General features: G+C 60.1%; 52 protein-coding genes, 1 tRNA gene and 1 riboswitch (1 of these 54 running past the window's edge). Of the genes, 24 read left to right on the top strand and 29 right to left on the bottom strand.

Features of this window, described 5'->3' with window-relative positions; translation table 11 throughout:
* Positions 1-57 precede the first annotated feature (57 nt).
* Positions 58-1623 carry a LysM peptidoglycan-binding domain-containing M23 family metallopeptidase gene (locus tag BLU28_RS08120; protein ID WP_168247054.1) on the top strand — a complete coding sequence of 522 codons (1566 nt, stop codon included), beginning with the start codon at positions 58-60 and terminating at the stop codon, positions 1621-1623.
* 290 nt (positions 1624-1913) lie between these two features.
* On the opposite strand, the gene mobB is transcribed toward BLU28_RS08120, so the two are convergent.
* The 5 genes from mobB to moaA form a co-directional block, all read right to left on the bottom strand.
* The gene (gene mobB, locus BLU28_RS08125; RefSeq protein WP_004442130.1) at positions 1914-2429 is read right to left on the bottom strand and encodes a molybdopterin-guanine dinucleotide biosynthesis protein B; all 516 of its coding nucleotides are present in this window, start codon (positions 2427-2429) and stop codon (positions 1914-1916) included.
* The gene (gene mobA, locus BLU28_RS08130; protein WP_004442128.1) at positions 2426-3052 is read right to left on the bottom strand and encodes a molybdenum cofactor guanylyltransferase MobA; all 627 of its coding nucleotides are present in this window, start codon (positions 3050-3052) and stop codon (positions 2426-2428) included. Before mobA ends, mobB begins: the two co-directional genes overlap by 4 nt.
* A complete protein-coding gene (locus tag BLU28_RS08135) occupies positions 3049-4248 on the bottom strand; it encodes a multidrug effflux MFS transporter (RefSeq protein WP_004442126.1) in 1200 nt (399 codons plus the stop codon). Before BLU28_RS08135 ends, mobA begins: the two co-directional genes overlap by 4 nt.
* Position 4249: 1 nt before the next feature.
* The gene (locus BLU28_RS08140) at positions 4250-5218 is read right to left on the bottom strand and encodes a DMT family transporter (protein WP_077986299.1); all 969 of its coding nucleotides are present in this window, start codon (positions 5216-5218) and stop codon (positions 4250-4252) included.
* A 170-nt stretch (positions 5219-5388) separates the two neighbouring features.
* The gene (gene moaA / locus BLU28_RS08145) at positions 5389-6438 is read right to left on the bottom strand and encodes a GTP 3',8-cyclase MoaA (RefSeq protein ID WP_044460021.1); all 1050 of its coding nucleotides are present in this window, start codon (positions 6436-6438) and stop codon (positions 5389-5391) included.
* A gap of 107 nt (positions 6439-6545) precedes the next feature.
* On the opposite strand from moaA, the gene BLU28_RS08150 reads away from it, so the two are divergent.
* The 3 genes from BLU28_RS08150 (at position 6546) to BLU28_RS08160 (ending at position 9664) form a co-directional block, all read left to right on the top strand.
* Positions 6546-6914: a gamma-butyrobetaine hydroxylase family protein gene (locus BLU28_RS08150; RefSeq protein ID WP_004442123.1), complete on the top strand. Its 369-nt coding sequence runs from the start codon at positions 6546-6548 to the stop codon at positions 6912-6914.
* A 278-nt stretch (positions 6915-7192) separates the two neighbouring features.
* Entirely contained in the window at positions 7193-9004 is a 1812-nt protein-coding gene (locus BLU28_RS08155) for a monovalent cation:proton antiporter-2 (CPA2) family protein (RefSeq protein WP_022556261.1), read from the top strand.
* A gap of 51 nt (positions 9005-9055) precedes the next feature.
* Positions 9056-9664, top strand: a complete 609-nt coding sequence (locus BLU28_RS08160; RefSeq protein ID WP_004442121.1) for a pyridoxamine 5'-phosphate oxidase family protein — start codon at positions 9056-9058, stop codon at positions 9662-9664.
* Between the two features lie 93 nt (positions 9665-9757).
* Here the strand turns inward: BLU28_RS08160 and BLU28_RS08165 are convergent, their stop codons facing one another.
* The 8 genes from BLU28_RS08165 to BLU28_RS08200 form a co-directional block, all read right to left on the bottom strand.
* The gene (locus tag BLU28_RS08165; protein ID WP_004442120.1) at positions 9758-10828 is read right to left on the bottom strand and encodes a GGDEF domain-containing protein; all 1071 of its coding nucleotides are present in this window, start codon (positions 10826-10828) and stop codon (positions 9758-9760) included.
* Positions 10829-11326: 498 nt separating this feature from the next.
* Positions 11327-12544 (bottom strand): molybdopterin molybdotransferase MoeA, encoded by a 1218-nt coding sequence (locus tag BLU28_RS08170; RefSeq protein ID WP_077986298.1) that lies wholly within the window; start codon positions 12542-12544, stop codon positions 11327-11329.
* Positions 12545-13051, bottom strand: coding sequence for a cyclic pyranopterin monophosphate synthase MoaC (moaC, locus tag BLU28_RS08175; protein WP_077986297.1), 507 nt, complete (start codon positions 13049-13051; stop codon positions 12545-12547). It abuts the gene before it with no gap.
* 6 nt (positions 13052-13057) lie between these two features.
* Positions 13058-13873, bottom strand: a complete 816-nt coding sequence (trpC, locus tag BLU28_RS08180) for an indole-3-glycerol phosphate synthase TrpC (protein WP_004442113.1) — start codon at positions 13871-13873, stop codon at positions 13058-13060.
* Positions 13874-13883: 10 nt separating this feature from the next.
* Positions 13884-14897 (bottom strand): anthranilate phosphoribosyltransferase, encoded by a 1014-nt coding sequence (trpD, locus tag BLU28_RS08185; RefSeq protein WP_006698866.1) that lies wholly within the window; start codon positions 14895-14897, stop codon positions 13884-13886.
* A 16-nt stretch (positions 14898-14913) separates the two neighbouring features.
* The gene (locus tag BLU28_RS08190) at positions 14914-16806 is read right to left on the bottom strand and encodes a peptidyl-prolyl cis-trans isomerase (RefSeq protein WP_077986296.1); all 1893 of its coding nucleotides are present in this window, start codon (positions 16804-16806) and stop codon (positions 14914-14916) included.
* A gap of 404 nt (positions 16807-17210) precedes the next feature.
* Positions 17211-17345, bottom strand: a complete 135-nt coding sequence (locus BLU28_RS26775) for a hypothetical protein (protein ID WP_004442104.1) — start codon at positions 17343-17345, stop codon at positions 17211-17213.
* A 38-nt stretch (positions 17346-17383) separates the two neighbouring features.
* Positions 17384-17563 carry a hypothetical protein gene (locus BLU28_RS08200; RefSeq protein WP_004442101.1) on the bottom strand — a complete coding sequence of 60 codons (180 nt, stop codon included), beginning with the start codon at positions 17561-17563 and terminating at the stop codon, positions 17384-17386.
* Between the two features lie 436 nt (positions 17564-17999).
* On the opposite strand from BLU28_RS08200, the gene coaD reads away from it, so the two are divergent.
* The 6 genes from coaD (at position 18000) to BLU28_RS08235 (ending at position 23463) form a co-directional block, all read left to right on the top strand.
* On the top strand, positions 18000-18494 hold the full coding sequence (coaD, locus tag BLU28_RS08210; RefSeq protein WP_006698870.1) for a pantetheine-phosphate adenylyltransferase: 495 nt from the start codon (positions 18000-18002) through the stop codon (positions 18492-18494).
* A gap of 28 nt (positions 18495-18522) precedes the next feature.
* Complete coding sequence (locus BLU28_RS08215) at positions 18523-19092, top strand: peptidylprolyl isomerase (RefSeq protein WP_004442095.1); 570 nt, start codon at positions 18523-18525, stop codon at positions 19090-19092.
* A 36-nt stretch (positions 19093-19128) separates the two neighbouring features.
* Entirely contained in the window at positions 19129-19638 is a 510-nt protein-coding gene (locus tag BLU28_RS08220) for a peptidylprolyl isomerase (RefSeq protein ID WP_004442093.1), read from the top strand.
* Positions 19639-19901: 263 nt separating this feature from the next.
* Positions 19902-20984: a tRNA preQ1(34) S-adenosylmethionine ribosyltransferase-isomerase QueA gene (gene queA / locus BLU28_RS08225; protein ID WP_077986294.1), complete on the top strand. Its 1083-nt coding sequence runs from the start codon at positions 19902-19904 to the stop codon at positions 20982-20984.
* Positions 20984-22114 carry a tRNA guanosine(34) transglycosylase Tgt gene (tgt, locus tag BLU28_RS08230; RefSeq protein ID WP_077986293.1) on the top strand — a complete coding sequence of 377 codons (1131 nt, stop codon included), beginning with the start codon at positions 20984-20986 and terminating at the stop codon, positions 22112-22114. Before queA ends, tgt begins: the two co-directional genes overlap by 1 nt.
* Positions 22115-22305: 191 nt before the next feature.
* Positions 22306-23463 (top strand): aminodeoxychorismate synthase component I, encoded by a 1158-nt coding sequence (locus tag BLU28_RS08235; RefSeq protein ID WP_077986344.1) that lies wholly within the window; start codon positions 22306-22308, stop codon positions 23461-23463.
* Here BLU28_RS08235 and BLU28_RS08240 read toward each other — a convergent pair whose 3' ends face one another.
* From BLU28_RS08240 to BLU28_RS08260, 5 genes are all read right to left on the bottom strand, one after another.
* Entirely contained in the window at positions 23464-24741 is a 1278-nt protein-coding gene (locus tag BLU28_RS08240; RefSeq protein ID WP_168247055.1) for a type III PLP-dependent enzyme, read from the bottom strand.
* A complete protein-coding gene (locus BLU28_RS08245) occupies positions 24725-26257 on the bottom strand; it encodes an AMP-binding protein (protein WP_077986292.1) in 1533 nt (510 codons plus the stop codon). The genes BLU28_RS08240 and BLU28_RS08245 overlap by 17 nt, the downstream gene beginning before the upstream one ends.
* Positions 26254-26517: an acyl carrier protein gene (locus tag BLU28_RS08250; protein WP_034499138.1), complete on the bottom strand. Its 264-nt coding sequence runs from the start codon at positions 26515-26517 to the stop codon at positions 26254-26256. Before BLU28_RS08250 ends, BLU28_RS08245 begins: the two co-directional genes overlap by 4 nt.
* A gap of 108 nt (positions 26518-26625) precedes the next feature.
* Positions 26626-27516: a hypothetical protein gene (locus tag BLU28_RS08255; RefSeq protein ID WP_077986291.1), complete on the bottom strand. Its 891-nt coding sequence runs from the start codon at positions 27514-27516 to the stop codon at positions 26626-26628.
* A gap of 134 nt (positions 27517-27650) precedes the next feature.
* Positions 27651-28778, bottom strand: coding sequence for an S-(hydroxymethyl)glutathione dehydrogenase/class III alcohol dehydrogenase (locus tag BLU28_RS08260; RefSeq protein ID WP_004442072.1), 1128 nt, complete (start codon positions 28776-28778; stop codon positions 27651-27653).
* Between the two features lie 428 nt (positions 28779-29206).
* On the opposite strand from BLU28_RS08260, the gene BLU28_RS08265 reads away from it, so the two are divergent.
* The 3 genes from BLU28_RS08265 to BLU28_RS08275 are packed head-to-tail and all read left to right on the top strand — an operon-like array spanning position 29207 to position 31603.
* A complete protein-coding gene (locus BLU28_RS08265; RefSeq protein WP_035211528.1) occupies positions 29207-30421 on the top strand; it encodes a TadE/TadG family type IV pilus assembly protein in 1215 nt (404 codons plus the stop codon).
* Between the two features lies 1 nt (position 30422).
* Complete coding sequence (locus BLU28_RS08270) at positions 30423-30989, top strand: TadE/TadG family type IV pilus assembly protein (RefSeq protein WP_035211529.1); 567 nt, start codon at positions 30423-30425, stop codon at positions 30987-30989.
* A complete protein-coding gene (locus BLU28_RS08275) occupies positions 30986-31603 on the top strand; it encodes a TadE/TadG family type IV pilus assembly protein (protein WP_035211530.1) in 618 nt (205 codons plus the stop codon). The genes BLU28_RS08270 and BLU28_RS08275 overlap by 4 nt, the downstream gene beginning before the upstream one ends.
* A gap of 6 nt (positions 31604-31609) precedes the next feature.
* Here BLU28_RS08275 and trmFO read toward each other — a convergent pair whose 3' ends face one another.
* The 3 genes from trmFO to BLU28_RS08290 all read right to left on the bottom strand — a co-directional run bounded on the left by trmFO (position 31610) and on the right by BLU28_RS08290 (position 34333).
* Entirely contained in the window at positions 31610-33052 is a 1443-nt protein-coding gene (trmFO, locus tag BLU28_RS08280) for a methylenetetrahydrofolate--tRNA-(uracil(54)-C(5))-methyltransferase (FADH(2)-oxidizing) TrmFO (RefSeq protein WP_035211531.1), read from the bottom strand.
* Between the two features lie 518 nt (positions 33053-33570).
* Positions 33571-33714, bottom strand: coding sequence for a DUF1127 domain-containing protein (locus tag BLU28_RS26860; RefSeq protein ID WP_003495735.1), 144 nt, complete (start codon positions 33712-33714; stop codon positions 33571-33573).
* Between the two features lie 472 nt (positions 33715-34186).
* Positions 34187-34333, bottom strand: coding sequence for a DUF1127 domain-containing protein (locus tag BLU28_RS08290; RefSeq protein WP_004442060.1), 147 nt, complete (start codon positions 34331-34333; stop codon positions 34187-34189).
* A gap of 591 nt (positions 34334-34924) precedes the next feature.
* On the opposite strand from BLU28_RS08290, the gene BLU28_RS08300 reads away from it, so the two are divergent.
* The 4 genes from BLU28_RS08300 (at position 34925) to BLU28_RS08315 (ending at position 38364) form a co-directional block, all read left to right on the top strand.
* Positions 34925-35007 (top strand) — tRNA-Leu (locus BLU28_RS08300).
* Between the two features lie 240 nt (positions 35008-35247).
* Positions 35248-36726 carry a trigger factor gene (gene tig, locus BLU28_RS08305; RefSeq protein ID WP_004442056.1) on the top strand — a complete coding sequence of 493 codons (1479 nt, stop codon included), beginning with the start codon at positions 35248-35250 and terminating at the stop codon, positions 36724-36726.
* A gap of 206 nt (positions 36727-36932) precedes the next feature.
* The gene (locus BLU28_RS08310) at positions 36933-37469 is read left to right on the top strand and encodes an AAA family ATPase (RefSeq protein ID WP_077986290.1); all 537 of its coding nucleotides are present in this window, start codon (positions 36933-36935) and stop codon (positions 37467-37469) included.
* 247 nt (positions 37470-37716) lie between these two features.
* Entirely contained in the window at positions 37717-38364 is a 648-nt protein-coding gene (locus BLU28_RS08315; RefSeq protein ID WP_077986289.1) for a hypothetical protein, read from the top strand.
* 257 nt (positions 38365-38621) lie between these two features.
* Here the strand turns inward: BLU28_RS08315 and sthA are convergent, their stop codons facing one another.
* The 3 genes from sthA to BLU28_RS08330 form a co-directional block, all read right to left on the bottom strand.
* On the bottom strand, positions 38622-40025 hold the full coding sequence (gene sthA, locus BLU28_RS08320) for a Si-specific NAD(P)(+) transhydrogenase (protein WP_004442050.1): 1404 nt from the start codon (positions 40023-40025) through the stop codon (positions 38622-38624).
* A gap of 757 nt (positions 40026-40782) precedes the next feature.
* Positions 40783-41316, bottom strand: a complete 534-nt coding sequence (locus tag BLU28_RS08325; RefSeq protein WP_035210951.1) for a DUF1003 domain-containing protein — start codon at positions 41314-41316, stop codon at positions 40783-40785.
* 116 nt (positions 41317-41432) lie between these two features.
* Positions 41433-43373: an LTA synthase family protein gene (locus BLU28_RS08330; RefSeq protein WP_168247056.1), complete on the bottom strand. Its 1941-nt coding sequence runs from the start codon at positions 43371-43373 to the stop codon at positions 41433-41435.
* A gap of 227 nt (positions 43374-43600) precedes the next feature.
* Here BLU28_RS08330 and BLU28_RS08335 point away from each other — a divergent pair, with 227 nt between their 5' ends.
* Positions 43601-45280 carry an NAD+ synthase gene (locus BLU28_RS08335; protein WP_004442045.1) on the top strand — a complete coding sequence of 560 codons (1680 nt, stop codon included), beginning with the start codon at positions 43601-43603 and terminating at the stop codon, positions 45278-45280.
* 272 nt (positions 45281-45552) lie between these two features.
* Here BLU28_RS08335 and BLU28_RS08340 read toward each other — a convergent pair whose 3' ends face one another.
* Positions 45553-45930, bottom strand: coding sequence for a bleomycin resistance protein (locus tag BLU28_RS08340; protein WP_077986288.1), 378 nt, complete (start codon positions 45928-45930; stop codon positions 45553-45555).
* A 190-nt stretch (positions 45931-46120) separates the two neighbouring features.
* Here BLU28_RS08340 and BLU28_RS08345 point away from each other — a divergent pair, with 190 nt between their 5' ends.
* The gene (locus BLU28_RS08345; protein ID WP_077986287.1) at positions 46121-46951 is read left to right on the top strand and encodes a TolB family protein; all 831 of its coding nucleotides are present in this window, start codon (positions 46121-46123) and stop codon (positions 46949-46951) included.
* A gap of 70 nt (positions 46952-47021) precedes the next feature.
* Positions 47022-47204: riboswitch (cobalamin riboswitch) on the top strand.
* A 120-nt stretch (positions 47205-47324) separates the two neighbouring features.
* A complete protein-coding gene (gene bluB / locus BLU28_RS08350) occupies positions 47325-48017 on the top strand; it encodes a 5,6-dimethylbenzimidazole synthase (RefSeq protein WP_092651278.1) in 693 nt (230 codons plus the stop codon).
* Between the two features lie 205 nt (positions 48018-48222).
* Here the strand turns inward: bluB and BLU28_RS08355 are convergent, their stop codons facing one another.
* The 3 genes from BLU28_RS08355 to BLU28_RS08365 all read right to left on the bottom strand — a co-directional run bounded on the left by BLU28_RS08355 (position 48223) and on the right by BLU28_RS08365 (position 52301).
* Positions 48223-49320 carry a DUF2865 domain-containing protein gene (locus BLU28_RS08355; RefSeq protein ID WP_168247057.1) on the bottom strand — a complete coding sequence of 366 codons (1098 nt, stop codon included), beginning with the start codon at positions 49318-49320 and terminating at the stop codon, positions 48223-48225.
* A 150-nt stretch (positions 49321-49470) separates the two neighbouring features.
* Positions 49471-49863 (bottom strand): VOC family protein, encoded by a 393-nt coding sequence (locus BLU28_RS08360; protein ID WP_004442037.1) that lies wholly within the window; start codon positions 49861-49863, stop codon positions 49471-49473.
* Between the two features lie 122 nt (positions 49864-49985).
* A complete protein-coding gene (locus BLU28_RS08365) occupies positions 49986-52301 on the bottom strand; it encodes an NADP-dependent malic enzyme (RefSeq protein WP_004442036.1) in 2316 nt (771 codons plus the stop codon).
* 229 nt (positions 52302-52530) lie between these two features.
* On the opposite strand from BLU28_RS08365, the gene BLU28_RS08370 reads away from it, so the two are divergent.
* Positions 52531-53370 carry a UDP-2,3-diacylglucosamine diphosphatase gene (locus BLU28_RS08370; RefSeq protein WP_006697377.1) on the top strand — a complete coding sequence of 280 codons (840 nt, stop codon included), beginning with the start codon at positions 52531-52533 and terminating at the stop codon, positions 53368-53370.
* Positions 53371-53667: 297 nt separating this feature from the next.
* On the opposite strand, the gene dgcA is transcribed toward BLU28_RS08370, so the two are convergent.
* Complete coding sequence (gene dgcA, locus BLU28_RS08375; RefSeq protein WP_077986285.1) at positions 53668-54651, bottom strand: N-acetyl-D-Glu racemase DgcA; 984 nt, start codon at positions 54649-54651, stop codon at positions 53668-53670.
* Between the two features lie 143 nt (positions 54652-54794).
* On the opposite strand from dgcA, the gene BLU28_RS08380 reads away from it, so the two are divergent.
* The 3 genes in view from BLU28_RS08380 to BLU28_RS08390 are tightly spaced (at most 10 nt apart) and all read left to right on the top strand, a layout consistent with a single transcriptional unit that may run on beyond the window.
* Complete coding sequence (locus tag BLU28_RS08380; protein ID WP_004442030.1) at positions 54795-55955, top strand: ABC transporter permease; 1161 nt, start codon at positions 54795-54797, stop codon at positions 55953-55955.
* A 10-nt stretch (positions 55956-55965) separates the two neighbouring features.
* Positions 55966-56805 (top strand): ABC transporter ATP-binding protein, encoded by an 840-nt coding sequence (locus BLU28_RS08385; RefSeq protein WP_006697380.1) that lies wholly within the window; start codon positions 55966-55968, stop codon positions 56803-56805.
* Between the two features lie 8 nt (positions 56806-56813).
* On the top strand, positions 56814-57016 hold the beginning of the coding sequence (locus tag BLU28_RS08390) for an MlaD family protein (protein ID WP_004442026.1). The gene runs 1168 nt beyond the window's last position; the window shows 203 of its 1371 coding nt (coding positions 1-203); it begins with the start codon at positions 56814-56816; the stop codon falls past the right edge of the window.

The following is a 57016-nucleotide window of genomic DNA, read 5'->3' on the forward strand; positions in this document are numbered from 1 at the left end:
GTAGATCGAGTCATGCGTATGAGACATTCGTCTAAAATCGGAAAATCAGTCGCAAAAATGTTCGCAGCGGCATTGCTGGCAAGCGTCGCAACGGGCTGTAGCTCGGATGCAACGCGGTTCAGCGGCCTCTTTTCCAGTGGACCGGATCAGATGACCACGGCGTCAATTCCTGCCCGTCAGGGCGGCGGTGCTTACGGGCAGGCCCCGGTTCCGCAGGGCGACATGAATGGCGGTTACGCCTCTGCCGCGCCACAGGGAGGTTATGCCAACCAGAACATGGCCGGCAATTCCTATCCGCAGCAATCGGGTGGTTACGGTGGCGTTCAGCCGTCCACGGCCCGTGCCTCGGCCTCGCCGGTGCAGCGTTCCGAGCTGTCTGCGCCGACAGCCGTGGCGAGCCGCGATCCGTCGACCCGCAACGAAGCCATGGCCCAGCCTTTCCCGTCCGCCCAGCCCAAGGCCACGCCGTCTCTGGCAGCGCCCGCACGGCAGGCTGCCGCACCCGCCGCTGACAACCTGACCACCGCGACCGTTCGTTCCGACAAAAACGGCTGGCACACCGATGGCGCCGCCTCCGTGACCCTGCGTCCCGGCGAAAGCATCGCGACCCTCTCCAACCGCTACGGCGTTCCGGAAAAGGAACTGCTGCGGGTCAATGGCCTGAAGACCGCTTCCGCCGCGCAGGCCGGCCAGTCGATCCTCATTCCGAAGTTCGGCCAGGTCCGCAACGCCGCCAAGGATGCCGCCGGCGATATTGCGCTCAACCGCAATGGCGACCAGCCGACACCGCTGCGTGCGCCGGATGGAAACGTGGCCGTGCTGCCGTCCCAGGCCGCCGCCCGTGACAAGGTTTCTGCTGAAGCTGGCAAACTGACGCCTCCGGGCGGCAAGCCGCTGCCGCCCTCCGGTGGCTACAAGGTTCAGCCGGGCGACAGCCTCGCCAAGATCGCCCGTGCAAACGGCGTGTCGGTGGCTGCTCTCAAGGCGGCAAACGGTCTCGGCAACGAAAGCATCCGCGTCGGCCAGACGCTCAACATGCCGGGTGCTTCGACGGATGCCATCAAGACCGCTTCCGTTCCCGCCAAGGAAGCCGCAAAGCCCGTCGAAACCGCATCCGTCAAGCCAGAGCCCTATAAGGCGCCGGCCGGCGCCGCCGCTCCGGCTGCGCCCGCAACTCCGGCCACCGCCAGTGTCAGCGATATCGAGAAAAAGGCCGACATGGCGTCCGTCGCACCGGAATCCACCGGCATCGGCAAATATCGCTGGCCAGTGCGCGGCGCGGTCATCAATAATTTCGGTGACAATGTCGAAGGCAGCCGCAACGACGGCATCAACATTTCGGTTCCCGAGGGCACGCCGATCAAGGCCGCTGAAAACGGTGTCGTCATCTATGCCGGCAATGGCCTGAAGCAGCTCGGCAACACGGTTCTTGTCCGCCATGACGACGGCAAGGTCACGGTATACGGCAACGCTGCCAATCTCGACGTGCAGCGTGGCCAGAAGGTTCAGCGCGGCCAGACCATCGCCACCTCGGGCATGACCGGCAGCGCCAAACGTCCGCAGGTTCACTTCGAAGTTCGCAAGGATGCGACGCCGGTGAACCCATCCACTTTCCTTGAATAGGTATTGCGTCTCAAGGAATGATGAAGCCGGGTGATGAGCCCGGCTTTTTCATTTTATGGGGTGATGCGTGCGGAAAAAGTTCTGGAATGGGTGCCTCGGGCTTAGTGGGCATTGGTTTCTCGCGGTTTTCTCCTCCGTCATGCCGGACCCGATCCGGCATCCAGTCGACGCGCGTCTGCGCGGCGGAATGAGTCTCCTCAGCCCAAGGACTTGGGCTGGCTGGATACCGGCTCAAGGCCGGTACGACGGATGTGGGGATGCAGCCCAAGTCACGTCGAGCAGCTACGTGTCTAACCCCTGACCAGACCCACCGTTTTCTCGATGAAGTCGGCAATCGCGCCGGTATCGTCGAGATCAAAAACCGGAAGCGCCGTGTCCGTCACCGCGTGATCGGCGGCAATGGCGACGATATGCGGATCGAGCGGCGCCAGCGGTTCCGTTTTCGCCGCCTCAACCCGGCGCGCTTCGATTTTCGGGACCGGCTCGTATTTATAACCTTCGATCAGCACCAGGTCGCACGGCGCGAGGCGGGAGAGGATGTCTTCGAAGGAGGGCTCCGGTTCGCCGCGCAATTCATGCATGATGGCGAAGCGGGTGCCGGAAACGATGGTGACCTCGTGCGCGCCGGCCTGCCGGTGACGCCAGCTATCGGCGCCGACCTTGTCAATATCGAAATCGTGATGGGCGTGCTTGATGGTGGAGACACGGTAGCCGCGCGCCGTCAGTTCGGTCACGATGCGCACGGCAAGACCAGTTTTGCCTGAGTTCTTCCAGCCGGCGATGCCGAAGACCTTTTGTGCCGTCATGCTTCCATGCTCTCCAGATAGCTGCGCGCCAGTGCAAGCTCATCCGGCGTGTTGATGTTGAAGAACGGATCGAGGCTGCCCTTTGCCGTTTCCAGCGGCGCAAATGCAACCCCAATGGTGACATGCCGGGCAAGATAAGCGCGGATGCGCCGGTTGGCATCGTTCTTCAGCCATGCCTCGAGATCATCGGCGAGAGCGACCGGCCACAACGCAAAGACCGGATGAAGCTGGCCGCTGGAGGCGGCAATGACGATTGCATTGTCCGACAGGTGTTCGCAAAGCCGCACCACAAGATCGTCAGGGAAAAACGGGCTGTCGGCGGGCGCAGTCAGAAAGTGGCTGACCGCGTCGCCGCGGTGCTGGAAATGGCGCATGCCGGCCAGAACGCCCGCGAGCGGACCGGCATGGCCGTTCAGCGTATCGGGCAGCAGCGGCAGGCCGAAACTTTCCGCCCAGCCATTGGCCGCATTGATGGTGACGTCGCAGACCTGCGGCGTGATGCGGCTGATGACACGGGACATGAGAGGCGCATCGCCCAATTGCACCATCGCCTTGTTGCTGCCCATACGCCGCGAAAGCCCGCCGGCGAGTACCAGGCCGGGTATTTCAAAAGGGGCCGTCATTCCCGCTTTTCCTGCAGCCTTACGATATAGGTGGTGAGGAGGGCGACAAGGCCGGTCGCCAGCATCACCAGAAGAAGCGGCCAGGTTCCATCCTCTTTTGAAAGAACCGAGGAGGCGAGAACCGAGAGTGCCGCGCCGCCGCCAATGGTCATGGCGCCGCCGAGACCGGATGCTGAGCCAGCCAGATGCGGCTGGACGCTGACCATGCCGGCATTGGCGCTGGGCAGCGTCACGCCGTTGCCGACGCCGATCAGGGCGAGCGGCACAAAAAACGCATAGGCGCTTTCCGCCCCGACCGAGATCAGCGCGATGGCGGTGATGATGCCGGCAATGCCGATGACATTGCCCGACAGCATCATGCGGGTGATGCCGATTTCGCTGGCATAACGACCGGAGATGAAGTTGCCGAGCATGTATCCGCTGGCCATGAAGAAGAATTGCAGGCCGAGCATGGCCGGCGAAAGCCCATAAAGCACGCTGCCGACAAAAGGCGCGCCGCCGAGAAAGGAGAAGAACATGCCCGATGAGAAGGTCGAGGTCAGGGCGTAACCCCAGAACAGCGGCGAGCGCAGAAGTTCCGGCCAGGCATGGAACTGCTGCGAGAAGCTTGCCGATCTGTTGTGGTTGGTTTCGCCGAGATCGAGCCAGGCGAGCGCCAGGATGCCGAGGCCAAGCAGGCAGAGGAGGGCGAAGCTTGATTGCCAGCCCGAGATGTCATTGAGCAGGCCGCCAACCGTTGGTCCCACCATCGGCACCACGGACATGCCCATCGTCACATAGCCGATCATCGAGGCCGCCTGTTCCATGGGCACCATGTCGCGCACGATCGCGCGGGCCAGCACGAAGCCGGAAACGACGGCCGCCTGCGCCACGCGTCCGATCATGAAGACTGTGATATTGGGCGCCAGCATGCACACAAGCGTCGCGACGATCATGACGGCGATGCTGGCGAGCATGACGGGGCGGCGCCCGAAGAGGTCGGAGAGCGGGCCGATGACGAGCTGCAGGCAGGCGGTGGCGGCGAGATAACCCGAGACGGCGAATTGCATCACCGCGTAATCGGTCTCGAAATACACTGCCATCGTCGCAAGCGAGGGCAGGAACACATTCATGCACAGCGCCGCGACACCGGCGATGACGACCAGCGTGATGATGTGGGGTGGGGTGGTTCTGTCCAGAAAACGGCCGCCGTTCATGTCATTCTCCCGCCTCTTCCGTTACGGCAGCTTTCGTTACGGAAGCCGGCCGTACGGTGGTCACGGCAGTGGGGGTGGCGGCCGCGCGCTTGGCCATCTGCGAGCGCTTGCGCAGGCTTTCCCGGTAGAAGGTATAAAGGCCCGAACCGATGATGATCGTGGCACCGATGATGGTGTAATTGTCGATCTTCTCGTTGAAGAAGAATATACCGATCATGAAACCCCAGAGCAGGCCGGTATAACGAAACGGCGCGACGAAGGAAATTTCGCCCGATCTCATCGACAATATGATCGCCTGGTAGCCGACCAGCACCAGAATGGCCGAGGCGGCCAGATGCGAGACGATCGTGACGTTCATAGGCTGCCAGCCGCCGAAGGGCAGGATCAAGAGGCCGCCCACTGCCATGTTTACGAAGGCGGTGATGACGGTGATCGCAAGCGAAGGCACATCGGCGTACATTTTCCGCGTCAGCAGATCACGCGCGGCGGTGACGGCCAGCGATGCGACAACCAGCAGCGCGCCCGGCGTAAAGCCTTCCGGGCCGGGCCGGATGATGACGAGCACGCCGATGAAACCGACGATGATCGCCACCCAGCGCCGCCAGCCCACAGGTTCGCGCAGGAACAACGCCGCACCCAGCGTCACCACCAGCGGCAGGGACTGCAATATGGCCGAAGCATTGGAAAATTCGATGAGGCCGAGCGCCGTCAGATAAAGAACGGCGGCGGTCACCTCGCAGAGACAGCGCAGGATGATGATGGGGCGCAAAAGGGTTTTCAGGGGCCGGAGCGCGCCGAAATGCCGGGCCGCGATATAGATCAGCACCACGGTCATGATGCCGCGGACGAACATGATCTGACCGGTGTTGATGTAGGGGGTGACGGACTTCGTCAGCGCGTCGTTGGCCGTGAAGCTTGCCATTGCGAGCGCCATGAAAAGCGCGCCGCGCGTATTGTCCGTCAATGCCATTCCCAAATATCCCAGACCATGCGCAGTTTACTCCGCCCGCCCTCCGGGCGATCTGGAGCCGCCGTTACGGCGCAACCACGCATTCCTCCATATAAAGAGACGTGGCACGGCAGAGCTGGCAATTCAACCGTTTATATGGGTGGGTGGATGAGAAAGACGTTCAGCCAGCCTCAGCCGCCTGTCACGCTCATATGGCGGGAGACTGCGGGTCGGTTGTGGGTGCGGTCGATGATGAAATCGTGTCCTTTCGGCTTGCGCAGAAGGGCTTCATCGATGGCGCTGGAAAGATAGGCGTCGCTGTCGGACGCGCGCAGCGCCGTGCGCAGATCGGCAGCGTCGTCCTGGCCGAGACACATATAGAGCGTGCCGGTACAGGTGAGACGGACACGATTGCAGCTTTCGCAGAAATTATGGGTCATGGGCGTGATGAAGCCCAGCCGGCCGCCGGTTTCCTTCACCGTCACGTAACGGGCCGGGCCGCCGGTCTGGTAATCGCTGTCGATGAGCGTGAAGCTCTGCTCGAGATCGCTGCGCAATTTTGAAAGCGGCAGATAACGGTCGGTGCGGTCTTCCTCGATCTCGCCCATCGGCATGGTCTCGATGACCGTCAGGTCCATGCCGCGGCCGTGGGCGAAGCGCATCAGCTCCGGCATTTCGGCATCGTTGAAGTCCTTCAGCGCAACGGCGTTGAGTTTCACCTTGATGCCTGCCGCCTGTGCGGCATCGAGCCCCTCCATCACCCGGTCGATATCCCCCCAGCGGGTGATATGGCGGAATTTATCGCTGTCGAGCGTATCGAGGGAGACATTGATGCGGCGCACGCCGCAATCGGCGAGTTCGGCTGCGAATTTCGCCAGCTGTGAGCCGTTGGTGGTCAGCGTCAATTCCTCGAGCGCACCGCTCTCGACATGCCGCCCGAGGTTCCTCACCAGGGACATGATGTTCTTGCGCACCAGCGGCTCACCGCCGGTCAGCCTCAGCTTGCGGACGCCGCGCGTTATGAAGACGGAACAGAGCCGGTCGAGTTCTTCGAGCGTCAGAAGGTCCTTCTTCGGCAGGAAGGTCATGTGTTCGGACATGCAATAGGTACAGCGAAAATCGCAGCGGTCGGTCACGGAAACGCGCAAATAGGTGATGGCGCGGCCGAAAGGGTCCACCATCGGTGCGTTGTTTTCCGTCAGGAACTGCGCTTTTCCAAGCGATCCGGGGAAACTGTTCACGTCTCCATCCTCATTGCGCGATGCGCCCCTCAAATGATGTAGTGGCTTGCCTATCCTGAGGCAAGTCCGTAATTCTGACGCATGTGATGAGCTTGCGGAAGTGAAAAATGAGTGATGCCTGGCCGACAGAGCTGCTTGTGTCGAAAGACCGGCGCGAATTGACCGTTTCCTTCGACGATGGAAGCGTTTACCGGCTGAAGGCCGAGATGCTGCGCGTGCTTTCGCCCTCGGCCGAAGTGCAGGGCCACGGGCCGGGACAAAAGGTCACGGTGCCGGGCAAACGCGATGTCGCCATCCGCTCCATGGTCGCGACAGGCAACTATGCGGTGCGCATCGTTTTTGACGATGGCCATGACAGTGGCATTTACACCTGGAAATACCTGAAGGAACTGGGTGAGACCGGGGACAGGCTGTTTGCGGATTATGAACGGGAGCTCGCCGAAAAAGGCTTGAGCAGGGAGCCGCGGTACCGGTAGAGAAAACAGCGAGGGAGACGCCCTCGTGAGAATGATGGCAAAGGGGTCGAAGAACTGCTGCGTTTGGCAACGTTGTTGCATTCGCTCTTCGTCACCCCGGACTTGATCCGGGGTCCAGCGCGATCAAGTCCTTGATCGCGGGAGAGTCCTTTCACGGCGCAGACGCGCCGTGGCTGGATGCCGGATCTAGTCCGGCATGACGGAGGAAATGTTCTCGCGCGTTGCCGATAATCGGACGAGGGCAAAGCTCTTGTCTCACTATTTAAACGGGGTGGCGTGTGGCCGTAGAAGCAAACGGAAATGATCTGGCCCAGGTGGTCGTATTGCTGGCGGCAGGCGTTGTCGCCGCGCCGATCTTCAAGCGCATCGGCCTCGGCTCTGTGCTGGGTTATCTCGCAGCCGGCCTGGTGATCGGGCCTTACGGTCTTGGTTTCTTTTCCGATTCGCAGGCCATTTTGCACATAGCGGAACTCGGCGTGGTGATGTTCCTGTTCATTATCGGCCTTGAAATGCAGCCGTCGCGGCTGTGGTCCATGCGGCAGGATATTTTCGGGCTCGGCGCATTGCAGGTGCTGGTTTGCATGGGCGGCCTGACGTTGATCGGGGTCGGCCTCGGCTTCCCTGTCATCATGTCCTTCGTCGCTGGCACGGGCTTCGTGCTGACGTCGACGGCGATCGTCATGCAGATGCTGCAGGAGCGCAACAGCATGTCCAGCCTGAAAGGGCAGCGCATCATCGCCATCCTGCTGTTCGAGGATCTGGCCATCGTTCCGCTGCTGGCGCTCGTCGCCTTCCTCGGTTCGGGCGGGGAAGATGTCACGGCGTCGGAGCGCTGGGTTTCCGTCGGCATTGCGCTTGCCGCCGTCGGTGCGCTCATCCTTGCCGGACGTTATCTGCTCAACCCGTTCTTCCGCCTGCTGGCGGCCTCCGGTGCGCGCGAGGTGATGACGGCTGCTGCGCTGCTGGTGGTGCTGGGTTCGGCGCTTCTGATGCAGGTCAGCGGCCTTTCCATGGCGATGGGCGCTTTCCTGGCCGGCGTGCTGCTGTCGGAATCCTCCTTCCGCCATCAGCTGGAGGCGGATATCGAGCCGTTTCGCGGCATTCTGCTCGGCCTGTTCTTCCTCGGCGTCGGCATGGCGATCGATCTTGCCGTCATTGCCTCCAACTGGCAATTGGTGTTGGTCAGTGTCGCCGGATACATGCTGCTCAAGGCCTTCCTCATCTATGGCGTGGCGCGGGCGCTCGGCACCACCAGGCGTGAAAGCCTGGAACGGGCGGTGCTGATGGCGCAGGGCGGCGAATTCGCCTTCGTGCTCTATTCGGCGGCTGTCAGCGCCGGCATTCTCGACCGGGAGGCCAATGCCATCCTGACGGCGACGATCATCATCTCCATGGTCCTGACGCCGCTGATGGTCATCCTGCATGACCGGCTGGTGCCGGCGGCGGTGCCCAATACTGACGATCTCGACGTGCCTGAAAATGTCGAGGGCAGCATTCTCCTGATCGGTTTCGGACGTTTCGGCCAGATCGTCAGCCAGCCGCTTCTGGCGCGCGGTTACACGCTGTCTTTGATCGACAAGGATGCCGACTTCGTGCGCGATGCGGCGGAATTCGGTTTCAAGGTCTATTATGGCGATGGCTCGCGGGCGGAAATCCTCCATGCCGCCGGCGCCAGCACGGCGCGTGCTGTTCTCATCTGCGTCGACGACAAGGAAGCAGCCGTCCGGATCGCGGAGATCGTCAAGCATGAATTCCCGCTGGTTCCGGTTCTCGCCCGCGCCTATGACCGTGGCCATGCCATCGATCTGCTGAAGGCCGGCGTGGATTACCAGATTCGCGAGACGCTGGAATCGGCGCTGAATTTCAGCGAGGAGGTTCTGGGCGCCATGGGCGAGGAGCGGGAAGACGCCGCCCGTCTGGTGGAGGAATTCCGCGACCGCGACGAGGAGCGTTTCGCCATGGAGGTCGTCGGCGGCATTTATGCCGGCCGTTCGCTGATCCGTGGCAACGCCCAGCCAGCCGATCTCGTCGCCGCGCGCACGGCGCGTGAGCGGGCGGAGCGGGAAAAGGCGGAAGCGGCGGAAGAGTAAGGGATTGCGCCCGGTGGTGTCGCAGGGTGATTTCGAGGGATAGGAACTGACATGACGATCATTCGCACGGTCGAGGAATTGAAGGCCATCTATGACGGCACGAGCGAGGCATCCATCGCCAAGGTGACAGCCGCGCTGACGGCCGAATACAGGCTGATGATCGAAACGTCACCGTTTCTCGCTCTGGCGACGGTAGGGCCGGAGGGCATGGACTGTTCACCGCGCGGCGACAAGGGCGGTGTGGTGCGCGTGGACGATGACAAGACCGTGCTGCTACCGGACTGGCGCGGCAATAACCGCGTGGATTCGCTTCTCAACATCGTGCGGGATCCGCGCGTGGCGCTGATGTTCCTGATCCCCGGCTCGAATACGACCATGCGCATCAATGGCCGCGCCTTGGTTTCCGTTGACCCCACGTTGTTGCAGAGCTTCGAGATGGATGGCAAACATCCGCGCACCGTCATCGTGGTCACGATCGACGAAGTCTATTTCCAGTGTGCACGGGCGCTGATGCGGTCTGAATTGTGGAATCCCGACAATTTTGTCGACCCGTCGTCGCTTCCGACGCCGGGTCTGCTGCTCAAGGCGGCCAAGGCGGAATTCGATCAGGAGACCTATGATCGCGAATGGGCGGCGCGCGCGGCGAAGACGATGTGGTGAGGCTTCCCCTCTCGCCCTCATTCCTATGCTTGTCAGGAATGAGGGCGGGGACAGCGCTGTGTTTTTAATGCGCCCAAATCGGCGCAATTTGCCTCAAGTCCGATAAATCAGCCAGTTTTTGCCGGTATAGTTCTTCTGCATACCGTCCTCGTAGAAGACCGAGCGGTTCCGGCCGGTTTCCTTGGCGTGGTAGAGCGCCGTATCCGCATGGGCGTAAAGTTCGGTCGGATTGGTGGCCTGCGCGGCAGCGGCAAAACCGATCGAGATCGTTACCGTGCCGTAATCCGCGCCTGATCTCGAATTGCGGAAGGGTGTGCTCTCCAGCGACAGGCGGATGCGCTCGCACATCACCATGACTTCCTCCGGCGTATTGCCGTCGAGAATGATGGCGAATTCCTCGCCGCCGCTTCTGGCGACGAAGCCGTCCTTGCGGACATTCGCCCGAATGACCGAAGCGACGGTAGCCAGAATCTTGTCGCCTACCGGATGGCCGAACGTGTCGTTGATCCGCTTGAAGTGATCGATATCGAGCAGGACGAGCGACGTATATTGCAGGCCGATGGAGGTATCATAAACGGTTGCCAGCCGGTCGTCGAAAGCCCGCCGGTTGGAAAGGCGGGTCAGCGAATCGGTATTGGCGATGCGCTTGTATTCATCCAGCTCCAGGCGCACCTGGTGCATTTCCTCGGCATGGCGGTTGACGTCGTTGAACGCCTTTTCGCCGTCGATGATCTTCGAGCCGGTGGCCTCGGCCAGCAACGCAATTGCGTTTCTCAGAATATTGCTGCTGGCGGCATTCTTGTCATCGATACGCTGCCGCGTCTCGCCGAGGATCCTGTTGTAGTTCTCGATGGAGGATTGTTCCCGCCGTAAGGTCCCCAGAAGGGCTTCCAGTTCGCGTCGCAGCTTTTCATGCGCATCGTCGATGAAGCGCGCGGGACCGCCATCACCGTAACGCGCGGATAGCTCGTCCAGATCGTCCTGCGTCACCCGGTTTCCCAGCGCCGCCAGATCCTTGGTCAGCGCAGGGTTCGAACCGATATAGGCTTCGTAGAAAAGGCTGTAGTTGCGCGGGATCGGCGAAACACCCATGCTCCGCATGGCGTGGGCAATCTGCCCGGCAATGTCGGGTCCCGTGGTCTTGGGCGTGGATGCCGTGTTCATCAAGAAACTCCAGTGAGTCTGCTTATAGACTATGATTATTATTATGGAGGCTGTTTTGAAAATCTTAATTTATGGAGAACTAATTTTTATTGCAGGAAATTCTATTTTGTACGATTTTTATCTTATTTAATTGATAATTATAAGTAATTTTCATTTTTTGAAATTTCCGGAATTTTTGACCTCTACTATCCGCCTTGGTGACAGTTTCGCATTTATTCTGTCAATCCCGATAACGCTTTGCAGCTGATTTATTTTGGCACAGCAACGCGATTCGTGGAGAGGAAAAAAGCTCAAGGGGTGGGGAATTTCCATTCGCCAAGACATGGTTTTGGGTGCGCCGATATTTGTCGGCCGCCTTCCAAAGGCGTAACGTTACAGTTTGTCTGGCGGACCTGAGGGGATTGAACGCGGCGCCGTTCCGGGCGATGTCAGCAGGCGGGTGTACAAATGCCTCATCCGAGTGCCGTGAAAGCGTGTTGTCTACGTTTGGCTGCGGGTTCAGGCCCTGAGTTTGATGACCGGGCATTCGGCCCCGGCGTCAGCCTGCGGCGCATGGGGAGGGCGTATGATGAGGACGTCGGAATGGGCGAGGATGTTCATCATGGATGAATCCTGTCTGGCGTAAGGCTCCGCCACGACCACGCCGCCTTGACCGCTAACCAGGCGGGCGCGAAGATAATCCTGGCGGTGGTCGTTGGCCTTCAGCGCCGTCGCGGTTCTTGCGGTCGCGATGCGTTGCGGGGGCAGGTGCCGGCCAATCCGGCTGACCAAGGGTTCAAGGAAAAGCAGACCGCAAACGAGACTGGCCACGGGGTTTCCGGGCAGGCCGAGAACCTGCATGCTGCCGATGGAGCCCACCATCAGCGGTTTTCCCGGGCGCATGGCGATGCGCCAGAAATCGAGCTGCATGCCCTCCGCCTTCAATGCAGCCTGCACCAGATCGTGGTCTCCGACGGAGGCGCCGCCGAGTGTCACCAGCACATCAACCTTCGCCGCAACGGCCTCGCCGATGGCGGCGCGGATCAGCGCGTCATCATCGGGGATAATGCCGAGATCCAGTACCTCTGCACCGGCCTTGCGGGCCAGCGCGGCGACGCCGAAGGTGTTGGACGCGATGATCTGCGCCGGCTGCGGAACGCTTCCAGGCGGCAGCAACTCGTCGCCGGTGGCAAGGATGGCGATGCGTGGCCTGCGATAGACGGTAAGCGTGGCGTGGTTCGTCGCCGCCGCCAGCGTGAGATCGGCAAAGCCGAGTTCCCTTCCAGCCTCCAGCACCGTTTCGCCTTTGGTGAAATCCTGCCCGCGCGGTCGGATATGTCGCCCTGCGGTGACATCGAAGGCCGTGCGGATCTTTCCGCCTTCCAGGACTTCGGCATCCTCCTGAATGAGGATCGTATCCGCACCCTGCGGCACGGGCGCGCCGGTGAAGATGCGCACCGCCTGTCCTTCACCCACCGTACCGGCAAAAGCATGACCGGCGGCGGCCTGGCCGATGACGGTGAGGACCGAGCCGATGGCCGGTGCATCGGCGCTGCGCAATGCATAACCGTCCATGGCTGAGGCATCGAAGGGGGGCTGGGTGAGGCTTGCGATGAGATCGACCGAGAGAACGCGGCCGTCGCATTCGGCGAGCGGCAGCGTTTCGGTGTCGGTGACCGGAACCGCTGCGTCCAGAAGGCGCGCGATGGCCTCATCCACGGGCAGCAGCGGCTTCATTCAGTTCTCCTGTCGCCCGAAATCGCTGGCTTTGAAATCACCGGATTTGCCGCCGCTCTTTTCAAGCAGGCGGATATTGATGATCTCCATCGCCTTGTCGGCGGCCTTTGCCATGTCATAGATCGTCAGGCAGGCGATGGAGACGGCGGTCAGCGCTTCCATTTCCACGCCGGTCTTGCCCGACAGCTTCACCCTGGCCTCAACGCGGAGGCCGGGCAGGGTGGCATCTTCGGTGATGTCCACCGCCACCTTGGTCAGCATCAGCGGGTGGCAGAGCGGAATGAGATTGGCGGTCTGCTTTGCGGCCATGATGCCGGCCAGCCGTGCGGTGCCGATGACATCGCCCTTCTTGGTGTTGCCGTCGTGGATAAGCGCCAGCGTTTCCGGCTTCATTTTCACGAAGCCTTCGGCCACCGCAACACGCACGGTTTCCGCCTTGTCGCCAACATCGACCATATGCGCTTCACCGGCCGCGTCGATATGGGTGAGCTTCTGGGCGTCGCTCATCCGGGTTTATTCCGCTGCCAGAATGCCGGACTGGCCCGTCAGCAGCGCCTTGGTGGCCGCCGTCACATCGTCCTTGCGCATCAGGCTTTCACCGACGAGGAAGGTGCTGATGCCGCTTTTTTTCAGGCGCTGGCAATCCTCGAAGGTGAAGATGCCGCTTTCGCCCACCAGCAGCCTGTCGGCGGGCACCAGTCCCGCCAGCCTTTCGCTGGTTTCGAGGCCAACCTCGAAAGTGCGGAGATTACGATTGTTGATGCCGAAAAGCGGCGAGTCGAGCTTCAGCGCCCGTTCCGTTTCCTCTTCGTCGTGCACTTCGATCAGCACATCCATGCCAAGCGCGAAAGCCTCGTATTCCAGCCGTTTCGCGTCGTCATCCGACAGCGAGGCCATGATGAGGAGAATGCAGTCCGCGCCCCAGGCGCGGGCTTCGTGCACCTGATAGGTGTCGAACATGAAATCCTTGCGCAGCGCGGGCAGGGCGCAGGCATTGCGGGCGGCGGTCAGGAATTCCGGAGCGCCTTGAAAGCTCGGCCTGTCTGTCAGGACAGAAAGACATGCAGCGCCGCCAGCCTCATAGGCCGCAGCCAGCGCCGGCGGATCGAAATCGGGGCGGATGAGGCCCTTGGAGGGGCTGGCCTTCTTGATTTCGGCGATAAGGCCGAACTTGCCCTCGGCCTGCTTTGTTTTCAGCGCCCTGTAAAAACCGCGGGGCGCGCTCTGGTCGGCAGCCATGGCCTTCAGATCGGCCAGTGAAACCTTCGCCTTGGCGGCGGCGATTTCTTCGAGCTTGTAAGTCTCGATCTTCTTGAGAATGTCGCTCATGATCTCGCTCTCATTCCTCGTTTGATACGGCGACCAGACGCTCCAGCGCGGCGGCGGCCTTGCCGCTGTCGAGGGCATCGCTGGCAATCGTCATGGCCTGGCCAAGCGTTTCCGCCTTGCCGGCGATGACAAGCGCTGCGGCTGCGTTGCAAAGCGATACGTCGCGATAGGCATTGCGCTTGCCTGAAAGAACCTCGCGCAGCGCCGCCGCATTGGCAATGCCGTCGCCGCCCTTGAGGTCGTCCATCCGCGCCGGCTCAACGCCGAAATCTTTCGGGGTCAGCTCGAAGGTGCGGATATTGCCGCCTTCGAGCGCCGCTACATGGGTGACGCCCGTGGTGGTGACTTCATCCATGCCGTCGCCATGCACGACCCAGATGCTTTCCGAACCCAGATCACGCAGCACTTCGGCAAGCGGCACCAGCCAGCGTGGCGAAAACACGCCGAGCAATTGCCGTTTTGCGCCGGCCGGGTTGGAGAGGGGGCCGAGCAGGTTGAAGATCGTGCGCGTGCCGAGTTCGACGCGGCTCGGGCCAACGTGGCGCATGGCGGAATGGTGCATCTGCGCGAACATGAAGCCGAGACCCGCCTCGCTGATGCAGCGGGCGATGAGATCGGGACCTATATCGAGCTTCACGCCGAGTGCGGAAAGCGCGTCTGCCGTGCCGGATTTGGAACTCAATGCCCGGTTGCCGTGCTTGGCGACCGGCAGGCCCGTGCCGGCGACGATGATCGAGGCGAGTGTCGAGATGTTGTAGGTGCCGATGCCGTCACCGCCGGTGCCGACGATATCGATGGCATTGGCGGGGGCGGAAACCGGCAACATCCGGGAACGCATGGAGGAGACGGCGCCGACGATTTCGTCGACCGTTTCACCGCGCACGCGCAGCGCCATCAGGAAACCGCCGATCTGCGACGGCGTGGCTTCGCCCGACATCAGAATGTCGAAAGCCGTGCGCGCATCCTCGCGGTTCAGGCTTTCTCCATTCGCGACCCTGGCGATCAGCGGCTTCAGTTCGGCCATCTCGTCGCCTCCCGGGTTAGAAGCCGACCATCGCCTGATCGGCGAGGGCCTGGTTGATCGTCACACCATAGTCATTCTGCAGGCGGTTGACCATCTGGTCCAGCATGTCGTCGCCGGCCGCGCGGGCAATGGCGGCAAACTGCTGGTCGTCATTGGCGAGCGCGTCCGGCGTCGCGTTGGTGTCGACAGAGGTGACCTTGAAGAGGATGCGGCTGGAACCATCGGCGTCGGCCGCGGTGCCGACCACGCCTTCGGCGCCCGAGAAGACGGCGGCGATGGTCTGGCGACCGAAAATCGCATCTTCGCTGGTGCGGCGCAGGCCGGATTTCTGTTCGACTGCAAGGCTCAGCTCACCCGCGACAGCCTCCAGCGTCTCGCCCTTTTCAACGCGGGCCTTCAGCTCGTCGGCCTTGGCGGCAAGTGCGGTGCGCTGCTGCTCTGCCGTCCAGTCGGCCACGACATCGTCGCGGACTTCGGCAAGCGTGCGGTCGCGGGCAGGGATGATCTGCTCGACGTCGAACCAGATGTAACCTTCGCGGCCGAGATTGATCGGCAGGGCCTCGGTTCCGGGTTCGGTCTTGAACACGTCCTGGGCGAGCTGCGGGGAGGGCAGGCCTTCGACCGCATCGCCCTTTTCGTCGAGACCGGCTGCGTCGATGGCGGCAATGGTGACCGGTTTCAGGTTCAGCTGCTGTGCGGCGTCCGCAAGCGAAGAACCGCCGGCGCGCAGATCCTCGTAACGGTCGTGCACATTGGTGATTTCTTCCGCGGCGGCAGCGGTGGCGAGATCCTTGCGGATGTCTTCCTTTGCCTCTTCCAGCGTGCGGGTGGTTTCCGGCTTGATGCCCGTGACGCGCAGAAGTACCGGGCCGAACGAACCTTCAACCACTGGCGAAACGCCCCCATCCTTCTGGATGGCAAAAGCGGCATCGGCAATCGACTGGTCGGGGATGGTATCCTTTGTGAATTCGCCAAGCGTGACGTCGGACGGCGTCTTGCCCTGATCCTTCACCACCTGGTCATAGGTGGTGTTGCCGAGCCTGATCTGCTCGGCGGCGGCGGCGGCCATTTCCTTGTCCGGGAAGGTCAGCTGCTCGACCGTGCGGCGGCCGGCGGTGCGGAAGCTGTCCTTGTGGCTGTTGTAATAATCGGCGATCTGGGCGTCCGTTACCGAGGCTGGCTCCGCGATGTCGGAAGGTTCCAGCTTCACATAGGTGAATTTGCGGAATTCCGGCGCGCGATATTTCGTCTTGTTCGTCTCGAACCAGGGGGCGAGCACGTCGTCGCCGGGGGCCTTGACCGGCGGGATGACGGCGTTCGAAAGAATGACATAATCAACGGCGCGCTGCTCGTTGCGATATTGCTTCAGGGCATCCATGAGAACCTGCGGTGCGGCAAAACCGTCCGAGACGGCTTCAACGATCTGGCTGCGCACGGCGACCTTGCTGCGTTCCTTGATGTAGTCGTCCTCGCGGAAACCGGAATTGCGCAGGCGCTCCGTAAAGAGGTTGCGGTCGAACTGGCCATTGACCGATTTAAAGGCGGGGTCTTCGGCAATGAGTTTGGCAAGACGGTCTTCCGAAAGACCGAGGTTCATCTTCGAAGCGAGTTCGTCAAGCGATGCCCCGGCTGCAAGCTGGCTGAAGACCTGGCGGTCGATGCCGAAGGCCTTGGCCTGTTCGGTCGTCAGCCTTGTGCCGAACTGGCGGCTGAGATCGGAAATCTGCCGCTGATAGGCGAGGCGGAATTCCTCCGGGCTGACCGTCTGGTCACCTACCGTCATGACGGCGTGGGAATTGGCGGTGACAAGCGATGCGGAAACGCCCCAGATGCCAAAAGAAACAACAAGCAGGAGAAGCAGCAGCTTGGCTGCCATGGTTCGAGAAGCATTTCTCAGGGAATCGAGCATCGTTATGCAAACCTCACAGGAACGTCATCGCGGTCGCCGGCTGTCCGGCCCGCAACGTATCGGCGTTCCTTAAATCAATCCATTCGGAAATTGAAGGGAATTTCCCTTGGAAAAACGGGGTTTTGAAAACGGTTGTGTGATTGGAGGCGCCGAAATGGAGGCAACGGATGGATATCAGCGGCGTCCACACCGTCATTCCTGTGCTTGTGACAGGAATCGAGCCCGCCCAAGTCCTTGGGCTGAAAAGAGTCTTTCCGTCGCACAGACGTGTGTTGACTGGATTCTCGTCACAAGCAGAGGAACGAGGGCGGCCATCGCAGGCCTTTCAAAACAAAACCGCCCGGAGGGTCCAGGGCGGTTGAGAACAATCATTCTTAAAGCGGATTTATGCCAGCCTGCCGCACTCAGAAAGCGCGGTCGCGCCGGATCATCGCCTTGAACTCCTCGTCCTCGCGTCGCATCTCGGCGACGACAGAGATCATTGACATCACGAACATTACGCTGATCAGGGCAAGAAGCATAGTCAGAAATGTGAACATGATGTCGTCTCCGGAGTTTCGAGAGTTTCTCCCCGATATCAGTAATAATTCATATACTGGTAGCGGGCGGTCAGTTGCGGATAGTCAGGTCCAAGCTTTTCAGGCTTTTGTTCATAAAGGCTAAACGTCGTTGCTACCATTGCGATAACCAGAACTGTCCAGGCGGTGCTGATGACGCTGATTTTCGCCGAAGTAGACTGTTTTTCTCTTACAAACATTTGTCTGTTCCTTTGGTTTCTTGTTAACGCACCATGTCCGATCATGTTCCGCGTCAATCATAAAAATCGATTAGCATCGCCCCGGTGAAACTTCCTTGAATGGCTCGTTCATCTGGCGTTCAGGAAACTGGCTGAGGCCGTCATTCGAGGAAAAGATACTCGGCTGCGAATGACGAGATGACCGAAACGACGATCATGAAGGCCAGCATTTTCGATTCTCCGGTTGCTTAACGGGCGAAAGGCGTTTCGGTTTCCCAATGCTGTGCATTTAAACAAAATGGCTCTGAAACCGCACTGAACGGCCCGTTCATCGGGGGTTCACGGCACGGCCGCGCTTGTGAGGGGTGGTTATAAAGTCTTGCGCCGCGTGCTTCTCCATGACAAAAGGCGGCACATATGCTGAAGCGTCGAGACGCGCCCACCATCTGAGAGCGATATGACGATTGCCTTTTATCCAGGATCCTTCGATCCGATGACCAACGGACATCTGGATGTGCTTCTCCAGGCGCTGAACGTGGCGTCAAAGGTCATTGTCGCGGTTGGCATTCATCCCGGAAAAGCGCCGATGTTCAGTTTCGAGGAACGGGCAGCGCTGATAAAGCAGGCGCTTGCGGAGCAGCTGCCGGGCGAAGCGGCGCGCATGGACGTCGTCTCCTTCGATAATCTGGTTGTCGATGCGGCCCGTCAGCATGGCGCGCGACTTCTGCTGCGCGGCCTGCGTGACGGCACCGATCTCGATTATGAAATGCAGATGGCGGGCATGAACCGCCAGATGGCGCCCGATATCCAGACCGTGTTCCTGCCCGCCGGCACCTCGTCGCGACCCATTACAGCCACATTGGTTCGGCAGATCGCCGCCATGGGCGGCAATGTCGAAGCCTTCGTGCCGAAAGCCGTGCTTGAAGCCCTTAACGCCAAGCTGAAGCGCTGACTTCAGCCTTACATTTGGAGCCAATCCGATGAAACTCGTTCGATTTGCCTTTGCCGGCGCCATGTTTGCGGGCGCGCTTGCCGCCAGCACCTTTGCGTCTGCCGCCGAACTTCTCACCGTCCAGCTGAAGGACGGCCCCGTTGTCATCGAGCTTATGCCCGACGTCGCGCCGAAGCACGTGGCGCAGATCGAGGCGCTGGCCAAGAAGGGCGCTTACGACAACGTGGCTTTCCACCGCGTCATCGACGGCTTCATGGCGCAGACCGGCGACGTGCAGTATGGCAACATGGAGAAGGGCTTCAGCGCCCAGCGCGCAGGTACTGGCGGCTCCGACCTGCCGGATATTCCGGCCGAATTCTCCAAGGTTCCGTTCACGCGCGGCGTGGTCGGCATGGCCCGTTCGCAGGATCCGAATTCCGCCAATTCGCAGTTCTTCATCATGTTTGCCGACGGTCCGTTCCTGAACGGCCAGTACACCGTGGTCGGCAAGGTCGTGTCCGGCATGGAAGCCGTGGACAAGATCAAGCGCGGGCAGGGCAGCAACGGCGAAGTTTCCAACCCCGACCGGATGATCAAGGTCACTGTCGGCAAGAAGTAAGACAGGGCAATAGAGCCCGAACAGAGGAGAATAATCATGGCCGAGATCAAGGATCCGGAAAACACCATCATCATGGAAACGACGACCGGCAAGGTCGTGATCCAGCTGCTTCCGGAAGTTGCTCCGGGCCACGTTGCCCGCATCAAGGAACTGGTATCGGAAGGTGCTTATGACGGCGTCGTTTTCCACCGCGTCATCGAAGACTTCATGGCCCAGACCGGCGACGTGAAATTCGGCAAGAAGGGTTCCGAAAGCTTCAACCCGGCCCGCGCCGGCATGGGCGGCTCCGAAAAGCCGGACCTGAAGGCAGAATTCTCCGCCATCCCGCATGTGCGCGGCACCTGCTCCATGGCCCGTTCGCAGAACCCGAACTCCGCCAACTCGCAGTTCTTCATCTGCTTCACGGATTCCCCGTGGCTCAACAAGCAGTACACCGTCTGGGGCCAGGTCATCGAGGGCATGGAAGCCATCGACAAGGTCAAGCGCGGCGAGCCGGTGAAGGACCCCGATTCGATCGTGTCCATGAAGCTCGCTTCGGCGGCTTGAAGGTAGCGTATAACGTGTTTACCCGCTCCGCAGGAAACTGCGGGGCGTTTCACATTGATGACAAGGGTGCCAACCTCTCAGCCGTCATCCTCGGTCCCCGGATCAAGCCCGAGGATGTCCCGAGGATCTAACGATCCCCAACGGCAACGTGGTTGGATCCGCGGGACAAGCCCGAGGATGACGTCTCGTTAGACGAAGCCTTGTCACTACACACCGCCCGCCCCCATTGAGGGCGGGTTTTGATATTTTCGAGAGCCCTTGCAATGCGTGTAGACCTGTTCGATTTCGATCTGCCCGAGGAGAATATCGCCCTTCGCCCGGCGAACCCGCGTGATAGCGCGCGCCTGCTGGTGGTCGATCCGAATGAAAATCGCATGGAAGACCATCGCGTTTTCGACCTGCCGTCCTTCCTGCGGGCCGGCGATGCGCTTGTTTTCAACGACACCCGCGTCATTCCCGCCCAGCTTGAAGGTGTCAGGCTGCGCGAAGGCGCGCCGGAGACGGCCGTTTCGGCCACGCTGCACATGCGCGCCGATCAGTCCCGCTGGAAGGCTTTCGCGCGTCCCGGCAAGCGCATCAAGCAGGGCGACCGCATCCGTTTCGGTTATGAGCGCGACAACGCCTGCGGCCTTGCTCATCTCGAAGCCACCGTCGAGCAGAAGGACGAGGAGGGCGAGATCACGCTGCTGTTCGACGTCTCCGGTCCCGTTCTGGACGAGGCCATTGCCTCCGTCGGCCATATTCCCCTGCCGCCCTATATCGCGGCCAAACGGCCGGAAGATGCGCAGGACCAGACCGACTACCAGACCATCTACGCCCGCGAGAAGGGCGCCGTTGCCGCGCCTACCGCCGGGCTGCATTTCACGCCTGAGCTATTTGCGGCGCTCGACAAGGCCGGTATCGAGCGGCATTTCGTGACGCTTCACGTTGGGGCAGGCACCTTCCTGCCGGTCAAGGCTGATGATACCGACGATCACAAGATGCATTTCGAAATCGGCCACGTCTCGCAGGAAACAGCCGACAGGCTGAATGCGGTCAAGGCGCGGGGCGGGCGCATTGTCTGCGTGGGCACGACGTCGCTGCGTCTGATCGAAAGCGCGGCTGCGGAGGATGGCACCATTCACCCGTGGTCCGATGCGACCGGCATTTTCATCACGCCCGGTTATCGTTTCCGCGCGGTCGATATGCTGATGACCAATTTCCACCTGCCGAAATCGACGCTGTTCATGCTGGTTTCGGCTTTCTGCGGTCTCGAAACGATGCGTGACGCATATAAGCACGCCATCGAAACAGGATACCGTTTCTATTCCTATGGCGATTCCAGCCTGTTGTTCCGGAAAAACTGATGCACGACAAATTCACCTTCACCCTGAAAGCCACGAGCGACGGCGCGCGCCTCGGCGAAGTCGCCATGCCGCGTGGCGTCATCCGCACGCCCGCCTTCATGCCCGTCGGCACTGTCGGCACCGTCAAGGCCATGTATCTTGATCAGGTGCGCGAGCTGGGGGCGGATATCATTCTCGGCAATACCTATCACCTGATGCTGCGGCCCGGCCCCGAGCGTGTCGCCCGCCTTGGCGGCCTGCATGAGCTGATCCGCTGGCCACACCCGATCCTCACCGATAGCGGCGGTTTTCAGGTGATGTCGCTGTCCGGTCTGCGCAAGCTGGATGAGAAGGGCGTGACCTTCAAGAGCCATGTGGACGGTTCGCTGCATCACATGTCACCGGAACGCTCGATCGAAATTCAGGGCCTGCTCGATTCGGACATCCAGATGCAGCTCGATGAGTGCATCGCGCTGCCGGCCGAGCGCAAGGAAATCGAGCGCGCCATGGAAATGTCGCTGCGCTGGGCCGAGCGCTGCCGCGTCGCCTTTGGCGACCAGCCCGGCAAGGCCATGTTCGGCATCGTGCAGGGCGGCGACCAGCCGGACCTGCGCATTCGCTCCGCCGAAGGGCTGAAGCAGCTCGATCTCAAGGGTTATGCGGTCGGCGGCCTTGCCGTCGGCGAGCCGCAGAATGTGATGCTGGGCATGCTCGATATTACCCTGCCGGTGCTGCCCACTGAAAAGCCGCGTTACCTGATGGGCGTCGGCACGCCTGACGATATCCTGAAATCGGTGGCGCGCGGCATCGACATGTTCGACTGCGTGATGCCGACGCGTTCCGGCCGTCATGGTCTGGCCTTCACGCGCCGCGGCAAGGTCAATATCCGTAATGCCCGCCATGCCGAGGATATGCGCCCGCTCGACGAACAGTCCAACTGCCCGGCCTCGCGCGATTACTCCCGCGCCTATCTGCATCACCTCGTACGCGCCAACGAGGCGCTGGGCGGCATGCTCCTTTCCTGGCACAATCTTGCCTATTATCAGGAGCTGATGCAGGGTATCCGCAAGTCGATCGAGGAAGGCTGTTTCGCCGATTTTTATGCGGAAACAATCGAAATGTGGGCGCGGGGCGATATAGACCCGGTTTAATGCCTCGTGACCTGTCTCCACACTCGACGTCATCCTCGGTCTCGTGCCGAGGATCTGCCGAGGTAGCTAATGTCAACGGGTGGTAGATCCTCGGGACATCCTCGGACTTGATCCGGGAACCGGGGATGACGATGGAAAGGTATCTTTCCGACGCCCTGAAGTCTCCAGATTTACCTTCTACGGATTTTTCCTTGGCACATGCGCCTTACGTTCTTTTCCGGGATGACACGACCGGCACGGTGACAGCCTTCACCGAGCCGGAGGAAATCATCGTCGCGGATGAGCGAGAAGCGTTTTTTGCAGCGCTGAAGCGCATGGAAGAACTGCGCCGTGCCGGAAAATATTTAGCTGGCTATATGTCTTATGAGGCCGGTTTCCTGTTCGAGCCGAAGCTTGCGCCTTTTGCGGAAAAACCGCGCAACGTGCCGTTCCTGAATTTCGGGGTCTTTTCCGGCCCGCAGCCGGATGACGGCCGCTTTGCGCGGCCTGACGAAGTTCCGGGCGCGGATGCGTTTCTTGCCGATCCGGTCCCGGCATGGACACTTCCCGAGTATCGGCGGCGTTTCGAGCTGTTGCACGACCATATACGCCGGGGCGACTGTTATCAGGGCAATCTGACCATGCCCGTCCATGCCCGCTGGAGCGGCGATCCGCTGACGGCATTCTGGTCATTGATCGAACGCCAGCCGGTGAAATATGGCGCGCTGGTCGATCTCGGCGGCCCGGTCATCCTGTCACGCTCGCCGGAACTGTTTTTCTCGGTTGACGGGCAGGGGTTCATCGAAACCCATCCCATGAAGGGAACGACGCCGCGCGGAGCGGATGCGGAGGAGGACAGGGCGATCATCGCGGCAATGCTTGCGGATGAAAAGACGCTCGCCGAAAACCGGATGATCGTTGATCTCTTGCGCAACGATATTTCCCGCATCACCGAGGTCGGCAGCCTCGATGTGCCACGGCTTTTCGATATCGAGACCTATCCGACCGTGCACCAGATGGTCAGCCATATCAGGGCGAAACTGTTGCCTGGCATGACGGTGGAAGACATTCTCGCCGCGTTGTTTCCCTGCGGATCGGTTACCGGTGCGCCCAAAATGTGGGCGATGAAAATCCTGCGCGAACTGGAAGCGACGCCCCGCGACGCCTATTGCGGCGCCATCGGCCTGATGTCTCCTAGTGGTGAAATGCGCTTTTCGGTGGCGATCCGTACGATGACACTGTTCGATGACGGTCGCGCCGTCTTTAATGTCGGCGGCGGCATCGTCTTCGATTCCATGGCTGAGGCGGAATATGACGAGTGCCTGCTGAAATCGAAATTCGCTGTGGGGGACAGGCTGCTGCGAGGGTGATTAGCGCCCGATCATCTCAAACGCCCCATTTTCCACCAGCACTTCCTTCGCCACCGCGTGGCTTAGAAAACCCCCGGGACTGGCGCTTGCGCCATAGGCGCCTGACTGCAGGATGGCGATGAGGTCACCGGCCTGGAGCCTCGGCAATGCCGCATTGCGAGCCAGCGTATCGAGTGGCGTGCAGAGCGGGCCGACGATGGTTGCAGTCTCCGCGTGGTCGGCCTGCATCATGGCGGGCGCAACGATGGGGTAGTTGCGCTTGACGATCTGACCGAGATTGCCCGAAGCGGCCAGGTGATGGTGCATGCCGCCATCCGTCACAACGAAGGTGGTTCCGCGCGAGGTCTTCACGGAATTGACTTCGGCCGTATAGATGCCGCCCGGACCGACGAGGAAGCGGCCGGGCTCGACGATGACATGGGCGTCGGCGATCAGCGGATGCGCTTTCAGCAGTGCCTTCAGATCGGGGACGGCGGCTTTTACCTTCGCGAGATCGAGCGGTGCTTCGCCGGCGAAGTAAGGGATGCCGAGGCCGCCGCCGAGATCGATGGTTTCAAGCGGCTTGCCGAGCATTTCCGCCATGCGGGCGGCAATTGTGATGGCATGTCGCCATTGCGAGACAAGCATGTCCGCATCGAGAATCTGCGTGCCGCCATAGATATGGATGCCGACGAGATCGATAACGCCCGCGCGCCGGAAAAGCGGCAGGATATTTTCCAGTTCTTCCTCATCGAAACCAAAAGCGGTGGCCTTGCCGCCCATGCGCATGGCGCCGGCTTGCGCATCCGGCACCGGATTGATGCGGACAGAGGCCTTGACGGGTTTGCCGATTGCCTCGATGCGGGCAATTTCCTCGGCGCTTTCCACGTGGATTTCGCCGATGCCGCCCGTGATCACTTCGTGCAATTCGGCTCTGCTTTTGCCCGGCCCGGCAAAGATGATGTTTTCGGGCGCGACACCGGCCTTTATAGCGGCGCGATATTCGCCAGCGGAAGCGATTTCCGCGCCGGCGCCTTCCTGCCGGAAGAGCGTGATGATGGCGGGCAGGGGATTGGCCTTCACCGAATAATAGATATCGGCAAAACCGGAGAGCGTCGCCTGGAGATCGCGGTAGGCGCGGCGCATCGCGCCAGCATCATAGAGAAAGCATGGGGTTCCGGTTTCGGCGACGATATCGCGCACGGCAAGCCCGCCGATCACAAGATCGTTTTCGCTGATATCGAATGACGCGGCCGCAAGGGCGGGACCGTGGCTCTGGGGTTTATCCGTGGGCGCCATTGTCCGTCCGTTCGCGCACAAGCGCGCGGTAGTCCACCTTGCCATTGGCGGTGACCGGCAACCGGTCAACCAGCTCGATGGCGCGCGGGATCATGAAGGGGGCGAGCATTTCAGCGGCCTTCTTCAGTGCCGCGGAAACATCGATATTTTCATTGGCGGCAGTCGCCACGGCATGCACCTTTTCCCCCGCAAAGGGGTCCGGAAGGCCGATGACGGCGACCTGCTGGAACAAGCCTGTCGACATCAGGCTTTCTTCGACTTCGGTCGGGCTGATGCGATAACCCGAAGACTTGATCATCGCATCGTTACGGGCAACGAAGCTGAAGAACCCGTCTTCGTCTTCCACCGCAAGATCGCCGGAGTAACATACGGTTTCTCCGCCCAGCGCCGCCGGAATGAAGGGATGCGGGCGCAGGACTTTCGCCGTGTCTTCCGGCCGGTTCCAGTAGCCCAGCGAAACGGTCGGGCCTCGATGCACGAGAATGCCGGGTTCGCCGGGCTTTGCCCGCTGTCCCTCGGCGGTGACGATGAATATCTCACATTCGGGAATGGCTTTGCCGATCGAGGTCGGGCGGCGATCGATTTCATCCGGCGGCAGGAAGGTTGAGCGGAAGGCTTCGGTCAGGCCGTACATCAGGTAGATTTTCGTGTCCGGCAGCTTTTCGCGCAGCGCCTTCACAGTTTCCTGCGGCACGCGCCCGCCAGAATTGGTGATGTAACGCAGATGCGGAAGCGGCGTCCTGGCAAGCGACGGCGCCGCCCTCGTCAGGATCGCCCAGACTGTCGGCACCCCGGCAAGCCCGGTCACGGCATGGTCGCGCAGGTCGCGGACGATATCGTCACCGAGCCTAAAGGTGGAGATGATTGTTGTCGCGCCCTGTTCCACTGCCGTCAGCAGCTGGTTGAGGCCATAATCAAAGCTGAAGGGCAGGAGGGAAAGAATGCGATCCTTGCCGGTAATCTCCAGATAGGTACGCACGATGCGCGCGCCGGCCAGCAGATTGCGATGCGACAGCATCACGCCCTTGGGTGAGCCGGTAGAACCGGATGTATAGAGGATCGCCGCGAGGTCTTCGCCGATTGCCGCCGGGCTTTTGACCGACGTCTTGCTGCCTTCGGCGATATCGTTCGCCAGAAGCACGCGGACACCGGCCAGACCTTCCAGTGCCGCGCTCAGCTCGTCGCGCATGGTCGCATTGCTGATGACAAGTTCTGCGCCGCAATCCACGATGATATGGCGTATCTGCTGCGCCTTCAGCAGCGCATTGACCGGCACGAAGACGCATCCGGCCATGCTGACGCCGAAGATCGCCCAGCATTCTTCCGTGCCTCGCGGCAGAAAAATGACGACCCGGTCGCCGCGTTGCGCCCCGGCCTGCTGCAAGGCAGCCGCGCATCGTTCCGCCGCTTCGGCAAATTGCCGGTAGCTCAGGGATGTGTCTTTATAAACGATCGCCTGCCCGTCGCTTGCCGCGCGCGCGCCCAGCAGGTGGTGCAGCAGGAAAGGAGGTGTCATCTCCTCCGTTCCCTGAGGACGAAGGCGACGAGATCGGCGGGCGTGCCAAGGTTGTCGGGGGTGAAATGTTCGTCGTCGAGAATGATGCCGAAGCCTTCACCAAGAAAGATCATCAGCTCCAGAAAGCCGAGCGAATCGATGACGCCTCCCTCGAGAAGCGGCGTGTCGGCCGAAAAAGGTGCATAGGCAGGGAAACGGTCCGAAAGATAGGAGTGAATGGTATCAGCAATCTCTATTTCGCTCGTTTTTGCTGCAAGCATGTTCATTCCCCGATCTCCCCGTATATTTTCCATGGCTGCCGCCCCGGAACCCCGTTTATCTGTAAAGGCCAGGTTTCGGTCAGGACAACCCCAGCACCACTAAAATACCTAGGGTGGCAATAACACCAACTCTGAGTATGTTTCGTTAATAAATTGTGGGTTCCATGCGCCTTTTACTTGTATCGGCGCAGATTTATGTGCAGCGAAGCCGCCCGCGTTTCGTTCACCCTCGAGTGCAGCCATCGTCATGGCAAATCTGCCGTGGCGAAGGAGATGGCGGGCGATCGCGGAAATGTGTCTTTGTACGACTGCGCGGTCCTCGCAATAGATGAGGCGCGCGGAGGGTGCCCTTTTGGTCGCCGTTTTCAGAAAGACCAGCGGGTAATGACGGCCATCCACCTGTATGATGGCGACGATGCAGCCGAGGCGCGCGTGATCTTCAAGCATCTCACGCGTCTCGCTGGTCAGCGTACCGGGTTGAGCGGAGGCAAGCGTTATGAGGCGGGCGCTCGAGGGGCGCAACGCCTTCAACGGCAGGGGATAAAAAAGCGTGCAATCCGTCACCGTGTGAAAGCCCAGCCTCTCATTCAGCCTGCAGGCTTCGGCCGAGGGGGTGAGGTCGGTGAAGACCTCATCCTCTGAAGACGACGCCATTTGCAGCATGCGCGGCGCGAACCATCTGCAAGCCGGCTCGACATACCAGCTGGACAGATTGACGACGACAGTGCCGGTATCCGGCAGGCGGCTTTTGATTGTCAGCAATACACCGGCGGCGGCGTCACCTTTCATCAGCAATTGCCCGACCGGACCGAGTTGCCGGCGTTCGTGATGTTCGGCGATCAGCGCAAGCCCGCGGGACCAGAAGGCCTCGCTCTTTTCAGGGAAACCTTTCGTCAGAAGACTGATGGCGGCGGCGCGGTTTCCGTTATCGATCGATACGATTTTCAGGGGCGCTCTCCGCTGTCTGGCGTCACTCGGCCTGAGGAAGAGATTTTTCAACCCCACCGCGCGTTATGGGATTACAACGATAGATTTACCGTCCCGTTAATCGCGCTGGCTGCAAGGCCGAAGGAGCGATCACATTTGCATGAATGGGCAGGCGCGCGTGCTGCGCGCCTGACGTTGCCAGCCGATCAGTACACGACGACGCCGCGGATGCTTTCGCCCCTGTGCATCAGGTCGAAGCCCTTGTTGATGTCTTCGAGCGGCATGGTGTGGGTGATCATCGGGTCGATCTGGATCTTGCCTTCCATGTACCAGTCGACGATCTTCGGCACATCCGTGCGGCCGCGCGCGCCGCCGAATGCGGTGCCCATCCAGTTGCGGCCGGTGACGAGCTGGAACGGACGCGTGGAGATTTCCTGGCCAGCACCCGCAACGCCAATGATGACCGACTTGCCCCAGCCGCGATGGGAGGCTTCCAGCGCCTGGCGCATGACTCTGGTATTGCCGGTGCAGTCGAAGGTGTAATCCGCGCCGCCGATCAGGTCGCCGTTGCGCTTCGTCATGTTGACGAGATAGGGCACGATATCGTCGCCGACTTCTTTCGGGTTGACGAAGTGGGTCATGCCGAATTTTTCGCCCCAGGCCTTGCGGTCCGGGTTGATGTCGACACCGATGATCATGTCTGCGCCGGCAAGACGCAGGCCCTGCAGCACGTTGAGGCCGATGCCGCCGAGACCGAAGACGATGGCCGTGGAGCCGATTTCGACCTTGGCGGTGTTGATGACCGCACCGATGCCCGTGGTGACGCCGCAGCCGATGTAGCAGACCTTGTCGAAGGGGGCGTCCGGGTTGATCTTGGCGAGCGCTATTTCCGGCAGAACCGTGTAGTTCGAGAAGGTCGAGCAGCCCATGTAGTGATGGATCTTGTCCTTGCCGATCGAGAATCGCGAGGTGCCGTCCGGCATCACGCCCTGGCCTTGCGTGGCGCGGATGGAGGTGCAGAGATTGGTCTTGCGCGAGGTGCACGAATAGCACTCGCGGCATTCCGGCGTGTAGAGCGGAATGACATGATCGCCCTTCTTGACGGAGGTAACGCCCGGTCCGACATCCACGACGATGCCGGCGCCTTCATGGCCGAGAATGGCCGGAAACAGGCCTTCCGGATCGGCGCCGGAAAGGGTGAAGTCATCGGTGTGGCAGATGCCGGTCGCCTTGACCTCGATCAGCACTTCGCCGGCCCGGGGACCTTCGAGCTGAACGGTCATGACCTCGAGCGGTTTTCCTGCCTGAATGGCAACGGCGGCGCGGACGTCCATATCTTATCTCCTGGCATTGTCTTGTGATTGGATGGGGCTGTTTTGCCCGAGCTTGGCTGGAGGGACAAGGGGCAAGCCCAAGTTTGTGTTTACGCATGTCACCGTGGACGCAAATCCTGTACCGGCGTCACACGCTCATACGCTTCTATCGAAGATAGCTAATTTATTAATAAATAAACTAAGCATATGAATTTGCGTCATATTTTTCAGTTCCGATTGAGCTTTGATTTACTGTTTGCGTGTTAATTGACCCCTGTATTTTCAGTGGTCAGGCGATGTTGCCCGAAAAGCAGCGCCGCAGGCGGCCAAAGATCAATTTTCAATCAACCGGCGTCAGCCGGACATATTTAGCGTCGCAGAAAGCCAGGCCAGTCGCTTTTCACAGCGCGCCTTTCCCATGGTGATGAGCGACATGAGACGGTATTTTGATGACGAGCAGGTGGATAAAAAAAGCAGCATGGAAAAGGGCGCCGTTTTCGTCGCTCCTCAAAGACCGCAAAGGCACCTTCGCCATTATGACAGCACTGCTGCTGCCGGTCTTTATCATTTTGCTGGGGCTGCTTTTTGAGGGTGGCAGGGCGCTGGCCTATTACAACCAGTCAAAGCGGGTCATGGCCATGGCGTGTGAAAGAGCCACCAAGCCGACTCGCACCTACACATTGTCCGACGAAGTCCGGCGCGACAATGTGGCCGCAGCCTTCGATGCGATGATTCAATCCACCAAGCAGAAGGTCCTCTCGCGCGAGGTGAAGGTGGACTGGACCACGACGAATATCAAGGCCGAGTTCAGTTACAGTTTGATTTTCTCGGAGATGTTCAATCTCGATAAGCTGAAATATCGCCTCAATGAGTCCTGCGAAGGTATCCCGCCTTACCCCGAGGACGATGCGGTCATCATTGACAATATGTTCGAGAGCAACGCTCTCGGCGTCGAGCGGATCTTGAAAAACGGCGTCACCAAGGAAACACCCGGCGGTTGCTGGGGTGTCTATCCCTATTCTGAAATTGGATGGGATGGCGGCACCGGGCCCGGTGTCGAGTTGCAGGACTGGAGCAGCCCCTGCTGCCGCCGTAACCACAATTGGCAGGGTTATCCAGCCGGAATGCAGAGCAAGAAACTCAACGAGGCCCCTACCGCCAACGACAAAGCCTGCACTCTGAAGGAAGTCGATAAGGCAAAGACCACCGACAAGATCGAAATCGAAAAGAAGGTGGGCACCGAGCTCTCATTGCCAACCCGTTATGTCATGGAACTCGACAGCGACTGGGGGCCGCCTGCGCCCGGCAAGAAAAAAAATAATGAAGCCAATAGCTCGATCTACAAGGATGTCGAGCTTCACCCCGGAATATATAAGATCATGGTTTGGTATAATGGGCGCCGGGCCGTCGAGGACGTGGAAAAAACCAACGGCATCAAGATTTCGCTACAGCAGCGGCTCCCCACCCTGAGACCTCAGCAGAAGGTGTGGGAGTTGACTCAAGATAAAAACAGCATTGCCTGGACACCGAGGGATTACAGTTTCAGGGTCAAAGCCTACTCCATCTATCGGGTGACTATCGAGGCTACCGGACTGAGCGACAGTTTCGGCGGCATCATCACGGGCTTCCAGCTCATCTATGTGGATCGAGTGGAAGAAGACTGAGATGAAGTCTTTTCTTTCCCTGCTTCAGGATAAAAGCTGCGGCGGCCCGCGCGGATGCCGGTTCACGCACGCGGCATGTTACCGGTTGTTTGGCGACCGAAAGGCGGCAACGGCGGTGGAGACGGCGCTGCTGTTGCCGCTTTTTTTTGCGCTGATTTTCGGGACGCTCGAAATCGGCCTGCTGATGCTCTATTACCTCTATCTCTCTTTTGCGTCCAATGCGGGCATCGAGTATCTCCGCAAGGCGGCGGCGGACGGTCGGCCGGCGACCGAGATTGCGTTGCGCAAGGCAATTGCCTCTCATTTCATTGGCGGGACGGACGAAACCAACCTCAAGATCGCTCTCTTGCCGATCCCGGACGACGATATTGCCGAAGCCAAAGTGCCCACACCGATCGTGAACGATTTTCGCCCGCCCGCCGATACCGCCGGGCAGTACATTCTGGCAATCGGTTACAAGTGGAATTTTTTGATGCCGACGACGCGGCTCCTCGTGCCGGACACGGGTGGCATTCATCAGTTGCGCAACATTTCCCTGGCCATCACTGCCGTACGGGTGACCGAATGAAAAAGACGAGATGGTTTTTTCGTCTTGGCAGTTTCGGTCGTTGCCGTTCTGGCGCTGCGGCGGTGGAAATGGGGCTTCTGGCACCGCTGCTCGTCCTTATGCTTGCCGTGGTCATTGAGGTAGGGCGAGGGTGGCTGAGTTATGACCGGTTCATGACGGTCGTTGATAATTCGGCACGCTGGGCGGCAAGATTTCCCGAATTCGAGAAACGGGTGCGCACGGGGGTTCCGAGTTTCGTCGTCCTTTCCGGCAACGGCATTCTCCAGACGGGCAAACTTGACCTGACGCTGAGAAGCGTCAAACTGGTGGACAAGGTCGCCCGGCTGCAATTTCCCGCCCACAATTTTATGGGTTCTGCCGAAGATGTGCCATGGGAGAAAACCGTGATTGCCAACGGTTTCGTTGCCCAGGAAGCTATCATCGTCGTCTCCGGGCGGTACAGCTATAAGCCGCTGATCGCGGTCCTCGCCGATATCACGCTCAAATTCGAATATGTTGCGGCTGTTAACCCGTTCTTTTCCCAGCGATATCCATACCAGAGCGGCAAATCGGATTTCGCAAAATGGAACCTCACGCGCACGCCCAAACCCAAATCTGTACCCAAACCGGACTGAGCAGCCTCATTGCGCTTCTGTGGCGGTCTGGCCTTCGCCGAGCCACGCTGCACAATCCTTCAACGCCCGCGCCGCAATCAGCTGACGTTTCATGATCGTCTTGTCCTTGCCGCGAAAACGCTTGACGCCTTCTGGCTTGACGATCGAGCCCGGCTCCAGTTCGGGGAAGAGGCCGAAATTGATGTTCATCGGCTGGAAGGAGCGTTTGCCCGGTTCATCATCGGAAGACAGGTGGCCGCCGGTGATGTGGTTGAGCAGCGAACCGAGCGCGGTGGTAGCCGGCGGCAGGCTCGGGGTTTCGCCCTTTTGCTCGGCGGCGGCGAAGCGGCCGGCGAGGAGGCCGACGGAGGCGCTTTCCACATAACCCTCACAACCGGTGATCTGGCCGGCGAAACGCAGGTCCGGCCGGGATTTCAGCTTCAGCGAGGGGTCAAGCAGGGTGGGGGAATCGATATAGGTGTTGCGGTGCAGGCCGCCGAGGCGCGCGAATTCCGCATTTTCGAGGCCGGGTATCATGCGGAACACATCCGCCTGAACGCCGTATTTCAGCTTCGTCTGGAAACCGACCATGTTGTAGAGCGTGCCGAGCGCATTGTCCTGGCGCAGCTGGACGACGGCATAGGCCTTGACGGTGGGGTTGTGGGCATTGGTGAGGCCCATCGGCTTCATCGGGCCATGTCGCAGCGTTTCGCGTCCGCGCTCGGCCATGATTTCGATCGGCAGGCAGCCGTCGAAATAGGGCGTGCCTTCCCATTCCTTGAAACCGACCGTGTCGCCGGCGATCAGCGCGTCGATGAAGGCGTTATATTGCTGCTCATCCAGGGGGCAGTTGATGTAGTCCTTGCCCGTGCCGCCGGGGCCGACCTTGTCGTAACGCGACTGGTACCAGCAGATATCCATGTTGATGCTGTCGCGGTGGACGATGGGGGCGATGGCGTCGAAAAAGGCGAGCGCATCCTCACCCGTCTCGGCCTGGATGGCGGCGGCAAGATCCGGCGAGGTAAGAGGCCCGGTCGCGATGATCGTGTTGCCCCATTCCTTCGGCGGAAGGCCGTTCACCTCTTCGCGGACGATCGTCACCAGTGGGTGACCCTCCAGCGTTTTCGTCACGGCCTCGGAAAATCCGTCGCGGTCAACGGCAAGCGCGCCGCCGGCCGGCACCTGGTGCTTATCGGCGCAGGCCATGATCAGCGAGCCGGCAAGCCGCATTTCCGCGTGGATGACACCAACCGCATTGGCAGTCGCATCGTCGGAGCGGAAGGAGTTGGAACAGACCAGTTCCGCCAGCGTATCGCCCTTATGTGCATCGGTACCGCGCACACCGCGCATTTCGTGCAGGATGACGGGAACGCCGCTCTCCGCAATCTGCCATGCGGCTTCCGAGCCGGCCAGCCCGCCGCCGACGACGTGAATGGGAGAAATGGTCTTGTCTTGCATGTCGGTGTCCATGGGCGGCCGCGGGGCCAAGGCTCCCGTCCGGCGGCCGTCATTCGAGTGAGTGTTCCGCGCGGGTCCTAAAAGGACGCGGCATTGTTTGCCGATGCACTAGCATGCATGGCGGGGGCAGCCAAATGGTTTTGGCGGATGGAGGCTGGTGGGCTACGAAGCTCCCGCCGGGATCGAGGAGCAGGCGCGCATTTGAAGCAGGCAGCGGGATGAGTGGGCGAGGTTGGAGATATCAGGGGAGCTAGCCCGCTCATCCCACCCTTCGGGCCACCTTCTCCCCGGCGGGGAAAAGAAACAAGCGGCGATCTCGAACCCGATGTATTTGGCGTAGCGCCCGTATCCGAAATGCCGGCCGGCCCTGTAAAACCGAATGGTGGCGGAAGCCAGGAGTGCATCTTCGAAAAATAGCTGCTTGCAGCGGAAACTCCAGAATCAAAAACGGCGCCAGAGGCGCCGCTTTCTTAACCTGTCGCTCAATCGTCGCGCCCTGGAGGTCGGGCAGCGGGACGATCGTTTACGCCTTAGCGGAACGAACGGGCTGCTACGTTACGGATGTCGTAACGGGTCAGGCCGATGTCGCTCAGAGCCTGGTTGGAGAGGCTGCCGAGTTCGTTGATCGTGCGGCGGTAGGAGATCCAGTTCTTTGCGATGCGGATAGGGTTCATGGTCGTTTCCTCAATCTATCTCTGTTGATTTCGTCTGCCGGCTCAGCGGTTTCTCTGTGCTCTCGGCTGTTGAGGTTTATATATAGACATGAAGCCATGTTGTGCAGTGCAGAATTTAGGCTACTGCCATGCATTTGTGCAGTATGTCGTCTAAATTTGCGGCTTTGGGTATCATATGGGCAAGATATGAGCGGAAATGCCTGCCTTTGAGGCGGCTTTGAGGGGTATGGCGGCCTTAGACGGCTTTCGAAGGGGCTCTGCGGCGTGAGAGGGCAATCGGAGCAGGCTCGGACATCATCCTCGCGTACGCCAACACTCGGCATCAATGCATTCATCCGTCGGCCCAGCAGGCGGTACAGAAGAATTGCTTCGAGGTGGGCGCCGCCCAAAACGAAAAAAGGCCAGAGGCGGAAGCCTCAGGCCTTTTTGGGTAGGTCGTCTCGCATCCGCCGCAGAGCGGCGGGGCGTCCAATTAGAAGCCGACGGCGGTCTTGGCGACGCGGCGGATGTCCTGACGGCCAATGCCGAGGTCATTCAGTTCGCGGTCGGTCATGCGGCCGAGTTCGGTTACGGTCTGACGATACTTGCGCCAGTTGGTGAGCGAGCGTGCAATGTTCATTTTCATCTTCCTCTTCGTGCTGTTCAGTCGCCGCGGCCAGTCTTGGGAGGCTTTGGTCCGGGGCTGAACTCGATCTCTGTATGACCATAAATATAATCGGTTTAATCAAAACAAAAACAGACAAAGCAAGATGCCACCTATGCATTAAACGCAATGCAATCCCGTAAAACGCCCCGATTGCGGCGATTCATGCATAATTTGTGACCAATTTGTGTGCTTTTGATGGAGTTATCCGCTGCAGCCTTGCGGCGGTGCGTCATGCGGCGGCTGCGTGCGGCGGTACCGGCGCCATCATGTGCCCGCCATGCCATATTATATATAATGTCAGTGCAGCCGCGTGTTAGCGTGAAGCGGCCATATGATGGGGGGTCGGTAATCGGGGAGGACGATGGCGCGCTACGCCGCTTTCGTCCCTGTATCCGGAAGGCTTGCCGGTCTTTCGTGTTCCGAAAATCCGTTGGCCGGTCGCGAAAGCGGGTCGGGCCTCCTTCTGCCCAGCCCGGCCGGCAAGAAAAGTCCGGGCGAAACGAAAGGCAGCGGAACGGCGTGCTTGACCCTTTCTGAACATTGTGACATACCGCCGCCCAACGTGCGGGTATGGCGGAATTGGTAGACGCATTGGTTTTAGGTACCAACGCTTCGGCGTGGGAGTTCGAGTCTCTCTACCCGCACCACAAGCAAGGCATGGCTGTGCCACGCTTGCGCCAGAGTGCATCCTTACAGGATGCGGGGAGCTTCGGGGTTCATTTCTCCCCTTTGGTCTTTATTCTCCGGTGCAGGCGTAACGGTGTCCGGCAGGCGCTTGTGTAAGAAATAAGGGAAGCCACGGCCGGGGAACGATGTTTCCGGCGCAGTGCTCGAAAGTAAACCAACGGCTGTCTGAGCACCGCCGCCATGATGTGAAGGTTAGGAAAATGCAGGTTATCGAAACGCTCGCTGAAGGGCTGAAGCGCGAACTCAAGGTCGTTATTCCGGCTGCCGACATGAAGGCCCGTCTGGACGAGCGCCTGGTCGACGCCAAGGACAAGGTTCGCATCAACGGTTTCCGTCCCGGCAAGGTGCCGGTTGGCCACCTGAAGAAGATGTACGGCAAGTCCATCATGGCCGACCTCGTCAACGAGCTGGTTCGTGAAAAGCCGTCCGAAATCCTCTCCAGCCGTGGCGAGAAGTCTGCAACGCAGCCTGCGATCTCCATGACCGAAGACGAGCAGGAAGCTGAAAAGATCCTGTCGGCCGAATCCGACTTCGAATTCACCGTTGCCTACGAAATCATTCCGGCCATCGAACTGAAGGCCAATGACGGCATCAAGGTTACCCGCGAAGTTGTGGAAGTGACCGAAGACGAAATCAACGAGCAGATCCTCAAGATCGCCGAAAGCGCCCGCACCTACGAGACCAAGAAGGGCAAGGCCGCTGAAGGCGACCGCGTCACCATGAACTACCTCGGCAAGGTTGACGGCGTTGCTTTCGACGGCGGCGCTGCTGAAGACGCTGAACTGGTTCTCGGTTCGGGCCGCTTCATCCCCGGCTTCGAAGACCAGCTGGTTGGCGTCAAGGCCGGCGACGAAAAGACCATCACAGTGACGTTCCCGGCCGATTACCCGGCGGCGAACCTTGCCGGCAAGGAAGCCAACTTCGACATCACCGTCAAGGAAGTTGCTGCCGCCGCTCCGGTTGAAATCAACGACGAACTGGCCGAAAAGCTTGGCCTCGAATCGGCTGAAAAGCTGAAGGAAATCGTCAAGGGTCAGATCGAAAGCCAGTACGGCAACGTCACCCGCCAGAAGGTCAAGCGTCAGATCCTCGACCAGCTGGACGAGATGTACAAGTTCGACACGCCGGCTGGCCTGGTTGACGCCGAGTTCGACAACATCTGGCGCCAGATCAACACCGATCTCGCTCAGTCCGGCAAGACCTTCGCTGACGAAGACACGACCGAAGAAGAAGCCCGCGAAGAATATCGCAAGCTGGCTGAACGCCGCGTCCGTCTTGGCCTCGTTCTCTCCGAAATCGGCGAAAAGGCCGGCGTCGAAGTGACCGAAGAGGAAATGCAGCGCGCGCTGTTCCAGCAGCTGCAGCAGTTCCCGGGCCAGCAGAAGGAAATCCTCGATTTCTTCCGCAACACCCCCGGCGCTTCCGCTTCGCTGCGCGCTCCGATCTTCGAAGAAAAGGTCATCGACAAGCTGCTCACCGAAATCTCGGTAACGGACAAGACCGTTTCCAAGGAAGAGCTGCTGGCTGACGACGGCGAAGAAGCCACGGAAACCAAGAAGAAGGCGCCTGCCAAGAAAAAGGCTGCTGCCAAGGCTGACGACGCCGCTGAAGGCGAAGAAGCCGCCCCGAAGAAGAAGGCTCCGGCCAAGAAGAAGGCTGCTGAAGGCGACGCCGAATAATCTTCTTCAGTGCAAGCTGATTTGAATGGAAGGGCCGTGGCGAAAGCTGCGGCCTTTTTGTTTGGCCGTCTTTTTTGGTGGGGTGCGACAGTCACCCGATCCACAGTCTTCCGACATGGTTATGTCATCCCTGGTTATTATGTTTCCAATCCATGGCCACCAGTTCATGCGTCACCGGCCAAAGCGGGGGAGTCAATGGAAGCGCCATGGGTGTCAGAAACTACCTGATCGAGGGTGTCTCCGGTGTCGGCAAGACATCGGTTGCAACAGAACTTCAGCGACGCGGCCATCATGTGATCCATGGCGACCGCGAACTTGCATATAAGGGCGACCCTGAAACGGGCGCGGCCCTTGATCCAGCTCTGGAGGGCGATGCGGCGGATATGCGTTTCCGTCACCGGCATCATATATGGGATGTCGAAAAGGTTCGGCGGATTGCCGCCGATCACAGCCAGACGCTCACATTCTTCTGCGGTGGCTCAAGGAATTTTCAGCGTTTTATCGATGTGTTCGCTGAGGTCTTCGTTCTCGATCTTGAAAGCGAGACCCTGCGAAGACGATTGATCGAAAGACCCCGGGACGAGTTTGGCGGACAGCCGGAGGAGCGGGAATTTGTTCTGCAGCTCCATGCGACGAAAGAAGACATTCCCGCTTACGCCACGGTCATCGATTCATCCCGATCTCTAAATGCTGTCGTGGATGATATTCTCGCGCGTTGCGCGCCACCAATTGAAAAAGAGTAGCGACCGGGCGTCCCGCATCCTTGTTCCGATCACAATGCAGTGCAGCATGATTTTTTGCTGCATATGCTCTTGTTCATCTCCCGTTCATCTGGCACCCTGCGGAGCATGATTTGCCCGGTCGTATCAGGCGGCCGTTCGGGCATTGCGCCGCTTGAAAGTGGCCTCATCGCAGCCAAACCATTGGCCTTAGCTTTTACCGTGCTTGCCGGGTTCTCCCGGTGCGCCCTTAATTTGCCAGGGGACAAGTATGTCGCTCCGAACGGGTTCTGCCCTTGTATTATTGTTCTTCACCGCAGCCGCGGCCGCCCATGCCGATGAGGCGGGGCTGATCTGGAAGCCGGTCAAGAATTCCGATCGGTCCTATACGGCGCGCATCGGCGCGAAACTGCCGGTCGATACCCCGATCCGGGCCGGGCTGGAAATGGGCATGAATGCCTCAAAGACGGGGCGGGTGGTGGATACGCCGGTGCGGCTGTGGGGTAATGTTACGTTGCTGGCCGAACAACTGCCGGGCGTCTCGCTTGCGCGGGATGTCGGCGTCATGTTCAACGCCCTGACAGGGTCGAGCAGCGTTTCCATGACCTCGCAGCAGAAGCGTATCGTTACGCCGGAGCTGGATATCGAGGCGAACCGCAATTTCACCGTGCGGTATGACGGCACGGCGCAGCAATGGAACGGGCTTGATGTCTCACAATCGCTGCGCCTGTCCCGCTCGGAAACCGGCACGGCCTTCGTGCTGACGGGGGCGAGCCGCAACAGTTTCAACGAGTTCAGCAGCGGTGTCGCGGTGGAACAGAAGCTGGGCGATCACCTGACGGTGCGCGGGACGCTGGATCAGGGTTATGCGGATCATTTCCGGCCGGGGGTAAGTGCGCGGTACAGTATTCGGTGGTGAGGGGGCGGGCTGGCTGTATACGGTTAGTTCGCAGGTGAGAAAGTCTCTTTAGGGGCGAAAACCTTTCCTCCGTCATGCCGGGCTTGACCCGGTATCCAGTGACGGCGAGTCGGCGCTGTGAAAGAGTCTTTCGTTATCAAAGACTTGATCGCGCTGGATCCCGGCTTAAGGCCGGGATGACGGGATGGGGATGCTGTGCTTTCTCAGAAGGCCGATTACGGCAACTCCGCCGTCTCAAAAGCCGCCCCCGTGCAACCTCAATCCTTCTTGATCTCACCCATGCGGTTCCACGCATCAAGCCCGGCAATCTTGTAGGCTTCCGCCAGTGTCGGGTAGTTGAACGTATTCTCCACGAAATATTCCACCGTGCCTTTGAGGTTCAGCACCGCCTGGCCGATATGCACCAGTTCGGTGGCACCTTCTCCGACGATGTGGACGCCGAGCAGGCGGCGGGTTTTCAGCGAGAAGATCATCTTCAGGAGGCCGCTGTCGAGACCCATGATGTGGCCGCGGGAGGTCTCGCGAAAATGGGCGATACCGCATTCATAGGGAATGTTGCGTTCGATGACTTCCTCTTCCGTCAGGCCGCAGGTGGAGATCTCCGGCACGGCATAGATGCCGTAAGGGAAGAACTGCGGCGGTTCGCCGGCCGGTGCGCCAACGGCATGGCGGGCGGCGATGCGGCCCTGTTCCATGGACGTGGAGGCAAGGCTCGGGAAACCGATGATATCGCCGGCTGCATAGATGTTCGGCACGGACGTCTGGAAGGTTTCAGGATCGACTTTCAGGCGGCCGCGGCTGTCGGCTTCCAGCCCGCAGGCCGATAGGTTGAGCGTATCGGTGGCGCCGACACGGCCGGCGGCGAAGAGGACGGTCTCGGCCTTCAGAACGCGGCCATTGCCGAGCGAGACGAGGCACTTGCCGCTCTCGTCGCGCTCCACCTTTTCCGCCTTCTGCCCGAAGATCAGCTTCATGTTGCGGTCGCGCAGCTGATAGGCGAAATCCTCGACGATTTCCTTGTCGATGAATTCGAGCATGGTTTCGCGCGGTTCCACCACCGTCACCTGCGTGTCGAGCGCGCTGAAGATGGTGGCATATTCGATGCCGATGACACCCGCGCCAACCACGATCATGGAGCGCGGCAGTTCCTTGATTTCGAGAATCTCGTCCGAATCGAGCACCGCTTCGCCATCGAAGGGAATATGCGGCGGCCGGTAGGGGCGGGTGCCGATGGTCAACAGAATGGAAGTGCCGGTGACATTCATGATCTCACCGTCGTTCTTCACCACCTTCATGGTGTTGGCGTCAACGAAGCTTGCCGTGCCGCGAATGTGCTGCACGCGGTTGCGGGCGAACTGGTGTTCCAGCACTTCCACTTCGTGATCCAGGGTGATGAGCAGGCGGCGGCGAAGGTCCTCGGCGTCGATCTCCTGCTTGACGCGATAGGAGCGACCGTAAAAACCGCGCTCGCGCCAGCCGGTGAGGTTGAGCGCCGTCTCGCGCAGGGTCTTTGAAGGGATGGTGCCGGTATGCACCGAAACGCCGCCGACGCGGCTGCCTTTCTCGATGACCAGAACCTTCTTTTCGAGCTTGGCGGCCTGAATGGCGGCCCGTCTTCCCGCCGGACCGCTGCCGACAACAATCAGATCGAACTGGTGCATGAAAAACCCCGGAATAGAATGCATTTCGATACCGGATGTCGCATCCGGCATGGCGTCGCCGCGAAATGGTCGTGATGCCATTTTGACGATGGGGAGTGATTCCCCCGTTTGCCTTGCCCGCTAGAGTGCAATGCAACAAACGCCTGCGTCAATCTGTAGCGCAAGAATCTGACGGATTCGTAACTGGGTGGGGATTTTCCGGAGGGTCGCGCGATTCACATCGGAGGGAGGTGGGTGTGGCTTACCCCCCTCTGCCCTGCCGGGCATCTCCCCCTCAAGGGGGGAGATCGGCAAGAGGCTCTCCTACGGCTCATTCTCAAACTTCGAGATAGTCGAAACCTAGCCGCATATCGATCTCCCCCCTTGAGGGGGAGATGCCCGGCAGGGCAGAGGGGGGTAAGCCACACCCACCTCCGTCCACTTTTCCTGAACATGCCCCTAAAACCCCAACAGCTTCATCCCGCACGGCACTGCCGAGCGGGTGATCGCTAGAGAGGTCGGGCGATTGCCCGGCTGCGCCTTGATTTGGTTTGGTGTGGGTCGGATGCGTTGCGCAGCCGGGTCTTTCACCATGCCGTATCTCGCAAGGACCGTGCACTGCACCCTGCGACATGGTCCTTTCCACGAACGTTGCCAGCGTTCCACCACCAGGACCGTCCTTTGGTTTCCGCCACGTCTGGCGTCCACCCGGCAGGACTGCGACCAATATAACAGCCTGTCGCGGAGCGGGGAAAAGCGGGGGTGAATTTTTCCGGTGTCAGTCTTCCTTGCGGGTGACGTGGCGGTGAAGTGCTGCAAGGTCCTGCCGCAGCGCAGCCAGTTCGGCCAGCACTTTCACATCGATCTTTTCATGCAGTGAAAGCACTTCCAGTTCTGCCTTCAGATTCACCTCATAATCCTTGGCGGCCTCGAAGCGGTCGCGGGCGGCCTGACGATTCTGCGACATCATGATGATCGGCGCCTGAATGGCCGCCAGCATGGAAAGAAGCAGGTTGAGGAAGATGAAGGGGTAGGGATCGAAAGCGCGGGTGGTCAGTACGATGGTGTTGATGATAGCCCAGAAAATCAGGAAAAAGCAGAAGCCGAGGATGAAACTCCAGGAACCGCCGACCCTGGCAATCTTGTCTGCCAGCCTGTCGCCGAAACTGGCGCCGGCGGAAAATTCCGCATTAATATCGCTCGAAACCAGCTTTTTCTGGTGCGCCAGCTCGAGAATGCGCCGTTCCACCTCGCCGATTTCACGAGAGGAGCGCTTGAAATGAGAGACGATATAGTCGGAGATATCTGACACGGGCGTGTCTCCGGTTCTGATTGGCGGTGCGGAGTTTTCCCGAGATAAACCCGCATGATGGCGGAATTCAAACGTTTTCCGCCACCATGGGTTCAGGCGTCCCTCGCCGAAATTCATTACACCGACGGCGCGCCCTCGTGCAGCCAATTGAAGCCGGGGAAAAAGCGCTCTTTTCCATATTGCTTGCCGAACATCATGTCGAATTGCAGCAGGCGATAATTGCGCACCACGTCAGGGACCGCGTTCGGCGCGATCGACCAGTCGGGCAGGGCATCGCCACCGGCCGTCACCAGCATGTGCCGGTCGATCACGGAAAAGGCCTGCTGAACTTCACCCAGCGTGCCGGTATAGAAAGGATCGGAAAAGCCTGCGGTCTTCAGCACGTGATAGGGCAAGAGCGCCGGGCTGATGGTGCCGATATTCTTACGCACGCCCTTCTTCGAAGACCACACGACGAGCGGCGTCTCGTGCTCCTTCTTCATCACCTCAAGCGGTGCGCGGCGGCTTGCCACCATGCCCGGCATATAGCCGCTTTCCACGAAGGTCTGGCCGAGCGGCGGCAGATGATCGCCGAAGAGGACGATGATGGTCTCACGATCGCGCTTCTTTGCCCAGCGCATCAGCTTCAGCAGCGCTTCGTCCGCTTCCACCACCCCTTGAGAATAGGTGGCGAGCGCCTGCGAGGCCGAAGCCGAGAGTTCGCCCTCAATGCCGATGGTGTTTTCGGCGTAACGGTTTGTCTCATAGGGGCCGTGTCCCTGCAGGGTGACGGCAAAGAGGAAGAGCGGGTTCTGCGTCCGGTCCGCCGTCGCCATGATCTCTTCCATCAGCGCGTCGTCGGAGGCAAAATTGCCGCGTTTTTCCATGGCCGGCAGCGTCTCTTCGGAGCGGAATTCCTCGAAGCCGAAATTTTTATAGACCTGCTTGCGGTTCCAGAACCATTCCTGGAACGGATGAACTGCGATGGCGGAATAACCTTCGCCGCGGAAGAAGCTGGCGAGCGAGGGCACCGGGCGGCGGATATATTGCTGGTAGGGAATGCTGCCATAGGGCAGGAAGGCGTTGGAAAAGCCGGTCAAGGCCTCGAATTCCACATTTGCCGTCATGCCGCCGAACTCGGGCGAAAACACGTTGCCGGACTGTTTGGCGCGGATGGTCGGCATGGGATCGGCCGAGAGATTCACGTTTTCAAGCCGGGTCGGATCCCACAGGGACTCGCTCATCAGCATGATGACGTCAGGGTAATCACCCTTGTTGGCGGCGAAAGATGCCGGTTCCGAGGTGAGATCGGCGATGCTGTTTTCGCCGTAACCCTCCGGCGCCGAGACATTGGCCATGGGAATATTGAAGGCGAAGGCCATCAGGAAGCCGTTGTGACGGTAGTTTTCCTGCTGATCCCACATCATGGGGATGATGTTGAGGCGATCGCGCACCCAGGAATAATGCGAATAGTCCATCAGCGAGGCGAGGCTGGCGAGAAGCGGCAGCGCCAGCGCAAGGCCGGCGGCGCGCTCACGCCAGCGCAATACCGGCGAATGACGGTGCGCCAGCAGCCAGAGAGCCGCGAGAGAGGCAATTGCGGCGCTGAGGCCGAGACCCACCAGCATCGCCGTAAACGGCTGCGCCTTCAGCATGGTTGGCAAAAGTTCGAGAATCTGCCGCCCGAACAACAGGTCTGAGGGATAAAGCGGATCGGAGAGATAGGTCTGTTTCTGCGCTGAGATCAGCCCCACCAGTGCGCAGAGCGGCGCGACCGCAATCAGCGAAAGATAACGCCGGCCGAGGATCGAATCCAGCGCGACGAGAAGGGCGAGCACGGCGGCAATGGTTGTCATGCCCGGACGCGCGGAGGAGCTGATGAAAGTGCCGACATCCTGAAGCGAGCCGCGGACGACCCATTCCAACGCCACGACCAACACGACGGACGCGACCGTCAGGTTGGCAAGCGTGTAGGCCGTGCCAGAAAGCTTCGAAAGGCTCCTTGTCCATGCAGGCGAAAAGACAAAACCAACCTTTTCGGAAGCCGTTGTTTTTGGCGCCGAATCTCTCAAACCCATACTCCGGTATTTCAGGCGCCAGCACCGATCCGGGGAGGTGAATCGGGTGTCGCAAAAGTGTCATGTAACTGTCACATAAGCGCGATGAACGCGACATGAACTTTATGAGATGTGCATATAAGCGCGATAACCTTCGCGTGAGGGCGGCTGTGTCGAGAAGCGCACGAATGAATGCAAGTGGGAATTGCTGCGTTGCGGAGCGATCACGGGCGCGGTATTGAAGGGTTATGAGCGACAGACACGATATAGAGAACCATCTCCGGATTGCCGTCGGGCAGTTCAATCCCACCGTTGGCGACGTGGCGGGCAATCTCGCCAAGGCGCGTGAAGCAAGGGCCGATGCGGCAACGCAGGGCGCCGATCTTCTGCTTCTCACCGAACTCTTCATTTCAGGCTATCCGCCCGAGGATCTGGTGCTGAAACCTGCTTTTTTGAAAGCATGTCTGAAAGCGGTGGAAGAACTGGCTGCGGAAACCGCCGATGGCGGGCCGGGTATCGTTATCGGTTTTCCGCGACAGGGCGAGACGGGTCGGCACAATTCCGTGGCACTTCTCGATGGCGGCAAGATCATTGCGCTGCGCGACAAGATCGACCTGCCGAATTACGGCGAGTTTGACGAAAAGCGTGTTTTCTCCGAAGGGTCGATTTCCGGGCCCTATAACTTCCGCGGCGTGAGGATCGGCATTCCGATCTGCGAGGAAATCTGGAACGACATGGGCGTCTGCGAGACGCTGGCCGAAAGCGGCGCGGAAATCCTGCTGGTGCCGAACGGCTCGCCCTATTACCGCGGCAAGCTGGATGTGCGCCATCAGGTGGCACTCCGGCAGGTGATCGAAAGCGGCCTACCGCTGGTTTTCGCCAACCAGCTGGGCGGGCAGGACGAGCTGGTGTTCGATGGTGCGAGCTTTGGCTTCAATGCCGACAAGACGCTCGCCTTCCAGATGAGCCAGTTCGAAGCCACGCTTGCCGTCACCGACTGGAAACGCACAGCGGATGGCTGGCGCTGCGAAAGCGGGCCATTTTCCAAGATTCCCGAGGGTGAGGAGGCGGATTACCGCGCCTGCATGCTGGGTTTTCGCGATTACGTCAACAAGAACGGTTTCAAGAGCGTGGTTCTCGGCCTTTCCGGCGGGATCGATTCGGCGATCTGCGCCGCCCTTGCCGTCGATGCGCTGGGCGAGGAGCGGGTACGCTGCATCATGCTGCCTTACCGCTATACCTCGGAAGAATCGCTGAAGGACGCCGCCGATTGCGCGAAAGCGCTCGGTTGCCGTTACGATATCGTGCCGATCGTGGAGCCGGTGGAAGGTTTCCTGTCTGCGCTGTCAGAACTTTTCGAGGGCACCGAAGAGGGCATTACCGAAGAAAACCTGCAGAGCCGCACGCGCGGCACCATCCTGATGGCCGTTTCCAACAAGTTCGGCTCAATGGTGGTGACGACGGGCAACAAGTCGGAGATGTCGGTGGGGTACGCCACGCTTTATGGCGACATGAATGGTGGTTTCAACCCCATCAAGGACCTCTACAAGATGCAGGTCTATGCCATTTCCGCCTGGCGCAACGCCCATGTGCCGCCGGGCGCGCTCGGCCCTTCCGGCGAAGTGATCCCCGCCAACATTATCGCCAAGGCTCCATCGGCCGAATTGCGCCCCAACCAGACCGACCAGGATTCGCTGCCGCCGTACCCGGTGCTGGACGATATTCTCGAGTGCCTTGTCGAGAAGGAAATGTCGGTCGAGGAAATTCTGGCGCGCGGCCATGATGTGGCGACCGTGCACCGGGTGGAGCATCTGCTCTATCTCGCCGAATACAAGCGCCGGCAATCGGCGCCGGGTGTGAAGATCACCAAGAAGAACTTTGGGCGGGACCGGCGTTATCCGATCACCAACCGGTTCCGGGATCGGTAGGGCGTTTCGGGAAGGCGCGTTTAACGCCGTCCCTGCTCAATGAATTGGGCAAGCGCATTGTGAGACGGTGCGGCATATTTCTTCTCCCCGCCGGGGAGAAGGTGGCCCAAAGGGTCGGATGAGGGGGCAACCCCTCCGTATATCACGAAGCTTGCTTGCCCCCTCATCCCGCTGCCGCGGACTTCTCCCCCTCGGGGAGAAGAAACAAGTGTCATGCGCTCGATCCACAGCGGAGCGTCTTGATTGGCGCGGAAAACTCCGCGCCGCTCACCTCAAATAACCTGCCCCACATCGATACGATTGCCGTCAGGGTCTTCAAACACAAAGGCCCTCAGACCATAATCCTTGTCCTGCAGCCCTTTGATGATGCGCAGCCCATGGCTTTTGCAAATCGCATGCAGCGCATCGACATCACTCACCATCATATGCGCCACGTTGAAAGGAGCTGCCCTGTGGGCCGGCTGTAATGTCAGGTGCAGCTCGGCATTGCCCTGTTTCAGGATCATGAAGCCGACAGGGTTGCCGTTTTCGAAGGTCTTTGCGAAACCCAGCACGCCGACGTAAAAGTCACGGGCCTTTTCGATATTTTTGACAGGAAGCATTGCGGCGATCCGGCCGAAGCGGATGCCGTGATCGGCGATGGTATTCATCGCGGAACCTCGGATCTGGGAGAAACGGGGAGGGTCACGGGCGGTGCCGGAACGCTGGCGTTTTTTCCGATTTGAATTTGCAGGACGGTGCCTGCGGCCATAGGATCATAATCACGGCGGTGGTTAAAGCAAACGGAATGTGCGCGCGTGCCAACGGTCCGAGCCAGACTTTTAAAGCCCGGGAGGCAGAATGCGCAGTTCCATCGAAATCTTCAACATCCGCACGCGACAGATGCGGATTGTGTGGCAGACGCCTGACCTGTTCGAGGCACCGAACTGGTCGCCGGATGGACAATATCTGCTGTTGAACAGCGATGGGCTGCTTTATCGCCTGTCTCTTGCCGCTGACGCGTCGCCGGAGGAGGTCGATACCGGCTTTGCCACGCTCTGCAACAATGACCACGGCATTTCGCCTGACGGTTCGCTTTATGCCATTTCCGACAAGGTGGAATTCGGCAAGAGCGCCATCTATCTCCTGTCCGCGGCGGGCGGCACGCCGCGGCTGATGACGGAGAACCTTCCTTCCTACTGGCACGGCTGGTCACCGGATGGGAAAAGCTTCGCCTATTGCGGCATTCGCGATCAGATTTTCGATATCTATTCCATGGACATAGACAACGGCGTTGAGACACGCCTTACCCATGGTGAGGGCCGCAATGACGGGCCGGATTATTCGCCTGACGGCGCGTGGATCTATTTCAATTCCAGCCGCACCGGACGGATGCAAATCTGGCGGGTGCGGGTGGATGGCTCAGCGGTGGAGCGCATCACCGACAGCTCCTATGGCGACTGGTTTCCGCACCCGTCACCAAGGGGGGACAAGGTTGTCTTCATTTCCTATGACGGCGACGTGTTCGATCATCCCCGCGATCTCGACGTGCGGGTGCGGCTGATGGATATGGATGGCGGCAATGTCGAAACGCTTTTCGAGCTGTTTGGCGGGCAGGGCACGATGAACTCTCCCAACTGGTCACCTGATGGCGACGAGTTCGCTTATGTCAGATATTTCCCGGTGGAATGATGAAGGTAAGGTGCGGCAGGCCACATTGCCGCACCACCTGCACGGCACTTGTGTTCGCAAGCTTTTTTGCCCATAGCTTCACCCGTCAGGTGCCCGCCCTTCGGCGGGAGAATCGGGAATCCGGTGAAAAACCGGAACGTGCCCAACGCTGTGAGGCGGATGCTCTTTTTCTCATGCCACTGGAGCAATTCGGGAAGGCGAAACGGGGCGGATGAAGCTTAGTCAGAAGACCGGCCTGGCAGGATGGACCGAACCGCGCGGACGGCGGCAGGTTGCTGGAAAGCGCGTTGTCGCTGCAAACCTCCCATGGTTTCGGCACCGGCCCGCCCCGCATTGTTAGGGATAAACGATGCAGACCGAACCGCCCGTCGCCATGCCGCCCGACTCCAACCCGTTCGATCACGCGCTTTCACCCGCCCGCCCGTTTTCCGGCGAGGAGCGTGAGGCCGTCTATCGTGCCATCGAAACCCGCCGCGATGTGCGCGACCAGTTCCTGCCGGACCCGCTGCCGGATGATCTCATCGAGCGCCTTTTGAGGGCGGCGCATTCGGCGCCCTCGGTCGGTTTCATGCAGCCGTGGAACTTCACCCTCGTCACCGATGGCGCCGTGCGCCAGGCGGCATGGGTGGCCTTCAGCCGCGCCAATGAAGAGGCGGCGGCGATGTTTACGGGTGAAAAGCAGGCGCTTTATCGCAGCCTGAAGCTCGAAGGCATCCGCAAGGCGCCGCTCAGCATCTGCGTCACCTGCGATCCGACACGGGGTGGCAAGGTGGTGCTGGGTCGCACCCATAATGCACGCACGGATGTCTATTCCACCGTCTGCGCCATCCAGAACCTCTGGCTCGCGGCCCGCGCCGAAGGCGTCGGCGTCGGCTGGGTCAGTATTTTCCATGACAGCGATATCAGGGCCATTCTGGATATCCCCGATCATATCGAGATTGTCGCCTGGCTGTGCCTCGGTCGGGTCGATACGCTTTATACCGAACCGGAACTGGCGGTGAAGGGCTGGCGGCAGCGCGTGCCGCTGGAAGAGCTTGTTTTTCGTAACCGCTGGGGTGGGGTATAGACCCGGAGGCCTGCGAAAAGGGCGGGACGTTGCCGCGCATTTCTTCTCCTCGCCGGGGAGAAGGTGGCCCGAAGGGTCGGATGAGGGGGCAACGGTAGAGATTTACGGAGAGCTTGCCCCCTCATCCCGCTGCCGCGGACTTCTCCCCGCCGGGGAGAAGAAACAAGGGGCACGCGCTCGCACCATTCCGCGTGCAGAAGAGATTTCACTGCTGTGGCTGGATACCCTTCAGCGCCGGGTTCTTCAGGTCGATCTTGCCGGTCTGGTCCGGCAGGAATTTGGGCCCGATGACGCGTACTTTTGTGTCGTTCGGGTCATAGTCGCGCTCAGGAACAGGTTGTTCCGGCGGCTTTGCGGCCTGCTGCTCGGCGGGCTTCGGGGCCTTGTCACCTTGCGGCGATGGAATGGTGGTGATGCTGGAATAGGGCTTTTCGGCTTGCGGCCGGGACGCCTGTTCCTGCTTTTGCATCTCCTCGTGATAGGCGGCCATGTTGCAGGCGCAGCCGGGCGCTTTCGTTGAGGCATTGCGATAGGCGAAGGCGGTCGGCAGGTCCTTGTAGGGTTTTCCGGTTTCAGCGGACACCATGTCTGCTGTTTCCTGATCCGTCATGGAGTGGAAATAGAGCTCCGTCTCGGTTCCCGGGCACATTTTCTGGCACTGTTCGGCCTGGGCGCGGAAATCGAGCGGCGAGGCGTTGGAGGCGATCGGGAAGAATGAGCCGTCGCAGGTGCGCACGCAGAGTGTGCGAAGCCCGCCCTCCGCGGCGTTGGGGTAAGGGGAAAGGCCCGCCTGTCCCGGCTCACCGCCATTCTGCCTGAAGGCATCGGGATAACGCGTCACATCGGGTGCAGGCGATGCTTGACGGTTCATCTCCTCAGCGGGGGCGCAGCCATTGGCATCGAGGGCGGCAAGAATGCGCTCGCGCCTGGTATCGCCGTCGTCGCTCCTTGCCGCCGCCATGGCGTCGTCGCGATCGCGGATGATCGCGTCGCGTTCGGCCTCGGCATCCACCAGCGCATCGCCGATCTCGGCGCAGAGCCCGGCATTAGGATTGCCATAAACGATGACGCTGCCGGACGAGCAGCCATAGCTGCGCATGTCGTTCCTGATCTTGCGGATGAGGATGTTCTGGTGGGTAAGCGCATTGGCGTAACGCCGCACCTCGGCCGTGTTGCCGATGACACGGGGTGGTTCTCGCAACTGTTGATAAAGCGTATCGCACACCTGATCCGCAAGGGCAGCGGCAGGAGCGATGAAAACAAGGGGAAGCAGAAGGCCGATGATACGGCTGCGCCGGGTCAATTGTGCGATCCGTTTGATGTCCCCGGCCGGTGGCAGGGGTGTTATGCTTCAGGAAATCCGTGTTTCAGGAAGATAACATAAGCTGTTGACGCATTGCGGCAACAGCATGTTCAAAACTGCGTTAACGCCGACCGCGTGTCGCTTTTCCACCTATTCGGCGGACACGAATTCGACCTTGATCCTGTCAGGGTCTTCAACGAACAGCGCGTAATAATTTTTATCGCCGTTCGCATAGGGGTATCGGTCGTCATAGAGAACCGAAACATGGTTTTGGGCGCAATGCATCTTGAGTTCGTCCACCACGCCGCGAGACGCGACCTGAAACGCGAGATGATTGAGCCCAACGCCGCAACGATGATAATCGCGTTCACGATGCTTTTTCTCCACCTGTACGAAGGTCAGGTAGGCATCCTTGTCATTTGCGATAGTAAAGCCGCTTTCCCAACGGGAGGCTACATCGTAGCCAATCTTTTGCAGAATGCTTGACCAGAACTGAAACGATTTTTCGATATCTGAAACATATATCTCAACGTGATCAAGCATATCTTTCGCTCATAAATAATAAAATAAAATATTAAATCTAAAAATCTGTATTATTTTCTATACTCGCAACTAAAAAGCCGCACGTCAATGCGCGCGGCTTTCTGGATCAATTTAGCGGGGTGTTAGACCGAAGGGTGCGAGGCCTGCACCACGGCAAAGGCCGCCATGTTGACGACGCCGCGCGAGGTGACGCTTGGCGACAGGATGTGGGCGGGCAGGGCCGTGCCGAGCAGGATCGGGCCGACATGCAGGCCTTCCGTCAAGGTGCGGGTGACGCCCAGCGTGATGTTGGCCGCATCGAGGTTCGGGAAGACCAGCAGGTTTGCTTCGCCGGTCAGCACGCTGTTGGGCATGGCGCGTTTGCGCAGCGCTTCTGACAGGGCCGAGCCGCCCTGCATTTCGCCGTCCACTTCCAGTTCGGGTGCAGCCTCCTGCACGATCTTCAGCGCGCGGCGCATCTTGCGGGCGCTTTCGGAATCGCGCGAGCCGAAATTGGAATGGCTGGCGAGCGCGATTTTCGGCGTGATGCCGAAGCGGCGGATTTCCTTCGCGGCAAGAATGGCCATTTCGGCCACTTCTTCCGATGTCGGATCGTTGTTGACGAAGGTATCGGTGAGGAACAGCGCACCCTGCTGGGTGATGAGCAGGCTGAGGCCGGCGAAGGAGCGGACGCCGTCCTGCTTGCCGATGATCTGGTTCACGTCGCGCAGATGGCGGTCGTAACGGCCTTCGAGACCGCAGATCAGCGCATCGGCTTCGCCACGCTTGACCGACAGCGCACCGATGACAGTCGTGTTGGTGCGCACGATGGTGCGTGCCGCTTCCGGGTTGATGCCGGCGCGGCCGACCAGGGCGAAATAATCATCCACGTAGTCGCGGTAGCGCGGATCGTCTTCCGGGTTCACCACGGCGAAATCCGTATGCGGGCGGATGCGCAGACCGAAACGCTTGAGGCGCGTTTCGATGATCTGCGGACGGCCGATGAGGATCGGGATGCCGGTGCCTTCTTCCAAGAGCACCTGGGCGGCGCGCAGCACGCGCTCGTCTTCGCCTTCGGCAAAGATGATGCGCTTCTTTTCGGCGGCCTTTGCGGCGTTGAAGACAGGCTTCATGATGAAACCCGAGCGCCAGACGAAGCGGTTCAGCTGGTCGAGATAGGCTTCGAAATCGGTGATCGGCCGGGCGGCAACGCCGCTTGCGGCGGCAGCACGGGCAACGGCCGGGGCAATGCGCAGGATAAGGCGCGGATCGAAGGGCGAGGGGATGAGGTAGGTCGGGCCGAAGATCGGCGTTTCGCCGCTGTAAGCCTTGGCGGCCACTTCGGAAACTTCCTCACGCGCGAGTTCCGCGATGGCCTGCACGGCGGCCATCTTCATTTCCTCGTTGATCGTCGTCGCGCCGCAATCGAGCGCGCCGCGGAAGATATAGGGGAAGCAGAGCACGTTGTTGACCTGGTTCGGGAAATCCGAACGGCCGGTGCAGATCATCGCGTCCGGGCGGGCGGCACGCGCCTCTTCCGGCATGATTTCTGGCTTGGGGTTGGCAAGCGCGAGGATCAGCGGGTTCTCCGCCATGCGCTCCAGCAGTTCCGGCTTCAGAACGCCTGCCGCCGACAGGCCGAGGAAGACATCGGCGCCGTCGATCGTTTCGGCCAGCACGCGCTTGTCGGTCTTCTGGGCGTAAACTTCCTTCCACTCGTCCATCAGCGTATTGCGGCCGTCATAAACGAGGCCCTCGATGTCGTGGACCCAGATGTTTTCTTTCTTCGCGCCCATCGCAACGAGGAGATTGAGGCAGGCAAGGGCTGCCGCACCGGCGCCCGAGGCAACGATCTTGACGCTGGACAGGGACTTTCCGGCCAGTTCCAGAGCGTTGGTGACAGCAGCGGCGACGATGATCGCGGTGCCGTGCTGGTCGTCGTGGAAGACGGGAATGTTCATCTTCTCGCGCAGCTGGCGCTCCACCTCGAAACACTCCGGCGCTTTGATGTCTTCAAGGTTGATGCCGCCGAAGGTGGGTTCCAGCGCCGCGATGGTGGAAACCATGTCGTTAATGCCGGGCGCGTCGATCTCGATATCGAACACGTCGATACCGGCGAATTTCTTGAAAAGGACGGCCTTGCCTTCCATCACGGGCTTGGAGGCAAGCGGGCCGATATTGCCGAGGCCAAGCACGGCCGTGCCGTTGGAGATGACGGCGACGAGATTGGCGCGGGCGGTGTAATCCGCCGCCATTTCCGGATTTTCATGGATGGCGAGGCAGGGTGCGGCGACACCCGGCGAATAGGCGAGCGCCAGATCGCGCTGGTTGCCGAGCGGCTTGGTGGCCTGGATCTCCAGCTTGCCGGGGCGCGGATAGCGGTGGAAAAAGAGCGCCTGTTCTTCGATGTCGGCCTTTGCCGTGTTGGCGGGCGTGTTGTTCTTATCGTGAGAGGTCATGTCTTCCACCGTCGTATCTGGTTTTATTTTGGACCCCTGAATACAACAAACTTCCCCGTGGTACAGCCGTTATTTACGGGCGTCTTATGCAAATGCGGCCACGGCTTATTCGCGTTTTCGTGAAGCGTTTCGTCATATTCCCTGCAAAAAACGGCCGCTGTCATGTTGCTGAAACACGAGTCTGGTTCTGAGAGGGAAGAAAGCCGCAGGGACGCAACCGAACAGGGGGATGAAATCCGTGGCCGGTCAAATCGAAACCAGACAGTTCAGAACGCTTTTCATTTCGGATGTTCATCTTGGTTCCAAGGCGGCCAAGACTGACTATCTGCTGGACTTCCTCAGACATCACGAGGCCGAAACGATCATTCTCGTCGGTGACATCGTCGACGGCTGGCGCCTGCGCCGCAGCTGGTACTGGCCGCAGGGCTGCAACGACGTGGTACAGAAGCTGCTGCGCAAGGCCCGCAAGGGAACCCGCATCGTGTATATTCCCGGCAATCACGATGAATTCCTGCGGGAGTTCCCCGGCATGCATTTCGGCGGCATCGAAGTGGCCGAGCGCATGATCCATGAGGCGGCCGACGGCAGGAAATATCTCATCATCCATGGCGACGAGTTCGACGTGGTGGTGCGCAACGCCCGCCTGCTCGCCTATCTCGGCGACTGGGCCTATGACGCAGCAATCGCCATCAATATCGCCATCGCCGCCGTACGCCGCCGCATCGGCCTGCCTTACTGGTCGTTTTCGGCCTGGGCCAAGCTGCAGGTGAAACACGCCGTCAACTTCATCGGTGAATTCCAGCGTGTGGTGGCGGATGAAGCCCGGCGCAACAATGTCGACGGCGTGATCTGTGGCCATATTCACCACGCCGTCATGGAAGACATGGACGGCATACGTTACATCAACACCGGCGACTGGGTGGAAAGCTGCACGGCGATTGCCGAGAACGCCGATGGCAGCTTCGAGCTGATCACCTGGATGCAGACGAGCGAAGTGGTTGCCGAGCAGACATCAGACGAGATGGAGCCGGTGAATATTCCGGGGCTGATTGGCAAGCACGCGGCGTGATTGGAGCGTTTGACGGGCGCTGATGGTAGGCTCACCTGTAAACGAGTGTTGGTTGAAATTGTAGCATCCGCATACCGTCATCCCGGCCCTGAGCCGGGATCCAGTGCGATCAAGTCTTTGATCGCGTAAGACTTATTTCTCACGGCGCAGACGCGCCGTGGCTGGATGCCGGATCAGGTCCGGCATGACGGAGGTGAGGCTTTAGAGGCTTCTCAGTAACCTTCCGGTGACGCACCGGAGAGAGGGTGCGAATGCAGCCTCTAGGCACCAACCCAGTCCGGACCCTTAGCGAGAGCTCTACCCCCACAATTCCGGCCGCGCCGGATAAACAAGCGACCCTTCATAAACCAGCCCAGGCTCCCGATCCTCGGCCAAAAGCAGCGGGCCGTCGAGATCGGCAAAGGCCGTGCCCTGCGCGGCAAGCACGGCAGGTGCCATGCCCAGCGAGGTGCCGAGCATGCAGCCGACCATGATGGTGAAACCGAGCCTTTCGGCCTCCGCCTTCATGACAAGCGCCTCCGTCAGGCCGCCGGTCTTGTCGAGCTTGATGTTGATCGCGTCGTAGCGGTCGCGCAGGCCGGTGAGGTCCTTGGTGGAATGCACGCTTTCATCGGCGCAGATCAGCACCGGATGGTCGATACGGGAGAGAATGGCGTCCTTGCCGGCGGGCAGGGGCTGTTCGATCAGCGATATCTTCAGCTCTGCCGCAAGCCTCAGATAATATTCGATATTGTCGTCGTTCCAGCCTTCGTTGGCATCGATGATGATGCGCGCCTCGGGTGCGGCTGCGCGGACGGCCCGCAGGCGGGCTTCATCGTCGGCTGTGCCGGTCTTGATCTTCAGAAGCGGACGTCCGGCGTTCTCTGCGGTCTTTGCGGCCATGGTCTCCGGGTCTGCAAGCGAAATCGTATAGGCTGTGACGAGCGGCTCTGCCTCCTGTCCGAGGACCTGCTCGGCGACGCTCTGGCCGCTCATCTTCGCCTCGAGATCCCAAAGCGCGCAATCCACCGCATTACGGGCCGCACCCGGTTCCATCGCCTGCTGCAACTCCTGCCGCGTCAGGCCTGCGGCGATCCGCTCCGCCATCGCCTCGATATCGGCAATGACGCCTTCGATGCTTTCGCCATATCGCGGATAGGGCACACATTCACCTCTGCCGGTGAAGGAACCATCGCGGATGGTGCACGTTACGACATCCGCATGCGTCCGGGTGCCGCGTGAAATGGTGAAGCTGCCAGCAACGGCGAAACGTTCTGTTGTGGCTTGAAGGTAACGGGGCATGTTTTTTCACTTCCGATTGGGCGTCAAATGACACATGACGCCAAATTTATCACGAATTGTCGGCTGCCACTGTGGCTTGCCGGAGGCCGAAACGTTATGAAACCTTTAAGAATCTCGTGACGGCTGCATTCGCTCGGAGCATTATGCAAGAACAGGACACACGGCAACAGGCGACCCCGGCCGCAATCACCGAAGACGGCACCGTCTCCGGCGGCGGCCTGCGCTATGTCATGAGCGGCTCCTGGCGCAACAGTAATCTCTCCGCCGTTTTACCTGATCTCGATAAGATCGAAAAAAGCAGACCCGCCGGCCCGGTGGAGATCGAGCTTTCCTCCGTCGAGTCCATCGATACGACCGGCGCCTGGATCATCCAGCGCCTGCGCAAGGACCTCGAGGCGAATGGTGCGACCGTCACGCTCAGCGGCAACGACCGTATCGAGCAGGTGATCGGGCAGCTGCCCGACAAGGCGGAGATGGAGGCGGAGCCGGTCGCGCGTGAGGGACTGGTGGAGCGCATCTTTTCTCCGATCGGCAAGGCCGTGGTCCAGAATGGCGCGGATTTCCTGGCGGGCATGTATATTCTGGGTTCGGCAGTGCGCGGTGCGCAGATGAAGCTCGGACGCGGGCGCGGCGTCTCGCCGGCGGCAATCGTCAACCAGATCGACCATATGGGCGTGCGCGCCGTGCCGATCATCATGCTGATGTCGTTCCTGATCGGTGCCATCATCGCCCAGCAAGGCGCGTTCCAGCTCAGATATTTCGGGGCTGAGGTCTTCGTCGTCGATCTGGTCGGCATTCTCCAGCTGCGTGAAATCGGTGTGCTGCTGACTGCGATCATGATCGCCGGCCGCTCCGGCAGCGCCATCACCGCCGAAATCGGCTCCATGAAGATGCGCGAGGAAATCGACGCGCTGAAGGTGATTGGCCTCAATCCCGTGGGCGTGCTGGTGTTCCCGCGGCTGGTGGCGCTCACCATTGCGCTGCCGCTTCTGACCATTCTCGCCAATTTTGCCGCGCTTTTTGGTGCTGCCATCGTGGCGCTGCTTTATTCCGGCATCACTTTTGAGGTGTTCCTCTCGCGTCTGCATGGCGCGGTGGAGGAATCGACCATCGCAGCGGGCATGATCAAGGCGCCGTTCATGGCGCTCATCATCGGCATCGTCGCGGCGGTGGAGGGCATGAAAGTGGGCGGCTCGGCGGAATCGCTCGGCCAGCACGTCACCTCCTCGGTGGTGAAGTCGATCTTCGTCGTCATTCTGGTGGATGGTCTTTTTGCCATCTTCTACGCAGCCATCGATTTCTAGGGAGGGCGCGTTGGAAACACTGGACCAGAAACCGCAGCAGCAGGCAAAGACCGGAAAAGACGGCCGCGAGGTGGTGCTTTCCGTCGAGGGCGTGACAGTCGGCTTTAACGGCCGGAACGTGCTGGAAGATCTCAATCTCGATGTCTATCGCGGCGAAATCCTGGGTTTCATCGGTCCCTCCGGGGCCGGAAAATCCGTGCTGATGCGCACGGTCCTGCGGCTTTTGCCACGGCAGGCGGGCACGATCAGCATTCTCGGCTCTGATTATGACAAGGCGGGCGAGGACGAGCGCATGAGGCTCGACCAGCGGCTTGGGGTGCTGTTCCAGCAGGGCGCGCTGTTTTCCGGCCTGACGGTGAAGGAAAACATCCAGCTGCCGATGCGCGAATATCTCGATCTGCCGAAGAAACTGATGGACGAGCTTGCCTATCTCAAGATCGAGATGGTGGGGCTGAAGCCCGATGCGGGCGACAAATACCCGTCCGAACTGTCAGGCGGCATGATCAAGCGTGCTGCCCTTGCCCGGGCGCTGTCGCTCGATCCCGACCTCGTTTTCCTCGATGAGCCGACATCCGGCCTCGATCCCATCGGGGCGGCGGAATTTGATATGCTGATCGCGCGGCTGCGCGATTCGCTCGGCCTGACCGTCTATATGGTGACGCACGATCTCGACAGCCTGTTCTCCGTCTGTGACCGCATTGCGGTTCTCGGCCAGAAGAAGGTGCTGGTGGAAGGGACGCTGCAGGACATGTTTGCCTGCGACGACCCGTGGGTGCAGTCCTATTTCCGCGGTAAACGGGCGCGCTCTGTCGTTCTTCCGGACGACAGGCAGGAACATCCGGTGGAGTAACGAGAAGCATGGAAACCAAGGCGAACTACACCATAGTCGGAATTTTCACGCTGATCGTGATCGCCGCTGCATTCGGCTTCGTTTACTGGATGGCGGAATTCGGCCGCGGTGGCCCGACAGCACAGCTTGTGGTGCGTATTCCGGGCTCCGCCAATGGCCTTTCGGTAGGCTCTCCGGTGCGCTTCAACGGTATTCCCGTCGGCACGGTGCG

Origin of the sequence: Agrobacterium pusense, from assembly GCF_900102105.1 — a bacterium.
Lineage (GTDB): Bacteria > Pseudomonadota > Alphaproteobacteria > Rhizobiales > Rhizobiaceae > Agrobacterium > Agrobacterium pusense.

Bases quoted from the DNA above. Each gene is read 5' to 3' on its own strand.
- BLU28_RS26775 (WP_004442104.1), bottom strand. From the start codon at position 17,345: ATGTTCACATTTCTGACTATGCTTCTTGCCCTGATCAGCGTAATGTTC.
- tgt (WP_077986293.1), top strand. From the start codon at position 20,984: ATGCACGACAAATTCACCTTCACCCTGAAAGCCACGAGCGACGGCGCG.
- BLU28_RS08190 (WP_077986296.1), bottom strand. From the start codon at position 16,806: ATGCTCGATTCCCTGAGAAATGCTTCTCGAACCATGGCAGCCAAGCTG.
- BLU28_RS08165 (WP_004442120.1), bottom strand. From the start codon at position 10,828: ATGAACACGGCATCCACGCCCAAGACCACGGGACCCGACATTGCCGGG.
- BLU28_RS08330 (WP_168247056.1), bottom strand. From the start codon at position 43,373: ATGGGTTTGAGAGATTCGGCGCCAAAAACAACGGCTTCCGAAAAGGTT.
- BLU28_RS08160 (WP_004442121.1), top strand. From the start codon at position 9,056: ATGACGATCATTCGCACGGTCGAGGAATTGAAGGCCATCTATGACGGC.
- BLU28_RS08260 (WP_004442072.1), bottom strand. From the start codon at position 28,778: ATGGACGTCCGCGCCGCCGTTGCCATTCAGGCAGGAAAACCGCTCGAG.
- BLU28_RS08220 (WP_004442093.1), top strand. From the start codon at position 19,129: ATGGCCGAGATCAAGGATCCGGAAAACACCATCATCATGGAAACGACG.
- trpC (WP_004442113.1), bottom strand. From the start codon at position 13,873: ATGAGCGACATTCTCAAGAAGATCGAGACTTACAAGCTCGAAGAAATC.
- BLU28_RS08170 (WP_077986298.1), bottom strand. From the start codon at position 12,544: ATGAAGCCGCTGCTGCCCGTGGATGAGGCCATCGCGCGCCTTCTGGAC.
- BLU28_RS26860 (WP_003495735.1), bottom strand. From the start codon at position 33,714: ATGAACCCTATCCGCATCGCAAAGAACTGGATCTCCTACCGCCGCACG.
- BLU28_RS08245 (WP_077986292.1), bottom strand. From the start codon at position 26,257: ATGACACCTCCTTTCCTGCTGCACCACCTGCTGGGCGCGCGCGCGGCA.
- BLU28_RS08265 (WP_035211528.1), top strand. From the start codon at position 29,207: ATGACGAGCAGGTGGATAAAAAAAGCAGCATGGAAAAGGGCGCCGTTT.
- BLU28_RS08240 (WP_168247055.1), bottom strand. From the start codon at position 24,741: ATGGCGCCCACGGATAAACCCCAGAGCCACGGTCCCGCCCTTGCGGCC.
- bluB (WP_092651278.1), top strand. From the start codon at position 47,325: ATGCCGCCCGACTCCAACCCGTTCGATCACGCGCTTTCACCCGCCCGC.
- BLU28_RS08270 (WP_035211529.1), top strand. From the start codon at position 30,423: ATGAAGTCTTTTCTTTCCCTGCTTCAGGATAAAAGCTGCGGCGGCCCG.
- BLU28_RS08345 (WP_077986287.1), top strand. From the start codon at position 46,121: ATGCGCAGTTCCATCGAAATCTTCAACATCCGCACGCGACAGATGCGG.
- BLU28_RS08215 (WP_004442095.1), top strand. From the start codon at position 18,523: ATGAAACTCGTTCGATTTGCCTTTGCCGGCGCCATGTTTGCGGGCGCG.
- BLU28_RS08360 (WP_004442037.1), bottom strand. From the start codon at position 49,863: ATGCTTGATCACGTTGAGATATATGTTTCAGATATCGAAAAATCGTTT.
- BLU28_RS08370 (WP_006697377.1), top strand. From the start codon at position 52,531: ATGAAATCCGTGGCCGGTCAAATCGAAACCAGACAGTTCAGAACGCTT.
- trmFO (WP_035211531.1), bottom strand. From the start codon at position 33,052: ATGGACACCGACATGCAAGACAAGACCATTTCTCCCATTCACGTCGTC.
- BLU28_RS08290 (WP_004442060.1), bottom strand. From the start codon at position 34,333: ATGAACATTGCACGCTCGCTCACCAACTGGCGCAAGTATCGTCAGACC.
- BLU28_RS08380 (WP_004442030.1), top strand. From the start codon at position 54,795: ATGCAAGAACAGGACACACGGCAACAGGCGACCCCGGCCGCAATCACC.
- BLU28_RS08250 (WP_034499138.1), bottom strand. From the start codon at position 26,517: ATGCTTGCAGCAAAAACGAGCGAAATAGAGATTGCTGATACCATTCAC.
- trpD (WP_006698866.1), bottom strand. From the start codon at position 14,897: ATGGCCGAACTGAAGCCGCTGATCGCCAGGGTCGCGAATGGAGAAAGC.
- BLU28_RS08275 (WP_035211530.1), top strand. From the start codon at position 30,986: ATGAAAAAGACGAGATGGTTTTTTCGTCTTGGCAGTTTCGGTCGTTGC.
- BLU28_RS08365 (WP_004442036.1), bottom strand. From the start codon at position 52,301: ATGACCTCTCACGATAAGAACAACACGCCCGCCAACACGGCAAAGGCC.
- BLU28_RS08150 (WP_004442123.1), top strand. From the start codon at position 6,546: ATGAGTGATGCCTGGCCGACAGAGCTGCTTGTGTCGAAAGACCGGCGC.
- dgcA (WP_077986285.1), bottom strand. From the start codon at position 54,651: ATGCCCCGTTACCTTCAAGCCACAACAGAACGTTTCGCCGTTGCTGGC.
- BLU28_RS08140 (WP_077986299.1), bottom strand. From the start codon at position 5,218: ATGGCATTGACGGACAATACGCGCGGCGCGCTTTTCATGGCGCTCGCA.
- BLU28_RS08335 (WP_004442045.1), top strand. From the start codon at position 43,601: ATGAGCGACAGACACGATATAGAGAACCATCTCCGGATTGCCGTCGGG.
- mobB (WP_004442130.1), bottom strand. From the start codon at position 2,429: ATGACGGCACAAAAGGTCTTCGGCATCGCCGGCTGGAAGAACTCAGGC.
- sthA (WP_004442050.1), bottom strand. From the start codon at position 40,025: ATGCACCAGTTCGATCTGATTGTTGTCGGCAGCGGTCCGGCGGGAAGA.
- BLU28_RS08315 (WP_077986289.1), top strand. From the start codon at position 37,717: ATGTCGCTCCGAACGGGTTCTGCCCTTGTATTATTGTTCTTCACCGCA.
- BLU28_RS08200 (WP_004442101.1), bottom strand. From the start codon at position 17,563: ATGTTTGTAAGAGAAAAACAGTCTACTTCGGCGAAAATCAGCGTCATC.
- BLU28_RS08310 (WP_077986290.1), top strand. From the start codon at position 36,933: ATGGGTGTCAGAAACTACCTGATCGAGGGTGTCTCCGGTGTCGGCAAG.
- queA (WP_077986294.1), top strand. From the start codon at position 19,902: ATGCGTGTAGACCTGTTCGATTTCGATCTGCCCGAGGAGAATATCGCC.
- BLU28_RS08120 (WP_168247054.1), top strand. From the start codon at position 58: ATGTTCGCAGCGGCATTGCTGGCAAGCGTCGCAACGGGCTGTAGCTCG.
- moaC (WP_077986297.1), bottom strand. From the start codon at position 13,051: ATGAGCGACGCCCAGAAGCTCACCCATATCGACGCGGCCGGTGAAGCG.
- coaD (WP_006698870.1), top strand. From the start codon at position 18,000: ATGACGATTGCCTTTTATCCAGGATCCTTCGATCCGATGACCAACGGA.
- BLU28_RS08340 (WP_077986288.1), bottom strand. From the start codon at position 45,930: ATGAATACCATCGCCGATCACGGCATCCGCTTCGGCCGGATCGCCGCA.
- tig (WP_004442056.1), top strand. From the start codon at position 35,248: ATGCAGGTTATCGAAACGCTCGCTGAAGGGCTGAAGCGCGAACTCAAG.
- mobA (WP_004442128.1), bottom strand. From the start codon at position 3,052: ATGACGGCCCCTTTTGAAATACCCGGCCTGGTACTCGCCGGCGGGCTT.
- BLU28_RS08135 (WP_004442126.1), bottom strand. From the start codon at position 4,248: ATGAACGGCGGCCGTTTTCTGGACAGAACCACCCCACCCCACATCATC.